The organism is Mycolicibacterium arenosum (assembly GCF_024320865.1).
GTDB classification, from domain to species: Bacteria; Actinomycetota; Actinomycetes; order Mycobacteriales; family Mycobacteriaceae; genus Mycobacterium; species Mycobacterium arenosum.
This window is the reverse complement of sequence record NZ_JANDBD010000009.1, coordinates 40607-96781: the sequence shown is the minus strand read 5'-3', so window position 1 is coordinate 96781 and position 56175 is coordinate 40607. Positions and strand designations below refer to the sequence as shown.

General features: G+C 69.7%; 58 protein-coding genes (1 of these 58 running past the window's edge). 39 read left to right on the top strand and 19 right to left on the bottom strand.

All coding sequences use genetic code 11. The features are described from left to right. The 3 genes in view from NM203_RS21390 to NM203_RS21380 are tightly spaced (at most 50 nt apart) and all read left to right on the top strand, a layout consistent with a single transcriptional unit that may run on beyond the window. Nucleotides 1–860, top strand: partial view of an NAD(P)/FAD-dependent oxidoreductase gene (locus NM203_RS21390; RefSeq protein ID WP_255062426.1) — the 3' portion only. The gene continues 166 nt to the left of window position 1, outside the view; 860 of the gene's 1026 nt are visible here — the last part of the coding sequence; the start codon falls outside the window, past its left edge; the stop codon is at nt 858–860. Nucleotides 861–881: 21 nt separating this feature from the next. Beyond that, nucleotides 882–1511: a DUF3159 domain-containing protein gene (locus NM203_RS21385; RefSeq protein ID WP_255062424.1), complete on the top strand. Its 630-nt coding sequence runs from the start codon at nt 882–884 to the stop codon at nt 1509–1511. Between the two features lie 50 nt (nt 1512–1561). Beyond that, a complete protein-coding gene (locus NM203_RS21380; RefSeq protein WP_255062423.1) occupies nt 1562–2779 on the top strand; it encodes a DUF7373 family lipoprotein in 1218 nt (405 codons plus the stop codon). Nucleotides 2780–2787: 8 nt separating this feature from the next. On the opposite strand, the gene NM203_RS21375 is transcribed toward NM203_RS21380, so the two are convergent. Further along, on the bottom strand, nt 2788–4236 hold the full coding sequence (locus NM203_RS21375) for a protein adenylyltransferase SelO (protein ID WP_255062422.1): 1449 nt from the start codon (nt 4234–4236) through the stop codon (nt 2788–2790). Nucleotides 4237–4373: 137 nt separating this feature from the next. On the opposite strand from NM203_RS21375, the gene NM203_RS21370 reads away from it, so the two are divergent. The 5 genes from NM203_RS21370 (at nt 4374) to NM203_RS21350 (ending at nt 7727) form a co-directional block, all read left to right on the top strand. Beyond that, a complete protein-coding gene (locus tag NM203_RS21370; RefSeq protein ID WP_255062421.1) occupies nt 4374–5273 on the top strand; it encodes a mycobacterial-type methylenetetrahydrofolate reductase in 900 nt (299 codons plus the stop codon). Between the two features lie 64 nt (nt 5274–5337). Then, nucleotides 5338–6171, top strand: a complete 834-nt coding sequence (locus tag NM203_RS21365; RefSeq protein WP_255062419.1) for an alpha/beta fold hydrolase — start codon at nt 5338–5340, stop codon at nt 6169–6171. A 158-nt stretch (nt 6172–6329) separates the two neighbouring features. Then, on the top strand, nt 6330–6497 hold the full coding sequence (locus NM203_RS21360) for a hypothetical protein (RefSeq protein ID WP_255062418.1): 168 nt from the start codon (nt 6330–6332) through the stop codon (nt 6495–6497). Nucleotides 6498–6663: 166 nt separating this feature from the next. Then, the gene (locus NM203_RS21355) at nt 6664–7350 is read left to right on the top strand and encodes a DUF899 domain-containing protein (RefSeq protein WP_255062417.1); all 687 of its coding nucleotides are present in this window, start codon (nt 6664–6666) and stop codon (nt 7348–7350) included. Next, nucleotides 7347–7727 carry a hypothetical protein gene (locus NM203_RS21350; protein WP_255062416.1) on the top strand — a complete coding sequence of 127 codons (381 nt, stop codon included), beginning with the start codon at nt 7347–7349 and terminating at the stop codon, nt 7725–7727. Before NM203_RS21355 ends, NM203_RS21350 begins: the two co-directional genes overlap by 4 nt. Here NM203_RS21350 and NM203_RS21345 read toward each other — a convergent pair. Continuing rightward, nucleotides 7697–8593: an SGNH/GDSL hydrolase family protein gene (locus NM203_RS21345; RefSeq protein ID WP_255062415.1), complete on the bottom strand. Its 897-nt coding sequence runs from the start codon at nt 8591–8593 to the stop codon at nt 7697–7699. The genes NM203_RS21350 and NM203_RS21345 overlap by 31 nt on opposite strands. Before the next feature lie 48 nt (nt 8594–8641). On the opposite strand from NM203_RS21345, the gene NM203_RS21340 reads away from it, so the two are divergent. Together NM203_RS21340 and hrpA are read left to right on the top strand one after the other, a co-directional pair. Then, complete coding sequence (locus NM203_RS21340) at nt 8642–9022, top strand: VOC family protein (RefSeq protein WP_255062414.1); 381 nt, start codon at nt 8642–8644, stop codon at nt 9020–9022. 24 nt (nt 9023–9046) lie between these two features. Continuing rightward, on the top strand, nt 9047–12976 hold the full coding sequence (hrpA, locus tag NM203_RS21335) for an ATP-dependent RNA helicase HrpA (protein WP_255062412.1): 3930 nt from the start codon (nt 9047–9049) through the stop codon (nt 12974–12976). Here hrpA and NM203_RS21330 read toward each other — a convergent pair. Then, nucleotides 12969–13526 carry an ERG2 family protein gene (locus NM203_RS21330; protein WP_255062409.1) on the bottom strand — a complete coding sequence of 186 codons (558 nt, stop codon included), beginning with the start codon at nt 13524–13526 and terminating at the stop codon, nt 12969–12971. The genes hrpA and NM203_RS21330 overlap by 8 nt on opposite strands. Before the next feature lie 40 nt (nt 13527–13566). Here NM203_RS21330 and NM203_RS21325 point away from each other — a divergent pair, with 40 nt between their 5' ends. The 3 genes from NM203_RS21325 (at nt 13567) to NM203_RS21315 (ending at nt 15612) form a co-directional block, all read left to right on the top strand. Continuing rightward, entirely contained in the window at nt 13567–14022 is a 456-nt protein-coding gene (locus NM203_RS21325; RefSeq protein ID WP_255062407.1) for an SRPBCC family protein, read from the top strand. A 9-nt stretch (nt 14023–14031) separates the two neighbouring features. Further along, a complete protein-coding gene (locus tag NM203_RS21320) occupies nt 14032–15288 on the top strand; it encodes a wax ester/triacylglycerol synthase domain-containing protein (RefSeq protein ID WP_255062406.1) in 1257 nt (418 codons plus the stop codon). A gap of 156 nt (nt 15289–15444) precedes the next feature. Beyond that, nucleotides 15445–15612, top strand: coding sequence for a hypothetical protein (locus tag NM203_RS21315; protein WP_255062405.1), 168 nt, complete (start codon nt 15445–15447; stop codon nt 15610–15612). Between the two features lie 51 nt (nt 15613–15663). Here NM203_RS21315 and NM203_RS21310 read toward each other — a convergent pair whose 3' ends face one another. The 7 genes from NM203_RS21310 to NM203_RS21280 are packed head-to-tail and all read right to left on the bottom strand — an operon-like array spanning nt 15664 to nt 21170. Then, nucleotides 15664–16317 (bottom strand): MOSC domain-containing protein, encoded by a 654-nt coding sequence (locus NM203_RS21310; protein ID WP_255062404.1) that lies wholly within the window; start codon nt 16315–16317, stop codon nt 15664–15666. A 9-nt stretch (nt 16318–16326) separates the two neighbouring features. Beyond that, nucleotides 16327–17010 carry a hypothetical protein gene (locus NM203_RS21305; protein ID WP_255062403.1) on the bottom strand — a complete coding sequence of 228 codons (684 nt, stop codon included), beginning with the start codon at nt 17008–17010 and terminating at the stop codon, nt 16327–16329. Then, nucleotides 17007–17918: a vWA domain-containing protein gene (locus NM203_RS21300; protein ID WP_255062402.1), complete on the bottom strand. Its 912-nt coding sequence runs from the start codon at nt 17916–17918 to the stop codon at nt 17007–17009. Before NM203_RS21300 ends, NM203_RS21305 begins: the two co-directional genes overlap by 4 nt. Continuing rightward, nucleotides 17915–18853 (bottom strand): hypothetical protein, encoded by a 939-nt coding sequence (locus NM203_RS21295; protein WP_255062401.1) that lies wholly within the window; start codon nt 18851–18853, stop codon nt 17915–17917. Before NM203_RS21295 ends, NM203_RS21300 begins: the two co-directional genes overlap by 4 nt. After that, nucleotides 18844–19308, bottom strand: a complete 465-nt coding sequence (locus NM203_RS21290) for a hypothetical protein (protein ID WP_255062400.1) — start codon at nt 19306–19308, stop codon at nt 18844–18846. The genes NM203_RS21295 and NM203_RS21290 overlap by 10 nt, the downstream gene beginning before the upstream one ends. After that, a complete protein-coding gene (locus NM203_RS21285; protein WP_255062399.1) occupies nt 19298–20167 on the bottom strand; it encodes a DUF58 domain-containing protein in 870 nt (289 codons plus the stop codon). The genes NM203_RS21290 and NM203_RS21285 overlap by 11 nt, the downstream gene beginning before the upstream one ends. 1 nt (nt 20168) lies before the next feature. After that, on the bottom strand, nt 20169–21170 hold the full coding sequence (locus tag NM203_RS21280) for an AAA family ATPase (protein ID WP_255062398.1): 1002 nt from the start codon (nt 21168–21170) through the stop codon (nt 20169–20171). A gap of 69 nt (nt 21171–21239) precedes the next feature. On the opposite strand from NM203_RS21280, the gene NM203_RS21275 reads away from it, so the two are divergent. Continuing rightward, nucleotides 21240–21923 (top strand): GAP family protein, encoded by a 684-nt coding sequence (locus NM203_RS21275; protein WP_255062397.1) that lies wholly within the window; start codon nt 21240–21242, stop codon nt 21921–21923. 69 nt (nt 21924–21992) lie between these two features. Here NM203_RS21275 and NM203_RS21270 read toward each other — a convergent pair whose 3' ends face one another. After that, entirely contained in the window at nt 21993–23141 is a 1149-nt protein-coding gene (locus NM203_RS21270) for an acyl-CoA dehydrogenase family protein (RefSeq protein WP_255062396.1), read from the bottom strand. Beyond that, entirely contained in the window at nt 23134–24327 is a 1194-nt protein-coding gene (locus tag NM203_RS21265; protein ID WP_255062395.1) for an acyl-CoA dehydrogenase family protein, read from the bottom strand. The genes NM203_RS21270 and NM203_RS21265 overlap by 8 nt, the downstream gene beginning before the upstream one ends. 158 nt (nt 24328–24485) lie before the next feature. Between NM203_RS21265 and NM203_RS21260 the strand changes: the two genes are divergently transcribed. Beyond that, nucleotides 24486–24914: a PPOX class F420-dependent oxidoreductase gene (locus NM203_RS21260; protein WP_255062394.1), complete on the top strand. Its 429-nt coding sequence runs from the start codon at nt 24486–24488 to the stop codon at nt 24912–24914. Between the two features lie 125 nt (nt 24915–25039). On the opposite strand, the gene lipE is transcribed toward NM203_RS21260, so the two are convergent. Beyond that, nucleotides 25040–26269 carry a lipase LipE gene (gene lipE, locus NM203_RS21255; protein WP_255062393.1) on the bottom strand — a complete coding sequence of 410 codons (1230 nt, stop codon included), beginning with the start codon at nt 26267–26269 and terminating at the stop codon, nt 25040–25042. A gap of 66 nt (nt 26270–26335) precedes the next feature. After that, nucleotides 26336–26821, bottom strand: coding sequence for a peroxynitrite isomerase (locus NM203_RS21250; RefSeq protein WP_255062392.1), 486 nt, complete (start codon nt 26819–26821; stop codon nt 26336–26338). Between the two features lie 87 nt (nt 26822–26908). Between NM203_RS21250 and NM203_RS21245 the strand changes: the two genes are divergently transcribed. The 5 genes from NM203_RS21245 (at nt 26909) to NM203_RS21225 (ending at nt 32191) form a co-directional block, all read left to right on the top strand. After that, nucleotides 26909–27802, top strand: a complete 894-nt coding sequence (locus NM203_RS21245) for a DUF1295 domain-containing protein (RefSeq protein ID WP_255062391.1) — start codon at nt 26909–26911, stop codon at nt 27800–27802. Next, complete coding sequence (locus NM203_RS21240; RefSeq protein WP_255062389.1) at nt 27799–28932, top strand: FAD-dependent oxidoreductase; 1134 nt, start codon at nt 27799–27801, stop codon at nt 28930–28932. The genes NM203_RS21245 and NM203_RS21240 overlap by 4 nt, the downstream gene beginning before the upstream one ends. 18 nt (nt 28933–28950) lie before the next feature. Further along, on the top strand, nt 28951–30138 hold the full coding sequence (locus tag NM203_RS21235; protein ID WP_255062388.1) for a PP2C family protein-serine/threonine phosphatase: 1188 nt from the start codon (nt 28951–28953) through the stop codon (nt 30136–30138). 68 nt (nt 30139–30206) lie between these two features. Next, complete coding sequence (locus NM203_RS21230; RefSeq protein ID WP_255062686.1) at nt 30207–31754, top strand: sensor histidine kinase; 1548 nt, start codon at nt 30207–30209, stop codon at nt 31752–31754. Then, entirely contained in the window at nt 31751–32191 is a 441-nt protein-coding gene (locus NM203_RS21225; protein ID WP_255062387.1) for a response regulator, read from the top strand. The genes NM203_RS21230 and NM203_RS21225 overlap by 4 nt, the downstream gene beginning before the upstream one ends. 9 nt (nt 32192–32200) lie before the next feature. On the opposite strand, the gene NM203_RS21220 is transcribed toward NM203_RS21225, so the two are convergent. After that, nucleotides 32201–32569: a hypothetical protein gene (locus NM203_RS21220; RefSeq protein WP_255062386.1), complete on the bottom strand. Its 369-nt coding sequence runs from the start codon at nt 32567–32569 to the stop codon at nt 32201–32203. 87 nt (nt 32570–32656) lie between these two features. On the opposite strand from NM203_RS21220, the gene NM203_RS21215 reads away from it, so the two are divergent. The 10 genes from NM203_RS21215 to NM203_RS21170 are packed head-to-tail and all read left to right on the top strand — an operon-like array spanning nt 32657 to nt 40983. After that, nucleotides 32657–33562, top strand: coding sequence for an SDR family NAD(P)-dependent oxidoreductase (locus tag NM203_RS21215; protein ID WP_255062385.1), 906 nt, complete (start codon nt 32657–32659; stop codon nt 33560–33562). A 43-nt stretch (nt 33563–33605) separates the two neighbouring features. Beyond that, nucleotides 33606–34076: an SRPBCC family protein gene (locus NM203_RS21210; protein ID WP_255062384.1), complete on the top strand. Its 471-nt coding sequence runs from the start codon at nt 33606–33608 to the stop codon at nt 34074–34076. Beyond that, entirely contained in the window at nt 34073–35239 is a 1167-nt protein-coding gene (locus NM203_RS21205) for an alpha/beta hydrolase (RefSeq protein ID WP_255062383.1), read from the top strand. Before NM203_RS21210 ends, NM203_RS21205 begins: the two co-directional genes overlap by 4 nt. A gap of 28 nt (nt 35240–35267) precedes the next feature. After that, a complete protein-coding gene (locus tag NM203_RS21200) occupies nt 35268–36212 on the top strand; it encodes a DUF4129 domain-containing protein (protein WP_255062382.1) in 945 nt (314 codons plus the stop codon). Further along, nucleotides 36209–36691 (top strand): hypothetical protein, encoded by a 483-nt coding sequence (locus tag NM203_RS21195; protein ID WP_255062380.1) that lies wholly within the window; start codon nt 36209–36211, stop codon nt 36689–36691. Before NM203_RS21200 ends, NM203_RS21195 begins: the two co-directional genes overlap by 4 nt. Then, nucleotides 36688–37647 carry an AAA family ATPase gene (locus NM203_RS21190; RefSeq protein ID WP_255062379.1) on the top strand — a complete coding sequence of 320 codons (960 nt, stop codon included), beginning with the start codon at nt 36688–36690 and terminating at the stop codon, nt 37645–37647. The genes NM203_RS21195 and NM203_RS21190 overlap by 4 nt, the downstream gene beginning before the upstream one ends. Further along, nucleotides 37644–38864, top strand: coding sequence for a DUF58 domain-containing protein (locus NM203_RS21185; RefSeq protein WP_255062377.1), 1221 nt, complete (start codon nt 37644–37646; stop codon nt 38862–38864). The genes NM203_RS21190 and NM203_RS21185 overlap by 4 nt, the downstream gene beginning before the upstream one ends. A gap of 1 nt (nt 38865) precedes the next feature. Next, nucleotides 38866–39300 carry a hypothetical protein gene (locus NM203_RS21180; RefSeq protein ID WP_255062376.1) on the top strand — a complete coding sequence of 145 codons (435 nt, stop codon included), beginning with the start codon at nt 38866–38868 and terminating at the stop codon, nt 39298–39300. Nucleotides 39301–39326: 26 nt separating this feature from the next. Further along, complete coding sequence (locus NM203_RS21175; RefSeq protein ID WP_255062375.1) at nt 39327–40112, top strand: acyl-CoA thioesterase; 786 nt, start codon at nt 39327–39329, stop codon at nt 40110–40112. Between the two features lie 16 nt (nt 40113–40128). Continuing rightward, on the top strand, nt 40129–40983 hold the full coding sequence (locus tag NM203_RS21170; protein WP_255062373.1) for a rhomboid family intramembrane serine protease: 855 nt from the start codon (nt 40129–40131) through the stop codon (nt 40981–40983). Here the strand turns inward: NM203_RS21170 and NM203_RS21165 are convergent. After that, the gene (locus NM203_RS21165; protein WP_255062372.1) at nt 40980–41357 is read right to left on the bottom strand and encodes a heme-binding protein; all 378 of its coding nucleotides are present in this window, start codon (nt 41355–41357) and stop codon (nt 40980–40982) included. The two genes, NM203_RS21170 and NM203_RS21165, sit on opposite strands and share 4 nt — an antisense overlap. 253 nt (nt 41358–41610) lie before the next feature. Here NM203_RS21165 and NM203_RS21160 point away from each other — a divergent pair, with 253 nt between their 5' ends. Both NM203_RS21160 and NM203_RS21155 read left to right on the top strand, forming a co-directional pair. Then, entirely contained in the window at nt 41611–42666 is a 1056-nt protein-coding gene (locus NM203_RS21160) for an esterase family protein (RefSeq protein WP_408633388.1), read from the top strand. Nucleotides 42667–42694: 28 nt separating this feature from the next. Then, on the top strand, nt 42695–43126 hold the full coding sequence (locus NM203_RS21155; RefSeq protein ID WP_255062371.1) for a type II toxin-antitoxin system Rv0910 family toxin: 432 nt from the start codon (nt 42695–42697) through the stop codon (nt 43124–43126). Here NM203_RS21155 and NM203_RS21150 read toward each other — a convergent pair. After that, complete coding sequence (locus tag NM203_RS21150) at nt 43123–43776, bottom strand: O-methyltransferase (protein WP_255062370.1); 654 nt, start codon at nt 43774–43776, stop codon at nt 43123–43125. The two genes, NM203_RS21155 and NM203_RS21150, sit on opposite strands and share 4 nt — an antisense overlap. Nucleotides 43777–43866: 90 nt before the next feature. Here NM203_RS21150 and NM203_RS21145 point away from each other — a divergent pair, with 90 nt between their 5' ends. The 6 genes from NM203_RS21145 (at nt 43867) to NM203_RS21120 (ending at nt 49712) form a co-directional block, all read left to right on the top strand. After that, entirely contained in the window at nt 43867–45165 is a 1299-nt protein-coding gene (locus tag NM203_RS21145; RefSeq protein ID WP_255062369.1) for an MFS transporter, read from the top strand. A gap of 4 nt (nt 45166–45169) precedes the next feature. Continuing rightward, nucleotides 45170–46159 carry a LacI family DNA-binding transcriptional regulator gene (locus NM203_RS21140; RefSeq protein WP_255062368.1) on the top strand — a complete coding sequence of 330 codons (990 nt, stop codon included), beginning with the start codon at nt 45170–45172 and terminating at the stop codon, nt 46157–46159. Nucleotides 46160–46252: 93 nt separating this feature from the next. Further along, nucleotides 46253–47461 (top strand): cytochrome P450, encoded by a 1209-nt coding sequence (locus NM203_RS21135; RefSeq protein ID WP_255062366.1) that lies wholly within the window; start codon nt 46253–46255, stop codon nt 47459–47461. After that, nucleotides 47452–48525 (top strand): phosphotransferase, encoded by a 1074-nt coding sequence (locus NM203_RS21130; protein WP_408633391.1) that lies wholly within the window; start codon nt 47452–47454, stop codon nt 48523–48525. Before NM203_RS21135 ends, NM203_RS21130 begins: the two co-directional genes overlap by 10 nt. A gap of 14 nt (nt 48526–48539) precedes the next feature. After that, nucleotides 48540–48812 (top strand): hypothetical protein, encoded by a 273-nt coding sequence (locus NM203_RS21125; protein WP_255062364.1) that lies wholly within the window; start codon nt 48540–48542, stop codon nt 48810–48812. Between the two features lie 3 nt (nt 48813–48815). Continuing rightward, a complete protein-coding gene (locus tag NM203_RS21120) occupies nt 48816–49712 on the top strand; it encodes a DMT family transporter (RefSeq protein WP_255062363.1) in 897 nt (298 codons plus the stop codon). A gap of 1 nt (nt 49713) precedes the next feature. Here NM203_RS21120 and NM203_RS21115 read toward each other — a convergent pair whose 3' ends face one another. Further along, nucleotides 49714–50643: an SAM-dependent methyltransferase gene (locus NM203_RS21115; protein WP_255062362.1), complete on the bottom strand. Its 930-nt coding sequence runs from the start codon at nt 50641–50643 to the stop codon at nt 49714–49716. A gap of 182 nt (nt 50644–50825) precedes the next feature. Here NM203_RS21115 and car point away from each other — a divergent pair, with 182 nt between their 5' ends. Beyond that, nucleotides 50826–54281: a carboxylic acid reductase gene (car, locus tag NM203_RS21110; protein WP_255062361.1), complete on the top strand. Its 3456-nt coding sequence runs from the start codon at nt 50826–50828 to the stop codon at nt 54279–54281. A gap of 48 nt (nt 54282–54329) precedes the next feature. Here the strand turns inward: car and NM203_RS21105 are convergent. Then, a partial coding sequence (locus NM203_RS21105; protein WP_255062360.1) for an endo-1,4-beta-xylanase occupies nt 54330–56175 on the bottom strand: 1846 nt, incomplete at its 5' end.

Sequence of the window (56175 nt, the reverse complement as noted above, 5' to 3'; positions counted from 1 at the left end):
TCGGCATCGATCCGGCGGGCAGGCCGCTGCGGGGGATCCGCTACGTGGCGGGTGAGCGCCGCGTCGACGCGACGTTCCGGGCCGGCAAGGGGCGCGGCGTGCGCAGGACGGTGCTGCACGAGGCGCTGCTGGACGCCGCGCAGCTGGCGGGCGTACGGGTCGTCACCGAATCGGTGGGTGACGTCGTACAGGACGGGGAGTCGGTGCGCGCCTGCGGGTTACGGGCCCGCTACCTGGCGGCCGCCGACGGCCTGCACTCGCCGATCCGGCGCGATCTCGGGCTGGCCCGGCCCGCCGCCGGACCGCGGCGCTGGGGGATCCGCAGGCACGTCGAGATGCCGCCGTGGACGGACTCGGTGGAGGTGCACTGGGCTCGCGGCCCCGAGGCCGGGGAGGCGTACGTGACGCCGGTCGGCGACGACCTGGTCGGTGTCGCGATCCTGAGCTCGGCCACGGGCGGTTTCGACGCGCACGTCGCGGACTTCCCCGAGTTACGCGATCGGATGGCGGGTTTCGCGCACGGCCCGGATCGTGCAGCGGGGCCGCTTCGGCAGCGGGTCGGCAACCGGACCGCGGGCCGGGTGCTGCTCGTCGGCGATGCGGCCGGCTACATCGACGCGCTCACCGGGGAGGGCATGGGCCTGGCGTTCGGTGCGGCCGAGCTGCTGGTCGACTCGATCGTCACGGACCGCGTCGGCGACTACGACCGGCGCTGGCGTCAGCTGACGCGCCGCTACCGGTTCCTCACGGCGGCGCTGGTGCGGGCCGGGACCGTGGCGCCGCTGCGGCGCGGCATCGTGCCCGCCGCCGCGGCGCTGCCCGGGGTGTTCGAGGGCGTCGTCAACCAGCTGGCCGCCTGACCCGGCGGTACTCTCGGTGCAATGACCCAGGCGTCACCGCCGCTCGACGCACTGCTGGCACGGGCGGGCGGCATTCGAGGACTCGTCTACTCCGGGCTGCCGGTCACGGCCTACGCGCTGACGTCGTCGCTGGCCGGTGTCACGCCCGCGATCATCGTGGCGGTCAGTGCGGCAGCGCTCATTCTGGCCTGGCAACTGGTGCGCAGGGAATCCCCTCGGCCCGCGCTGTTCGGCTTCGTGGGTGTCGCGGTCTGCGCGGGCTTCGCGCTGGTGACCGGGCAGGCGAAGGACTTCTACCTGCCCGGTATCTGGAGCTATCTGGCGGCCGCGATGGTGTTGACGGCGTCGCTGCTGATCCGCAGGCCGCTCGTCGGGATGGGCTGGGCGTGGATCACCGGCCGCGACAACGCCTGGCGCCGGGTGCCGCGGGTGCGCCTGCTGTTCGACATCGCGACCGCCGCGATGGCCGTCGCGTCGTGGGCGCGCTTCTCCGTCCAGTACTACCTCTACGACACCAATCAGGCCGAGCTGCTCGCCGTCGCCAGGATCGCGATGGGCTGGCCGGTGTTCCTGGTGACCTCGACGATGATCTACTTCGCCGTCCGAACGGCGATCCGCGCACTGCCGAGAGACGCCGAATCCACGGGTTGATGCGCTCCGGTGGGTAGGTTCTGCACACCGGGGCGACGACGGGAGAGACGGTGCGGGGTATTCGGATAGCCGGAGCGTGTCTGGCGAGCGCACTGCTGATCGGCGCCTGCGGCGGACAGGGCACCGGCCCGACGAACTCGGCCGGTGGTTCCAGCGCCGCCAGCACCTCCCAGACGACGCCCCCCGTCAGCCCCGACAAGCTGAACCCCGGCCGCTACTCGACGAAACCGCTTGCGCCGATGGGCAAGGCGGGCACGCCGGAGCGCGGCGCGGTGCTGCAGGCGCAGCAGATGGCCGACTACGTCGTCGGCCCGTGGGAGGTCGACAAGGCGATGATCGACCCGTACCTGGACACCTACTACGTGATGAGCGGACCCGCGCAGCTGTCCAGCCTCGGGCCGCAGGCCACGGCGGACGCGGCGACGACGCACGGGATGGTGAACGGATTCGGCTCGGCGCGGGAGGATCCCGACAAGGCGGCGATGCTGAACGCGGTGCTGCGCTTCCCCGATCCCGCGTCGGCCGCCGCGGCGAGCAGGGACATGAACGTCGCCGCGTCGGCCCAGCCGATCTCGGGTGCCCAGCCGGAACCCGTTGCCATACCGGGGCATCAGGACGCGGCCGCGTCGACCTACACCTACACGCCGCGCGACTCGGACCGGCCGCGGACCTTCGTGCGCGCGTACACCCCGCACGGTCAGTTCGTCCTGATGCAGTTCGCGCAGTCGGTCGACGGGGTGGGGGGCGCGTCGGCGCTGGTGGCCAAGGCCATCGACCTTCAGGCCAAACTCATCGACGGATTCACGCCCGCCGACGTCTCGGCGCTGGCCGACGTCGAGGTCGATCCCACCGGTCTGCTGGCGGAGACGCTGCCGTTGCCGACGGCGGAGGCCAGCCCGATCAAGAACGCCGTGTACGGGCCACGGGGGGCGTCGCACTTCCAGAGCAACCCCGTCGCGTCGACGACGCTTTTCGACGACACCAGGGTCACCGCGGTGTCGATGGCGGGCGCGAACGTCTATGAGGCGCACGACAACCCGTCGGCTCGCATGATCATCAACTCGTTCAACCAGGAGGTGTCCGGGATGGCGGGCGCGACCCAGGCCGCGCCGGTACCCGAGATCCCCGAAAGCCACTGCATGGCGTTCCCGCAGGCGTTCTACTGCGTGGCGCCCGCGGACAAGTACGCGATCGAGATCCGGGGCGCGAAGTTCGAGGACGTCCAGCAGCAGATCGCCGCGCAGTACATCATCCTGACGGCGAAGTAGCGCGAAGATCAAGTGCCGCAGAAGGTTTGATAGCGGCCGAAGTCATCGGGCGCCGGCTCCGCGTAGCGCTCGAAGCCCGGTCGCTCGTCGAACGGCTGCGACACGGCCGCCAGCAGCCGGGTGACCGGTGCGAGGTCACCGTCGGTGGCCGCGGTGAGCGCCTCCTCGACGAGGTGGTTGCGCGGCACGTAGACGGGGTTGACCCGGTCCATCAGGTCGGCGTCGGGTTCCAGCGCCGACCAGCGTGCCGCCCACGAGTCGAACCGGGCGAGATCGGGGAACAGACCGCGCGCCGGCTCGCGGTCGCCGCGCGCGTGCCGGGCCAGGGCGCGGAAGAACGACGTGAAGTCGATGTGGTTGTCGCGCAACAGCTCCAACAGGTCGTCGACGACGTCTTCGGCAGGCTCGGTGAGCCCGATCTTCGCGGCGAGCCCCGCCGACCACACGTGAGAGAACGCGGGCCCGAACCCGTTGAGCGCTTCGGTCGCGACGGCGATGGCCCGATCCTGATCATCGGCGAGCAGCGGTAGCAGCGCCTCGGCGAAGCGCGCGAGATTCCACGCGGCGATCGCGGGCTGGTTGCCGTAGGCGTAGCGGCCGCCGTGGTCGATCGAGCTGAACACCGTCGCCGGGTCGAACACGTCCATGAACGCACACGGCCCGTAGTCGATGGTCTCGCCCGAGATGGTCATGTTGTCGGTGTTCATCACTCCGTGGATGAAGCCGACGAGCATCCAATGCGCGATAAGCGACGCCTGCCGCTGCGCCACCGCCTCGAAGAGCGCGAGGTAGGGCTGCTCGGCTCCCGCCGCGGCCGGGTAGTGCCTGGCGATCGCGTAGTCGGCGAGCCTGCGCAGGAGATCGGGCGACTCGAGATTCGCCGCGTACTGGAAGGTGCCCACGCGCAGATGGCTGGCGGCGACGCGGGCGAGGACGGCGCCGGGCAGCGGCTGGTCGCGGTAGACGGGCTGCCCCGTGGCCACCACCGCCAGCGCGCGGGTGGTCGGGATGCCCAGCGCGTGCATCGCCTCGCTGATGACGTATTCGCGCAGCATCGGGCCCGCGGCGGCGAATCCGTCGCCGCCTCGGGAGAACGGCGTCGCACCGGACCCCTTGAGGTGCAGATCGCGGCGCGTCCCGTCGGAGCCGACGAGTTCGCCGAGGAGCAGCGCGCGGCCGTCGCCGAGGCGCGGGCTGTAGTTGCCGAACTGGTGTCCGGCGTAGCCCTGCGCGACCGGAATGGCGCCGTCGGGCACCACGTTGCCGAGCAGGAACGCCAGGCCGTCGGAGGTGCGCAGCCAGCCCGCGTCGAGGCCCAACTCCGAGGCCAGGGCCTCGTTGAGGGCGAGCAGGGCCGGTTCGGGAGCCGCGGCGGCCCGCCACTCGACTGCGAGCTCGGGCAGTGCGCGGGCGAAACCGGCCTCGAGGACGACGGTGGTTTCAGGTGCGCTGGTCACGCTCCCAGCGTACGTACCGAGTGCCTCGACAGCCTGGTTCGGTAAGCTCAGGGCTTTGCGGAGGGCGAACCCCGTCCCGTGGACGCCGACATGGTGGTCGGCCGCCCGTACCAACACGCATCACCTGGAGCAGTCCGTTGAGCCTCAACACCATCGCCCTGGAACTCGTCCCGCCGAACCTGGAGCAGGGTCGGGAGCGGGCGATCGAGGAGGCGCAGAAGGTCCTGAAGAGTTCGCTGGAGGCCGGCCTCGAAGGCCGCATCAAGCACGTGATGATCCCCGGCATGATCGAGGAGGACGGCGACCGTCCCATCGAGATGAAGCCGAAGATGGACGTTCTCGACTTCTGGTCGATCATCAAGCCGGAACTGCCGGGGGTGAACGGGCTGTGCACCCAGGTCACCGCGTTCTCCGACGAGGCGACGCTGCGCGACCGGCTAACCACCCTGCGCGAGACGGGGATCGACGGCATCGCGTTCGTCGGCGTGCCGCGCACCATGAGCGACGGCGAGGGCGCCGGTGTCGCGCCGACCGATGCGCTCGGCATCTTCGACACCCTCGTCGACAACCGCGGTGTGATCCTCATCCCGACGCGCGACGCCGAGCACGGCCGCTTCGAGTTCAAGTGCAAGCAGGGCGCTACCTACGGGATGACGCAGCTGCTGTACTCCGATGCGATCGTCGACTTCCTCACCGGTTTCGCCAAGGGCACCGAGCACCGGCCCGAGATCCTGCTGTCGTTCGGTTTCGTGCCGAAGCTCGAGACCAAGGTCGGCTTGATCCAGTGGCTGATCCAGGACCCCGGCAATGCGGCGGTGGCCGCCGAGCAGGAGTTCGTCAGGCAGCTGGCCGCGACCGAGCCCGAGCAGCGGCGCCGGCTGATGGTCGACCTCTACAAGCGCGTCATCGACGGTGTCGGCGAGCTCGGCTTCCCCATGAGCGTGCACTTCGAACCGGTGTACGGCGTGAACACCCCGTCATTCGAGACCTTCGCCGCGATGCTCGACTACTGGTCACCGCTTACCGCTTACCGCTAGCCGGTAGCGGCGGGTGGCGGGTGGCCGCGATGACCGGGCGGTGCGGTCGGCGCAGAGTGTTCTCATGACCACACCTGACACCGGCATTCGTCCGCTGTTCACCACCGTCGACGACGTCCGCATCCGGTACGCGGAGGGCGGGTCCGGGCCCGTCGACGCGATCCTGCTCAGCCCCTGGCCGGAGACGATCTACGCGTACGACCGGATGTGGCCGACGCTGACCGGGCATGCGCACGTGGTCGTGGTCGACCCGCCCGGCTTCGGCGCCTCCGGGGGCCGGCCCGAACTGCTGAACCCGAAAGCGCTGGGGGACTTCGTCGTCCGCATCGCGGACGCCTTCGGGATGGCGCGACCGCATCTGGTCGGGCCCGACGTCGGCACGTCGGCGTCACTGTTCGCGGCGGCGGCGCAACCGGGCCGATTCGCGTCGGTGGTGGTGGGTTCCGGTGGCGCCGCGGTGCCGATCGCCGTCGCAGGACCGCTCGAGGAGTGGGTCTTCGCGTCCGACCTGCAGCCGTATCGCGACATCGGCGGTGCCGCGATCGTCGACGTGGCCCTCGGCACCATCGCCGGCTACACCCCGCCGGAGCACATCCGCGCCGACTACCTCGCGAGCTATGCGGGCGACCGATTCGCCGAGACGATCCCGTACGCGCAGAGCTATCGGACCTGGCTGCCGGTGCTCGCCGAGCTGCTGCCGTCGATCGAGACACCGGTGCGCATCGTGGCGGGCGGCGCCGACCAGGTGGTCCCGTCGATCAACGCCACGTTCCTCGACGATCGCCTGCCGAACTCCCGCGTCGACCTCATCGACGGCGCAGGCCACTTTGCCTGGGAGGAACGGCCCGCCGAGTACGCCGACCTCGTCACCGGGTGGTGGGCGGAGCACTCTCGCTGAGATGCTGCCAACCGCCGATCAATTACCGCCACCGGAATTAACCCGCTGAGCACTGCGTTATGGCTGGCAGACCGGATCGGAAACCTCCGAAAAGGTGAAGACAAGGTTTGGACCGCGACACCAGCGCCACGGCTCGAACACGAAAGGGAAGGTTCATCATGAAGAAGTTCGGATTTGCCAGCGTCATCGCCACCGGATTCGCCGCCGCCCTGTTCGGCTTGGCTGCCCCCGCGTCCGCGGACGTCACCCATCACCAGTGGGTGCAGGACATCCAGCAGCAGGCCACCGTCGGCTCGGCTCAGGCCACCGTGGGCAACGGCCGCTGACACGACTCACGCCGAAGGGGCACCCGGAACCGGGTGCCCCTTCTTCGTGTTCGGGTCGCGCGGGGCGTGGAACCTTCCTAGGCTCTCCCTAATCGCACCGCCGCGATGAATTCCGCATTCCGTAGGCGTCTACTCGTGTGGACCCCCGAGCGGAAGGCGGAACGTCGTGAATCAACCCCGGATCGTGACGGCTGATGAGTGGACGCGTGCCCGCGACGAGCTGCTGGTGCAGGAGAAGAAGGTCACCAGGGTGCTCGACGAGTTGGCCGCCAAGCGCCGACGCATGCCGTGGTTGGCGGTGGAGAAGGACTACGCGTTCGACGGGCCCGACGGCAGGGTGAGCCTGCTGGATCTGTTCGCGGGCCGGCGTCAGCTCATCGTGTACCGCGCGTTCTTCGAACCCGGCGTGCACGGCTGGCCCGACCGCGCGTGCACCGGCTGCTCGCTGGTCGCCGATCAGCAGGCCCATCCGGCACATCTCAACGCCCGCGACGTCACCCTGGTGTTCGCGTCGCGCGGGTCGCAGCCGAACATCAACCGGCTGAAGGCCCGAATGGGCTGGGAAATCCCGTGGTTCACGATCGTGGGCGAGGAGGGCGCCGAGTTCGACGTCGACTTCGGCGTCGACGAATGGCACGGCACCAACGTCTTCATCCGCGAGGGTGACCGCATCTTCCGCACGTACTTCCTCGACAACCGCGGCGACGAGAAGCTGGGCGGAACCTGGTCCTATCTCGACATCACACCGCTGGGCCGCCAGGAGGAGTGGGAGGACTCGCCGCAGGGCTACCCGCAGGAACCGCCCTACCAGTGGTGGCGGTGGCACGACGACTACGACAGCCTGCCGACGTGAGGCTCGCCTGTCGGGTCGGTGCCCTGTTCGCCGTCGGTTCGGCTGTGCTGCACGGCTTCTCGCTCGGCGGTGGGCACTCCGTCGCCATGGCGGTGCTGACCCTCGCGATGGTCGCCGCATGTCTGTACTGCGCCGCGGACCTGTGGACGCGCGGGACCGAGCGCGCCTGGGTGCTGGTCGCCGTGATGAACCTGGCGATGATCGGCGTGCACCTGCCGATGTCCGCCCATCACCACGGCGCGGTGAGCGCAGCGGCACCGACGTCGGTGGCGATGACGGCGGCCACGCTGCTCGCCGTCGTCGAGGTGGTGCTCGCGACCGTGGTGCTCGGCGTGCGATCGCGGCGTTACGAGCCGGGCCTGCCCGACGTCACGTAGTCGGCAAGCGCCGTGCCGAAGGCGTTGGCGCCCTTCCCGTTGGGGTGCAACGGTGCCGCGGGGTTGACGGGCCGGAAGCCCTCGAAGTAGCGCTCGGCGGGGTCGGCGCACAGATCGCGGCCGGCGGACAGGGGCCGCGGATCGAAGTAGTCGACGCCCGCATCGGAGGCCAGCTGCTGCTGCCGGGAATCCAGTTCGTCGAGCTTTGCCGCGAAGTACGTCGCGTCGACGGGGTTGATCGGCTCGTCCGGGAAGCAGCCCTGCGGCCTGATGTACGAGCCGTAGCCGACGAGCACGATCCGCGCGTCAGGGGCCTTGGCCCGCACCGCACCGATCAGGTCCGCCCACTCGGCGGCGCCGGCCTCGATCGCCTCCGACACGGTGTCGACACCGTCGGCGACGAAACCCGCGGAGCATGGCTCGCCGCCGGGGGAGCGGCGCAGGCACGACGCCGCCTTCGCCGACAGGTCGACGTCGTTGCCGCCGACGGTGATCGTCACCAGCCGGGTGTCGGCCCGCACGGCGTCGAGTTGCGGCGGCACCGGGCCGGAGTGGGTCGGCTGCGACCGCGACAGGAGATCCTCGGTCCTGGCGCCGCTGCACGTGACGTCGGTGAAGGAGACGGCGCCGATCCGCCGGGCGAGCACCGACGGGTAGTTGTTGGTGGACTTCAGGCAGCCCGTCGGCGTGCCCTGGCTGGGTACCAGCGGGGCTGCGGCCGCCGAGTCGCCCATCGCGACGTACGACGGACCCGTGGCCGCCGGAGCGGGCGTCGGGGGCGGAGCGGGCGGCGTGGGGGCGGGGCCGGGGGCGCACGCCGTGAGCGTCGCGACAGCCGCGAGGCCCGAGATGATTCGTGTGCGCATCCCACCGTCTATACCGGAGCCGACGCGGGGCGTGCCATCGTGGAGAGCATGGCCACACCCGTCGGACGCCTCGGCGCGACGTCGATCGACTGTCCTGACCCGGCTGTTCTCGCCGACTTCTACGGCGCGCTGCTGGGTATGCACCGGGTCGTCGAAACGCCCGACGGCGGCGTGATCGCGATCACCGACGGTGCCGCGACGCTCGCGCTGATGCGCGTGACCGACTACGCGCCGCCGACGTGGCCGGAGCCGGGACAGTTGCAGCAGATGCACCTCGACGTGTCGGTGACCGACCTCGACGCCGGAGTCCGGCAGGCGGTGGCGCTGGGCGCCCGTGAGGCTTCGCTGCAGCCTCAGCCCTCGCTGTGGCGGGTGCTGATCGACCCGGCCGGCCATCCGTTCTGTCTGACCACGGTCGGCGCGGACTGACCCGACCCGCCTATCCTGACCCGAGTGTCCGATCGTGAACAGGTGCGCGCGCTTCGCGCCCGGCTCGACGATCTGACCTTCCGCGACGCCTCCCGGCTCGGTCGCAGGCTCAAGCAGCTGCGCGACGCGACGCCCGAGCAGGTCGCGAAGCTCACCGAGCAGTTCGCCGCGGCCGAGGCGCTGGTGGCCACCCGGCGAGCCGCGGTCCCGGACATCACGTATCCGGATCTGCCGGTCTCCGACCGTCGCGACGACATCGCCAAGGCGATCGCCGAGAACCAGGTCGTCGTCGTCGCGGGCGCGACGGGCTCCGGCAAGACGACGCAGCTGCCCAAGATCTGCCTCGAGCTGGGCCGCGGGATCCGCGGCACCATCGGTCACACCCAGCCGCGGCGGTTGGCGGCGCGGACCGTCGCGCAGCGGATCGCCGACGAGGTGGGCACCCCGCTGGGTGAGGCGATCGGCTACACGGTGCGGTTCACCGACCAGGCCGGCGACCGCACGCTGGTGAAGCTGATGACCGACGGCATCCTGCTCGCCGAGATCCAGCGCGACCGCAGGCTGCTGCGGTACGACACGCTGATCCTCGACGAGGCGCACGAGCGCAGCCTCAACATCGACTTCCTGCTCGGCTATCTGCGCGAGCTGCTGCCGAAGCGGCCGGACCTGAAGGTGATCGTCACCTCGGCGACCATCGAGCCGGAGCGGTTCGCTGCGCACTTCTCCGGCGCGCCGATCGTCGAGGTGTCGGGGCGCACCTATCCGGTCGAGATCCGTTACCGGCCTCTGGAAGTCAGCGTCACGGCGGGGTCACGGTCTTCGCGCGAGCGCTCATCCGAAGATGACGAGAGCCCCGACGATCCGGACCACGAGATCGTCCGTACCGAACTGCGTGACCCGACCGACGCCATCGTCGACGCCGTGCACGAACTCGAGGTCGAGCCGCCGGGCGACGTGCTGGTGTTCCTGAGCGGCGAGCGCGAGATCCGCGACACCGCGGAGGCCCTGCGGGCGGCGCTGTCCGATACCACCGAGGTGCTGCCGCTGTACGCCCGGCTGTCGACCGCCGAGCAGCAGAGGGTGTTCCAGCGCAGCCGGGCGCTGCGTCGAATCGTGTTGGCCACCAACGTCGCCGAGACGTCGCTGACCGTGCCGGGCATCCGGTACGTGGTCGATCCCGGCACCGCCCGCATCTCCCGCTACAGCAGGCGCACCAAGGTGCAGCGACTGCCGATCGAGCCGGTCTCGCAGGCCTCCGCCGCGCAGCGGGCGGGTCGCTGCGGACGCACCGCACCGGGGGTCTGCATCAGGCTGTACTCGGAGCCCGACTTCGAATCACGGCCCCGCTACACGGATCCGGAGATCCTGCGGACCAACCTCGCCGCCGTCATTCTGCAGATGGCGGCGCTGGGACTCGGTGACATCGAGCACTTCCCGTTCCTCGACCCACCCGATGACCGCAGCGTGCGCGACGGCGTGGCACTGCTGCGCGAACTCGGTGCCTTCGACTCCCGCGGCGCGCTCACCGACGTCGGCCGGCGCCTGGCGCAGCTGCCGGTCGATCCCCGCATCGGCCGCATGATCCTGGCGGCCGAGGCGGAGAACTGCGTCCGCGAGGTGCTGGTGCTCGCCGCGGCGCTCTCGATCCCCGACCCTCGCGAGCGGCCCGCCGACCGCGAGGAGGCGGCGCGACAGAAGCACGCCCGGTTCGCCGACGAGTCCAGCGACTTCATCTCCTACCTCAACCTGTGGCGGTATCTGCGAGAGCAGCGAAAGGAGCGCTCCGGCAGCGCGTTTCGCCGGATGTGCCGCGAGGAGTTCCTGCACTACCTGCGCATCCGCGAGTGGCAGGACCTCAACGGCCAGCTCCGCGACATCGCGAAGGGCCTCGGCATCCGCGAATCGAACGAGCCGGCCGAACCCGCCGCCGTGCACGCCGCGCTGACCGCCGGGTTGCTGTCGCACATCGGGTTTCGCGGCTCCGACGGCGGCAGGGAGTACGCGGGCGCCCGCAACACCCGCTTCGTGCTGGCGCCGGGGTCGGTGCTGTCGAAGAAGCCGCCCGCCTGGGTGGTCGTCGCCGACCTGGTGGAGACCAGCAGACTGTTCGGCCGGACCGCGGCGCGGATCGACCCACTCGCCGTGGAGCGTGTTGCCGCGCATGTGGTGCAGCGCAGCTACAGCGAGCCGCACTGGAGCGCCAAGCGCGGTGAGGTCTCGGCGTACGAGCGGGTGACGTTGTACGGGCTGACCCTGGTGGCCCAGCGCCGCGTCGGGTACGCCCAGCACGACCCCGTGCTGGCACGAGAGCTGTTCATCCGGCACGCGCTCGTCGAGGGCGACTGGCAGACCCGGCATCACTTCGTCCGCGACAACGCCCGCCTGATCGCGGAGTTGGAGGAACTCGAGGAGCGCGCGCGCCGGCGCGATCTGCTGGTCGGCGATGACGAGATCTACGCGCTGTACGACGCGCGCATACCCGCCGATGTCGTGTCCGCGCGGCACTTCGACGCGTGGTGGAAGAAGCAGCGGCACCGCACGCCGGACCTGCTCACGTTCACGCGCGACGACCTGCTGCGGGCCGACGACGCCGACGACCGACCCGACACCTGGCAGGCCGGTGACGCGGCGCTGCCGCTGAGCTACCGCTTCGACCCGACGGCCACTGACGACGGCGTGACGGTGCACATCCCCGTTGACGTGCTGGCGCGCCTCGGCGGTGACGAGTTCGCCTGGCACGTGCCCGCGCTGCGCGAGGAGTTGGTGACCGAACTGATCCGGGCGCTGCCGAAGCAGTTGCGCCGCAACTTCGTTCCCGCTCCGGACACCGCCCGCGCCGTGCTGCCCGAGCTGGACCCGGACAACGAACCGCTGCTCGAGGGGCTGCAGCGCGCGCTGTTGCGCCGAACCGGTGTGCGGGTGCCCATCGAGGAGTTCGACGTCGGCAAGCTGCCCGCCCACCTGCGCGTCACGTTCGTAGTGGAGAACACCGACGGAGGAGAACTCGGCCGCGGCAAGGACCTCGAGACGCTGCAGGAGCGGCTGGCGACCCGGACCCGCGAGGCCGTCGCGGACGCCGTCGCCGACGGATTGCAGCACACCGGGCTGACGGCCTGGCCCGACGACCTCGCCGACGTGCCGCGCAGCGTCGAACGCCGCGTCGGGGGGCGGACCGTCCGCGGTTACCCGGCGCTCGTCGACGCGGGCGGCGCCGTCGACGTCCGGGTCTTCCCGACCGAGGCCGAGCAGGGTGCGGCGATGGCGAAGGGAACCCGGCGGCTGCTGCGGCTCGCGGTCCCGTCGCCGGTGAAAGCCGTTGAGCGGTCGCTGGATACGCGGACCAGGCTGGTCCTCGGTAGCAATCCGGACGGGTCGCTCGCCGCACTGATCGACGACTGCGCCGACGCGGCGACCGACGTGATCGCCACCGCGCCCGCGTGGTCGCGTGCCGACTTCGACGCCTTGCGTGCCCGTGTCGCGGGCACGCTGACCGCCACCACCGTCGACGTCGTCGGCCGGGTCGGGCGGGTGCTCGAGGCGGCGCAGAACGTGCAGCTGCTGCTGCCAGCGAAACCGGTTGCGGCGCATAGCGAGGCGATCGCCGACATCCGCATCCAGTACGACCGGCTGCTGCCCGCGGGGTTCGTCACCCGGACCGGCGCCGCTAGGTTGACCGACGTGGCGCGCTACCTCACCGCGATCGCGCGCCGGCTCGAGCGGCTGCCGCAGGGCGTCGCCGCGGACACCGAACGCATGCTCCGGGTGCACGCTGTGGAGGACGCCTACGACGACCTGGTGGCTGCGTTGCCGAGGGGCCGGGCCGACGCCGCCGACGTCCGCGAGATCGCCTGGCAGATCGAGGAGTTGCGGGTCAGCCTGTGGGCGCAACAGCTCGGCACGCCGCGGCCGGTCAGCGAGCAGCGGATCTACAGGGCCATCGACGCCATCACCTGAACCGACGCCTGAGTCCCTTGGTGATGAAGTGGCTGTAGTCGACCGTCGTCTGCAGGATGGGCCGGACCTCCAGCGAGCTGACCAGCAGGTCGACGGTGCCGAACGGCATCGCCGTGACCACGGGCCCGCGGCCGAACTCGAAATGCCATGAGCCCGAGGCGATCTCCATGTTGCGCACCTCGCCTTTGGGCAGTGTGACGAGGTCACCCGCTTCGAATACCTCGGGTTCGATCTGCGCGGTCTCGGGGTTGTAGGTGGTGTAGCGGCCGGCGAGCACGAACTTCTGGATCTGCACGCGCTTGTACCGGCCGGAGAAGCCGTAGGTCGCCACCGGTGCGCCGAAGAGCAGCAGGTACTCGTTCATGCTGGCGTGCAGGAAGTTGATCTTGCCGACGATGCCGCCGGCCTTCGTGAAGATCCACCGCTCTCGAGTCGGATCGACGAGGTCCGGATACAGGTCGGCGACACGCTGCACAGCCGCCGTCAGACGATCCTCGAGGGGGAGGTCCAGGAGGTCGCGGCACGCGTCGGCGATAGCCTCGGGGTCCATCCGGTAACCATTACCGTATCGACCTACTACAGTCACGGGAATGGATGGTTCCGTCACCGTGCACATGGCCGCCCCCGCCGAGCGGATCTGGGAGCTGGTCGCCGACGTGCGCAACACCGGCCGCTTCTCGCCGGAGGTGATGGCGGCCGAGTGGCTGGACGGCGCCGAGGGCCCGGCGGTCGGCGCGCGGTTCCGCGGGCACGTCAAGCGCAACGAGATCGGCCCCGTGTACTGGACGACGTGCCGCGTCACCGCCTGCGAACCCGGCCGCGAGTTCGGCTTCGACGTGCTGATCGGCGACCGCGCGGTCAACACCTGGCACTACCGCTTCACCCCCCGCGCTGACGGCACCGACGTGACGGAGTCGTTCCGGGTGCCGGTGCCCGGATGGACGAAGGTGCTCGCGCCGCTGGGCTTCCTGCGCAGGCGCCGCAACATCCGCGACATGGGAAAGACGTTGGCGCGCATCAAGGACGTGGTGGAGGCCGACACCTAAGGTGGAGCCGTGGCGGACGACGCGGACCGGTTGAGTCCCGACGACGCCCGCATCCTCTCCGTCGAATCCCCCGTGGTCATGGGCCACACCCTGAAACTCAACGTGCTGGAACCCGGCACGCCCCTGGACCTCGACGCGCTGCGGGAGGCGGTCGCCGCGCGGCTGCCCGCGGCGCGGCGCGCCACCCAGCGGGTCGACACCGACGCGCCGGAGCCGCGCTGGGTCGACGCGGCGGACTTCGACATCCGAGATCACGTGCGCCGTCACCGGTCTGACCGGACGATGACCCGCGACGACCTGTGGCGCAGCGTCGGCGGCCTGATGTCCGAACACCTCGATCGGGCCAAACCGCTGTGGACGTTCGACCTTCTCGGCCCGTTCGAGGACGGTCGCGAGGCGATCGCCGTGCGCATCCACCACGCGATGGCCGACGGTATCGCCGCGGTGCACTTCCTCGACGCGCTGCTGTGGGACGCGCACGCCGACCGACCTCCAAGAACGCGGACGGCGGAACCCGCCGAGCACTCCGAACTCGCCCGGCTCCCCGGCGCACTACTGCGCGAGTTCGGCCACCGTGCGTCCCGCACGCCGTTCGACCGTCCGCTGACGGCGGCGCGTGAGTTGGCGTTCGCCGTCGCGCCCCTGGCCGACCTGAAGGCGATCGGCGCCGCCCGCCCTGACCGCGCCACGGTCAACGACGTCCTGCTCGCGATCATCGCGGGCGGGCTGCGCGAGTGGCTCGACATCAGTGGGGCGTCGTCGCGTCACCTGAGGGCGCAGGTGCCGGTGAGCCTGCACGCCCGCGACGAGGATGGCGCGCTCGGCAACCACGACTCGTTCATGAACGTCGATCTGCCGCTAGGAGATGCCGATCCCGTCGACCGGCTCGACCGGATCCGCGCGGAGACCAACGTTCGCAAGAAGTTCGACGACGCCGACGAGATCTACGACCTGATGCACGCACTCGGCCGCGTCAAGCACGTCGGGCACGCGGCACGGCGGCTCACCGACAACCCGCGCGAGTTCAGCGTGAGCATCTCAAACGTGCCGGGGCCCCGCAATCCGGTGAGCGTGGCGGGCCGGGGCGTGCGGCTGTTCACGTCGTCGGAGCCCGCGCTGCACCACGCGCTGCGCATCTCGGCCATCTCCTGCGCGGGCGAGATCAGCGTCGGCCTCTGCACCGATCCGCAGGCGCTCTCCGACATCGCACGCCTCGCCGCGGCGATCGAACGGGCGTTCGCCGACCTGCGGGCCGCCACCAGCTGACCGCTGGCAGTATCTATCGAAGCAGCAATATCCTGCCACCCACCGCACAATCACTGCCATCGGAAATTACCCACTGACCTGCGCGTTATACCTGTCAGAACGGATCGGAAAGCTCCGAACCGCACGACAGAGACAACGACAGAGGAAGTGTTCGAGATGAAGAAGTTCACCGTTTCCAGCGCCATCGCCACCGGTTTCGCCGCCGTCGTCCTGGGCCTGGCCGCCCCGGCCAGCGCGGACGTCGCCCACCACGACTGGGTGCACGACATCCAGCAGCAGGCGACCGTCGGCTCCGCTCAGTCCACCGTGGGCAACGGCCGCTGACACACCGCGATCGCAAAGGGGCACCCCGGCTGGGGTGCCCCTTTCGCGTGGTCAGACCTTCGCGCGTTTACGCGCTTTCCGCTTGAGTTCCTCGGGCAGCGCGTCGGCCACCAGAATTGACGGCAGCAGGTCGGGCTCGGTCATCATGGCGCGAAACACCGTTCCGATGGTGACGTCGTGGTCGGGCCGGTCGACGACCTCGACGGGGTCGCCACCGCGCAGCGGACCGGGTTCGATCACCCGCAGGTACGCACCGGGTGCGCCGCCGTCGGTGAACGTCTTCATCCAGCCCTCGATACCCATCTGCATCACGAACGTCTTGCACGGCGTCCGCGGCCGGGTGACCTCGAGCAGGAGGCCGCCCGATCCGACGCGCCACCGCTCGCCGATCACCGCACCCGTGACGTCGACGCCGGAGGTGGTGATGTTCTCGCCGAACAGCCCGTTGGTGAGTTCGCGACCGAGCCGCTCCTGCCAGCTGTCGAGATCCTCTCGGGCGTAGGCGTAGACGGCCTGGTCGTCGCCACCGTGGAACTTCGAGTTACCGATGACGTCGCCGACCAGACCGCTGCCCAAGCCGCCCTTCATCGGTCCGGGTGCGCGAACCTCGACGGTGCCGTCGAACGGGTGCTTGTCGATGCCGGTGGTCTTGGCGCGGACGCCTGCTCGGACGTGTGCGGAGTTGACGGTCAATACGCTGGCCACCCGACGAGATTACGGTCCTCCGCGGACCGACGCCGAGTCGCCGAGGATCTGTCGCAGCTTGTCGAGCGGGTCACCCGCTCCGGGGTTGAGCCGCCGTGTCTCGGGTGAGCCACGGCCGGTCTGCCCCGCCCCGGGCGGCGGAGGAGGTGGCGGCGCGCCCGCGGCGGGGGGCGGTGGCGGCGGTGCCAGCGGGCGCTCGAGGACCGCGAGCTTGCGCTGCAGGCGCGGCACCGCGTCGGCGAGCACGGCCCGCCGCTCGGCGTCCGGATCGGCGTTGCCGCCGAAACACTCGGCGGGTGCGCCCTGCGCGGTGTCCAGGGCGTCGCGGTAGCGCTCGATCGCCAGCGGACCGTCGGCCGCCCCGACGGCGTCGTCGCCCATCGTCTCGCGGACCAGAACCAGGTTGGCCACCGCCGGACAGCCGTCGCCCGCGGTGGCGAACTGCCGCTCGGCTTCGTCGAGCCTGCCGTCGAGCACGGCGAGGCCGCCGGCTGCCAACGCGCTACCCGCCGGATCGACGACGTCGAGGATCGACAGGATCGACACGTCGGTGCGCAGCGATTCGACGTCGCCTTCGGCGTAGGCGGCCGCGGCGGACCGGCTCGCGACGACCCATGTGGTCACCGCGACGATGACGGCGACCAGCAGCAGGGCTACGGGAGCCGACCACAGCAGCAGCCGTCGCCGCGTCACGTCGACTCCCGTAGCGGCGTCGGGCGGGTGCGGCGGATGTCGCGCAGCACGAGGAACGCCTCGATCAGGATGAGGACGGCGGCGAGAAGCGCTGGGATCCAGTACGTCTCGGTGGCCCACGCCGACGCCGTGGGCGGCGGGGCGTCGCCGGGTGGGGCATCGGCGCCGTCCAATGCGTCCGCATCGGCCGCCGCGGTGCGCGCCACGTACGGCACGCCGATCTGGTCCGCGACCGCCCGCAGTGCGGGCTCGCCAACCCTGCCGTAACCGAACACGGCGCCGCCGTCGACCGAGTTCTCCGCGAGGACGAAATCCCTTGGCGGCGAATCGGCCCCGGCTATCCCCGAGCCGTAGTAGAAGACCAGATTGCGCGCCCGCGGGAACTGTTGACGCGCGGAGATGAGCTGATACCGCAGGGTGTTGCTCGCGGCCGCGGGATTCGCGCGGTCGACGGTGTCGGCGGTGGCGCCGTAGGGCCGTAGCTCCGCGAGGGCGGGACGCAGCGCCCAGGTGTCCTGAGACAGCGGCCAGTCGACCGCCGATGTCGAGGCGAACGCGATCAGGGCGATGCGAGCCCGAGGGTAGCGGTCGACGACGGCCGTGACGTCGTCGCGCACGGCGTCCATCCGCGCGCCGTCCATGGTCGGGGAGCGGTCGACCAGTAGGAAGACGTTGGGCTCGCTGTCCGCGGCACCGGCCGGGAGGGTCCGCGTGCTCTCGCCGAGTACCGGCCGGACGGCCGCGACGACGAGCAACAGCGCCGCCAGGGTGAGACCTGCCAACCGCCACATGGCCTTTCGGTCTCGGCCGGTGCTCCGCCAGCGATACCAGGCCGCGCCGGCCACTCCGAGGATCGACAGCGCCAGGATCGTCAGCAGGACCGGTGGGAGCGCCGGGTGCAGGCTCATCGGCGCACCACCAGGGGCAGCGTGAGCAGCGCTCCGACGGCGAACAGCGCCAACACGATCGGCAGTTCGGGCGTCTCCGGTGCCGCCGACCGAGCGGCCGGGCCGACGGCCGCCGTGGGCGGCGGCGGATTGTCGCGGATGCTCTCCAGCGACGCGTCGACATTCGAGTTGGGTGCGACGTAGCGGCCGCCGGTCTCGCTCGCCAGGCGTTCGAGCAGACCGCTGTCGGAGTCGGTCATGACGGCGTTCACCTGGACGCCCGCTGCCGCGGCCAGCTCGCGCACGGCGGCCACGTCGAACAGCGGGCGCTGGCTCGACTGCCCGCCGCCGATGTAGATGACCGAACGGCGCTGCGGCTCGATCCGATCGAACGAGGGGAAGCCGGTGATGCACAGTGCGAGCACGTCCTCGACGGTGGGCGAGTAGTCCGAGTACCGCACCGGCGGCGTCGCGGCGGTCCGCCCGTAGTCGGCGAAACGTGTTGCGGCGTACTGATGGTCACGGGTAAGGGGGATCACCCGGCGGTCGGGCACGGTGAGGCCGATGCGCTGGGTGTCGTAGCCGGGAACGCGTGCGGCGAAGTACCGCAGCGCTGCGGCCATCGGCGCCTCGTCCGTCGGTGCCCCGGCGCACACCATGATGTCCTCGGGCTGTGCGGCCGCGGTGTCGCGAGCCGGGCCGGGCAGTCCGGTGGGGCGCGCGGCCGACACCACGGCGCCGCCGAACGCGACGGCCAGCAGCGCCAGCATCGCCACGGTGAGCAGCGTCCGGCGTCGCATGGCGCGCACGTAGGCGGGCAGCTTCGTCAGCCGGTCCACGTTCGCCAGCGGGCGAAGCCTGCGGGTGTTCTCGGCACGCGGGCCCAGCGCCGCCACGATGACCACGGCCAGCGCCGCGCACGCGACGATCACGACCCACCACCACGTCACGTCCACGAGGCGATCACCTCCTCGGCCGCCGCGCCGAGCTCGGTGACGTCCTGGTCCGACCGGGCGTTGAACCGGACGTCGTCGAGTCGCGTGAACAGCTCTGCGGTGCCGGCGAGTTGACTCTGGGCGAGTGCGGTGACCTGCATGTACTCGACGGGGGTTCCCGTTGCGCGCTGGAGGAACTCGCGCAGCGTCCGGTTGAGCGCCGCGCTCGCCGAGACGGCGTCGACGTCACCGGTCGCCAAGCGCGCTCTGATCCGCCTGACCTCGCCGAGGAAGCGCCTGCGTGCGAGGGCGTCGCGAGTCCGCTGCACGACCCCGTCGCCGTTCCGCGGTGCCGTGATCGCGAATACCGTGACGTACCAACCGATCAGCAGTAGGCCCAGGACGGCGGGCAGCCACAGCCACGCCAGCGCGGACGGCGCTGGGCCGGTGACGAATCGGAGCAGGTCATCCGGCACGGGCGTACACCCCGGTCAGCCAGACGAGGCCCTCGCGGATTCCGCTGCTGCCCGTGATCAGCGCGTGCGGTATCGCGTGCGACGTCATGAACTCCGACAGTTCCTCCCGGCGCAGCCGTTCGGACTCGACGTACGCGGCGACAACCTGCGGGCCGAGCTCGGCACCGCTGAGCACGGTCGCGCCGCCGACCACGTCCTGTCCCAGCGCATCGTCGGCGTCGTCGGCCGCCGGGTGGTCGGCCACCATCGCCCACAGCACGTCGTGGCGGGCCCGAATCCTGGTGAGCACGTCGGCGAGTCGATCGTCGACCTCGGGTTCGTCGGACACCACGACCAGCAGGTGCGGTCGGCGGTAGTGCTCGGCCACCCACTCCAGTTGGGTGACGACGTCGCTTCGCCCCGGCCGTTTCCGGATGTGATCGTGGAAGTGCGACAGCAGGTACTCGACGTGGGTCTCGCCGCGGCGCAGCCGGATGTCGAGGCAGCCGCGCGCGTCGCCGAAGACCATCCCGATCTCGTCGGAGCGACGCAGGGTGACCAGGCCCACCGAGCCGATGACGTTGGCCGCGACGGTGTACTTGCGCTCACCGGTTGGGCTCTCGCCCAACATGTTCCGGCCGGCGTCGGCGACGACGAGGATCTTGTGGTGGCGCTCGGACACGAAGCGTTTGATGAGCACGTCGCCGGAGCGGGCCGAGGCCTTCCAGTCGATGTCGCGCACGTCGTCGCCGCGTACGTAGGGCCGCAGGTCGTCGAACTCGAGGCTGCGGGTGTGGATCAGCGCGTAGCGGCCGCCGTCGAGGAAGCCCGAGGTGTCGCGGCCGAGGAACGGCCGTGCGCGGTCGAGATACCTACCCACCTCACGGCACCCGCACCGCGCCGAGCACGGCGTCGATCACGGCGTCGGGGGTGACGCGGGCCGTCGCCGCCTCGAACCCGAGGATCAGTCGATGCCGCAGCACGCGGTGGGCGACGGCGGCGATGTCGTCGGGTACCACGTGATCGCGGCCGCTGAGTACCGCGACGGCGCGGGCGGTCCGGCAGAAGGCGATGGTGGCGCGCGGGCTGGCGCCGTACTCGATGAGCCGAGCCATCGCGGGCGGCAGCAACCCGTCGGGGAACCGGGTGACCTCGACGAGTTGGCTGGCGTACTGAATCAGCGTCCGATCCATGTACACGGCGGCGGTCACCCGCTGGGCGTGTCGGACCTCATCGAGGTCGACGACGGCCGCGGCGCGGTGGGCCCGGTCGTACAGGCCGGCGTCCATGCGGGTGATGACTTCGACTTCGTCGTCGGCCGACGGGTAGCCGACGACCTCCTTGATCATGAAGCGGTCGGTCTGCGCCTCCGACAGGGGGTAGGTGCCCTCCTGGTCGACGGGATTCTGGGTGGCGATGACGAGGAACGGCTCGGGGATCGCGTACTCGACGCCCGCGATAGTGGTCTGCCGCTCCTCCATCGCCTCGAGCATGGCGCTCTGGGTCTTGGCGCTCGACCGGTTGATCTCGTCGAGCAGCACGATGTTGGCGTGCACGGGACCGAGTTGCGTCACGAAGGAGTTGGTCGCCGACTCGTAGATCTGCGTCCCGACGATGTCGCTCGGCAGCAGGTCGGGGGTGCACTGGATGCGCCGGAAGCCGCCGTGGATCGACTCGGCGACCACGCGCGCGGCCGTCGTCTTGGCCAGCCCTGGCACGCTCTCGAGCAGCAGGTGCCCGCCGGAGAGCAACGCCACCAGCAGGGATTCCCGCAGGTGTAGCTGGCCGACGACCTTCTGGGAGAAGGCGGTCGCGACGGCGTCCACGGTGTGGCGGGCGGCATCGAGGTCGCGTCGCTCGAGCTGCGGGGGTGCTGCGGTCATGGGTGTGCGGGATACCCCGCCGCTTCGATTTCATGCCCGAGCGCGCGGACCCGTAGGTTCTGACACGTCATGCCGACTCTGATCCTGCCCCTCGCCGGGTTCGCGTTCCTGGACTCGCTCAACGTGCTGAACCTGGGCGTGACGACGGCGGTTGTCTACGACAGCCGGCTGAGTCGCCGGTCGCCGCTTCCCGCGGGGCTCAGCTATCTGGCGGGCGTCTATGTGGCGACCACCACGTTCGGGGTGGCCGCTGTACTGGGGCTGACGTTCCTCACCAACCGGGTGGACGTCGACGTGACGCCGACGGTGCGGTACTGGGGCCAGCTGCTGATCGGGCTGGTGCTGATCGCGGTCGCGGCGCTGCCGTCGCGAGCCGGCCCGAAGCCGCCCAAGTGGGCGCTCGACAAGGCCCGGCGCAACCCGTGGCTGTTCGGCGTCGTCGGGCTGGCGGTCGGGTTCGGGCAGGCGGCGACGTCGGTGCCGTACCTCTCGGCGGTGGCGATGGTGTCGGCGCTGAACCCGCTACCCCTGGCGTGGCCGACGATTCTGCTCGCCTACTGCGCGGCGACCCTACTGCCCGCCGCGCTGGTGCTCGGACTCTCGCTACGAACGACGATGCGCTCCAGGCGGATTCAGCATCACCTGGTTCGCGCGCTGCGCAAGTACGGTCCGCTCGTGGTGCGGACGCTGTTCATCGGCATCGGAGCCGTGCTCGTCGGGGACGCCGTGATGCACTACGACGCGCTGTGGTGACCTGCGCCGAACGTCGAGAAATGCTCGAGATTCACGCGAGATCTCGAACATTCCTTCACGTTCGAGCCGTCAGGCGGGCAACCCGTCGGCGACGCGCGGGACCCGATCGGCCGCGGCGTCGTCGAGCACCAGCGCGGCCACCCGGTCGCGGTGCTGTTCGGCGCTGCCCAGCAGGACGGCGTCGGTCGACGCGCGCTTGAAGTACAGGTGCGCCAGGTGCTCCCACGTGAAGCCGATGCCGCCGTGCACCTGGATGGTGTCCGTTGCGACACGCGACAGGGCCGCCGAGCACACCGCCTGGGCGATGCTCGTCGCCAGCGCAGGATCGTCCGACCCGTCGGATAGCGCCCAGATGGCATGGTAGGCAGCCGATCTGGCGTGCTCGACCTCCACCAGGTCGTCGGCCAGCCGGTGCTTGACCGCCTGGAACGAGCCGATCGGCCTGCCGAACTGCAGCCGCGACTTGGCGTACTCGACCGACAGGTCCAGCAGATGCTTGGCCGCGCCGACCTGCTCCACGGCGAGCAGCGCCGCGCCGACCTGCAGCGCGTGGGTGATGACGCGCTCCGCCGCGGCGGGGCCCGCGATCAGCCGGCCGGGCGTGCCGGACAGCGTGACGTTCGCCTCGGACCGCGTGAGGTCCAGCGTCTGCAGTGCGGTGACGTCGGCGTCGGCGGCCGCCACGGCGTACAGCGCGACGCCGTCGTCCCCCTTGGCCGCGACCAGCAGTTCGTCGGCGATCGGGCCGTCGACCACCTGTGACACCGTGCCGGTCAGCGCGTCGCCCGACACGGTCACCGTGACCGCCTCGGGGTCGAAGACGCCCGCGCGATCGAGCACGGCGAAGGCGGCGGTGCGCCGGCCTTCGATCAGCTCGGCCAGCAACTCGTCGCGCGCAGTACCGGCCGGCGCCGCGACGAGCGCGGGGATCGCCAGGTAGACCGTGCCGAAGATGGGCCCGGTCGCCAGCCGCGCCGCGAGTTCCTCGACCGCAACGGCCTGGTCGACCAGCGTGCCGCCGACGCCGCCCTCGGCTTCCGGCACGGACAGGCCGAGCACGCCGAGTTCGCCGCCGAGGCGGGTCCACACCTTCGGGTCGAACGGCGGATCGGACGCCATCAGCTCGCGCACCTTCGGTTCGTCGAAGTTCTCGGCGCTGAACTTGCGGACCGCCTTGCGCAGCTCGCCCTGCTCTTCGGTGAACACGTACTCAGCCACGGGGGACGTCCTTCCAAGCCATTCCGGAATCGGCGCGAAGATCGCCGGGCAGGCCCAGGATCCGCTCGCCGAGGATGTTGCGCATCACCTCGGAGGTGCCGCCTTCGATGGTGTTGGCGCGACTGCGCAGGAACCGCTGCTGTATCGGCCCCTGCCAGTCCTTGTCGCCGGTCCGCGGGCCGTCGCCGTAGCCGTGATACAGAAGTCCTTCCGGCCCAAGGAAATCCATGCACCACTGGTAGATGTGCTGATTGAGCTCGGCACCGACCAGCTTGCCGATCGACCCCTCGGGTCCGGGGCCGCCGACGGTGGCCGCCGCGCGCGAGCGCTCGGAGGTGAGGCGCTGCGCTTCGGACTTGAGCCACAGCTGCGTCAAGCGGTCACGCAGCACCGGGGTCCGGTTCTCCGGCCGCGACGCCCACAGTCCGGTCGCGTCGGCGATGGTGCCCGCACCGCGCCTGCTGCCGCTGCCGCCGAGGGCGGTGCGCTCGTTCATCAGCGTCGTCATCGCGACGTTCCAGCCGTTGCCGACGGCACCCAGCCGGTGCGCGTCCGGGATGCGCGCGTCGGTGAAGTAGACCTCGTTGAACTCGGCCTGACCGGTCAGCTGGCGCAGCGGCCGCGTCTCGACGCCGGGACCGTGCATGTCGATGACGAAGTAGGTGAGGTCCTTGTGCTTGGCCTGGTCGGGATCGGTGCGCGCGAGCAGCAGGCCCCAGCGGGCGCGGTGGGCCAGGCTCGTCCACACCTTCTGCCCGTTGATGACCCAGTCGTCCCCGTCCTTCACGGCCGACGTGGCCAGTCCGGCCAGGTCGGAACCCGCGCCCGGTTCGGAGAACAGCTGGCACCAGAGGTCCTCGGTGGTGGCCAGCGGCCGCAGCCACTGGTGCTTCACGTCCTCGGTCTGCGCGTGCTCGCGGATCGTCGGCGCGGCCATGCCGAACCCCATCGGATTCAGGCCGAGGGCGACGGGACCGCCTGCGCCCTGCAGGATCCGGTCGGCGACCGCCTGCAGTCCACGCGACACCCCGAGCCCGCCGAGGCCCTCGGGGAAGTGCACCCACGCCAGCCCGGCGTCATACACCGCGGCGAGGTACTCCTGGACGGGGACGGTCTTGGGGTCGTGCTCGGCCACGACCCCCCGCGCGAGTTCGGCGACCCGTTCGGCATCAGCGTCATTGCTCATGCCTGCACGATACGAACTCGACACCCGTCAAGAACCGGCGGGGTGTGATCTCGATCTCCGCCGAACGTTGGTTACCGATACGCCTCCGCGAAAAAAGCGTGGCGGTAACCAACGTTCGCGCGGAATAGGGGTGGCGCGCGACGTGGTTGGCATCACGCATGACGACTCCCTTCGATCCCCGCGCCCTGCTCGCCGAGAGCCGCCTCGGGGTGCTCGCCACCATCAAGGCCAACGGGCTGCCCCAGTTGTCCCCGGTCACGCCGTTCTACGACCGCGCAGCCGACGTGATCCACGTGTCGATGACCGAGGGCCGGGCCAAGACCGCCAACCTGCGCCGCGATCCGAGGGCCGCCCTCGAGGTGACGAGCGGCGACGGCTGGGCCTGGGCCACCGCTGAGGGCACCGTCACGCTCGTCGGGCCCGGGACGGATCCGCACGGGCCGGAGGTCGAAGCACTCGTCGACTACTACCGCGCGGCCGCGGGCGAACACCCCGACTGGGACGAGTACCGCTCGGTGATGGTGTCCGATCGCCGGGTGCTGATGTCCCTGGCCGTCGCCAAGGTGTACGGGGAACGGCTTCGTTAGACCTTCCCGCCGGTGAGCGCGAGCAGGGTTCAGCATGACGTCGAGGCGGCGGTCGTCGAGTGTTGGGTTGGGTGACACCATGCCGCGATTTCGCGTGGCGGTAACCAACGTTCGGCGCGGTGAGGTCAGCGGGTGCGGGGTACCGCCGCCGCGATGGCGTCCAGCAGTGCCGGGTAGCGCTTGGCCTCGGAGTGGCCGCCCGGCTTGCCGCTGCTCACGACGGCCGCGGCCAGGTCGCGTTCCGGGTCGGCCCACATCGCGATGTTGACCAGCCCGGTGTGCCCGAACGCCGCGGGCGCGTCCAGGCCGAACGGCCCGAAACGCTTGGAGCCCAACATGAATCCGGTGCCCCAGCGCAGCGGTACCAGACCGGTTGCGACGTCGGGGCGCAGCCGCCTGCGTTCCACGGTCGCCTCGCGCAGCGTCTCCGGCGACATCACCCGGACGCCGTCGAGCTCGCCGCCGCGCCGCCAGATCTCGGCGAATCGGGACAGTTCCACGGCGTTGGAGACCGTGCTCGACGACGGCACCACGCTGGTGAGAAACGCCCGAGTGTTGGTGAACGGGATGAGCCGCTGCGTCGTTCCGCCGATCGCGAGCTTGAACGCCCGCGCGATCGGGGGCGGCAGCGGCTTGCCGGTGACGTGGCTGGGTGCGACCAGCGGCACGTCGTCCTCGGACACCCCGAAGTTCGTCCAGCGGAAGCCGAGCGGGTCGAGGATCTCGGTCGCGAGGATCTCGCGGATGTCCCGGCCGGTCGCGGCCGAGACGATCTCCCGCATCAGCGGTCCCCAGGTCACCGCGTGGTAGATGTGCACCAGGCCCGGCCGGTAGATGGGTTTGAGGTTGCCCAGCATCTCGCGGGCGTACTCGCTGTCGTTCATCCGCCGCAGGTCGGGCTTCGGCCCGGTGGCGAACGGGACGCCCGCGCTGTGGGTCATGACGTGCCGGATGGTGGTGCGGTCCTTGCCGTGGCTGGTGTACGTCGGCAGGTAGTCGCACACCCGGTCGTCGAGCGAGAAGGCGCCGCGCTCGACGAGCATGTGCACCACCGTGGTCGTGATGCCCTTGGCGGTGGAGTACACGCAGAACGGGGTGTCGGTGGTGACCGGCACCCGCTCGGCGTCCGCGGGATCGTCCGGCCCGTTGCCCCAGCCGTGGCCGATCGCCCGGTTCAGCACCACCTCGCCGCGGTGGCGGACGCACACCTGGATCGCGGGGTGCATGCCAGCGGCGTACCAGTGTCGCGCGGCGTCCCAGATGCGCTCGACCCCGACGTCGCCGTCCTTCTCGACGCCGACCGAGGTCACCGCGTCCAGGTCGGACGGGACGCGAATCCGGCCCTCGTCGTTCATGCGCGATCCCGCTTCGCTTCTCGCTCGTCGCTCATGCGCGATCCCGCTTCGCTTCTCGCTCGTCGCTCACGACGGCTTCCTGTGCAGTGTCGCCGACAGATGGTGCTGCAGCGGCTGGCCTACCGCGCCCATCCGCACCGTGTAGGTCAGGGTGTCGCCGAGTAGCCGGAACGAACGGCCAAGGGCGGACACGTCCTTCGCGGAGGCGCTGCGGCCGATGACCGTTGCGGCGAGTTCCATGACGAGGGCGCCGTCGACGACCGTCAGCGTGCCCTCCAGAATCTCGGTGATGCCCGTCGGATGCGCGAGGATCCACTCCACGTGGCCGGGGGACGGCACCCGGAGGTAGCCGGTCTCGGCGTGCAGCGGGCGTCCGTCGTCGACGGACTTCGTGCGCTGGCTGTAGGAGAGGAACGGCTTGCCGACGTGGCCGAACGTGATCTCCTCGGTGTAGTCGAACGAGTCGATCGTCGGGTAGTCACCCGACCCTCGGCCTGTCCACGTGCCCAGCAGTGGGGCGAGCACGGCGACGTCGGCGTGAAGGTCGGGCATGTCCTCAGCCTACGGCGACCCCCGGAAACGGCCCGTTTCGGCCAACTAGAACGTGTTACCGTTTTTCGATATGAGTGGGCGCCGATCATGAGCTCAGCCAGATCCAAGGGCGCCTCGCTCGCGATCGTCACGGTCGCCTACGTCATCGCCGTCGCGGTGGGGCTGGCGTGGCTGATCTGGGGTCCGACCACCGAGAGGCTGTGGCTCGACACCCTGATCGCCGACCTGCTCGCGACGCTGGTGATCTTCGCCTTCAGCCGGGCCTATCGGAACTCCAGCTTCTACGACGCGTACTGGAGCGTGATCCCGCCGCTGCTGCTCTTCTACTGGTGGTGGGAGTCGGCCCCCTACATCGACGCGCTGCGCTGCACGCTGGTCACCGTCGTCGTGATGCTGTGGGCGATTCGGTTGACCGGCAACTGGATTCGCGGCTTCCCCGGCCTGCACCACGAGGACTGGCGCTACCCGATGTTCCGGGAGCGTGCGGGCAGGTTCGAGTTCGTCGCCGACCTGGTGGCGATCCACGTCATCCCGACGCTGCAGGTGTTCCTCGGCATGGTCCCGGTCTACGTCGCGGTGACTCGGCCGAACACGGGACTCGTGTGGCTGGCCTGGATCGCGACGGCGATCGGCGTCGCGGCGGTAGTCCTCGAGTACGTCGCCGATCAGCAGATGTACGACTTCGCGAAGACCCGCTCGCCGGGTGAGGCGATGGCGCGCGGGCTGTGGGGGTGGTCGCGGCATCCGAACTACTTCGGGGAGTTCAGCTTCTGGCTGTCGCTCGGACTATTCGGCGTCGCCACGTCTCCCGCCGACTGGTGGTGGCTGCTGGCGGGCGCCGCGCTGATGCTCGCGCTGTTCCTCGGAGCGAGCATCCCGATGATGGAGGAGCGCAGCCTGGCCCGCAGGCCCGAGTATCAGCGCGTGATCGACCGGGTGTCGAAGTTCGTGCCCTGGCCGCCGTCGAAGGCGACGTCGTGAAGCGCGTCGTCGTCGCGGGCCTCGGTGACAGCGGGTTGCTCACCGCGATCAAGCTCGCCAAGGCCGAAGATGTTGAGGTGGTGGGCATTTCGTCTAAGCCGGGGTTGGTGAGCGGCCAGGAGCTGGGCTGGCGGTTGAGCAGGCCGGGCCACTGGGCGAAGCACAACTGGATCACGTTCGACCGATACCGCGGCCTCGACCGGGTGCGCACCGTCCACGGTGAGCTCACCGCCGCCGACCTCGCAGGCGCCACCGTGACGGTGCGCGGTGCCGACGGCAGCGAGCGCACCGAGGAGTTCGACGCGCTGGTCATCTCGACCGGCGTGAGCAACGGGTTCTGGCGGCAGCCGACGATGCAGACGGCCGCCGAGATCGACGCCGACCTCGGGAAGGCGCACGACCGGTTGGCCGCGGCGTCGTCGGTGATCGTGGTCGGCGGAGGCGCGGCCGCCGTCAGCAGTGCCGCGAACATCGCCCTGACCTGGCCGGACACCCGCGTCGACCTGTACTTTCCAGGGGCGCGCGCGCTGACCGGACACCACCCGCGCGCGTGGGCGAGGGTGGCGCAGCGGCTGGCCGACGCCGGCGTGACCCTGCACCCCGGCCACCGCGCCGTGCTGCCTCCAGGATTCACGGGCGCCGAGATCACCTCGGATCCCGTCGAGTGGAGCACCGGACAGCCGCCCGCGTCGGCCGACGCCGTGCTGTGGACGGTCGGGCTGGTGCGGCCGAACACCGGCTGGCTGCCCGCGGACGTCCTCGACGACGACGGCTTCGTGCGCGTGACGCCCGAGCTGCGCGTGCCGGGACACGATCGGGTGTTCGCGATCGGCGACGTCGCCGCGACGGATCCACTGCGCAGCTCCGCGCGCAACCGCGCCGATGGGCTGCTGGCGCACAACGTCGTCGCGGGTTTCACGGGCAAGCCGCTGAAGTCGTACCGGCCGCCGCGCAGTCGGTGGGGCTCTGTACTGGGAATTCAGCGCGACGGACTCGAGGTCTTCGCGCCGAACGGCCGGGCCTTCCGGTTTCCCGCCTGGTCGTTCGAGCGGGTGCTGATGCCGTGGATCGTGCGGCGTGGGATATACCGCGGAATCCGCAGCGCGCCAAGGGTATCTTCTGTGCATTGACACTCAACCCGTTCACCGATGACAGGGCCGAACGCGAACCCGGCGCTGCCCGGTCGCCGCATCTCGCTCCTGCTGGTCGAGGACGACCGCGCTGACGCACTGCTCGTCGAGGAGTTGATCGCCGACGCCAACGCCGACATCGAGATGATGGTCGCGGGCACGATGGCCGAGGCCGAGGAGCTGTTGACGCTGACGCGGCCGGATTGCGTACTGCTCGATCTCAACCTGCCCGACTCCAACGGCATCTACGCGGTGGACCGGATCACCAGGAAGAACGACCGGCTGCCGATCGTGGTGCTCACCGGACTCTCCGACGAGCACTTCGGCGTCGGTGCCGTCGCCGCCGGCGCGCAGGACTACTTGGTTAAGGGGCGCGTCGAGCCCGAAATGCTCAGGCGTGCAGTTCTCTACGCGATCGAACGCAAACGCGGCGAGTTGACGGCCGTCGAACTGCACGCCAGCCAGCTGCAGGCCCAGGAGAACGCCAGGCTCGCCAGGGGGCTGCTGCCCACACCGCTGCTGTTGGACTCGCCGGGCGTCGACATCATCGCCGAGTACCGGCCCAGCCACCAGAGCCAGATGCTCGGCGGCGACTTCTACGACTTCGTGCAGACTCCCGATCGAACCGTGCACGTGATGGTCGGCGACGTCGCAGGCCACGGACCGGATGCGGCGGCGCTCGGCGTGGCACTGCGCATCGGCTGGCGGGCGCTGACCTTCGCCGGACTGCGCGGCAACGAGCGGATGCTGCAGATGGAGCGGATCCTGCGCGCCGAGAGTCCGGTCAGCAGCGGCATCTTCGCGACGGTGCTCAGCCTCGCGTTCGCCCCCGACAGCAGGCGGTTCACCGCGGTGCGGGCGGGTCATCCCGGAATGCTGGTGCACGGCCCCAGCACCGTGGAATGGCTCGAGCCGCCCGCCGGACCGGCGCTCGGCCTGAACGGAACGCAGTGGCCGCCCAACGAGTTGGAGCTGCCCGAGGGCCATGGCATCGTTCTGCTGACCGACGGGATCTTCGAGGGCCACTCGGGGGTGGGCAACGCCCGGCTCGGCGAGGAGGGCCTGCTGACGATGGCGAGGTCGATGTCCGGCCTGCCGGCTGCCGAGTTCGTCAAGACGCTGATCGACGGTGCCGAACGACGCGCGGAGGCACACGGCGGGATCGCCGACGACATCGCGGTGGTGCGAGTGGAGCGGACGTGGTGACCGAGAAGGAACGCAGCGCCGGGCGCAGGCTCACGGTGCAGGGGTGGCAGACGCTGGTGCTCGTCGTCATGGGCGGCGTGGTGCTGGCCGGAGCGGTCGCGGGCGCCGTGCTGGTGCAGCGCGCCGACGACGCGACGCAGGAGTGGACCGACGAGATCGGGCCCGCCCGCATCGCCTCCTACCAGCTGCAGGCGGCGTTGCGTGATCAGGAGACGGCGACCAGGGGCTATGCGATCAGTGCGGATCGGCAGTTCCTCGACCCGTACTACGACGGCCAGCGGGACGAGCGCGCTGCGGTGGACGCGATGCGGAACCTGCTCGGCGGCAGGCTCGAGCAGGTGGCGGACCTCGAGGCGATCGAGGAGGCCGTGGCCACGTGGCGCTCGGCGTACGCCGAGCCGCTCATCGCGAGCGTCACACCAGGCAATCCGAGGACCGTCGACCCCGCCCTGGTCGCCACGGGCAAGAACGAGTTCGACGAGATCCGTCGCCTTTTCACCGTCCAGACCGACAATCTGCAAACCGTCCGTGACGCCTACGCCGATCAGCTCGTCGATATGCGCAGCTGGCGGGACTGGGTGCTGATCGTCATGATCGTCGCGTTCTTCGTGACGGCGATCCTGCTGGCGATCGTCTCGCACCGCGCCATCAACCGGCCGCTGGCCATGCTGGCCGAGCAGTGCAGGCGGATCACCGAGGGCGATTTCAGCGAGAAGATCGTGCCGCGCGGCCCGAAGGACATCCGGGCCATGGCGGCCGACGTCGAGAACATGCGGCAGCGCGTCGTCGCGGAACTCGAGACCTCGAGAGCGGCTTCGGCTCTGCTGGACGAGCAGACCATCGAGCTGCGACGTTCCAACGCCGAGCTCGAGCAGTTCGCCTACGTGGCGTCGCACGATCTGCAGGAGCCGCTGCGCAAGGTCGCGTCGTTCTGCCAGCTGTTGGAGAAGCGCTACGGCGACCAACTCGACGGCCGCGGCACCGAGTACATCGGCTACGCCGTCGACGGCGCCAAGCGGATGCAGGTCCTGATCAACGACCTGCTGACGTTCTCGCGCGTCGGCAGGCTGAACGCCGCGTCCGCCGACGTCCCGCTGGACGACGAGCTGGACGACGCGCTGGGCAACCTGTCGGCCGCGATCGAGGAGTCGGGCGCCGAGATCGTCCGCACCGGACCACTGCCGACGGTCGAGGGTGACCCGACGCTGCTCACGATGCTGTGGCAGAACCTGGTGGGCAACGCGATCAAGTTCCGCAAGCCCGAGGTGGCACCGCGGGTCGTCATCGACTGCGCGGCGGGCACCGAGGAGCGCGAGGGGCTGTGGGTGTTCACGGTCTCGGATAACGGCATCGGCATCAGCGAGGAGTTCTCCGACAAGGTCTTCGTCATCTTCCAACGGCTGCACGCCAGGGAGGTGTACAGCGGGACTGGCATCGGACTGGCACTCTGTAAGAAGATCGTTGAGCACCACGGTGGAAGCATCTGGATCGACAACGACTACACCGCCGGTACTCAGTTCACGTTCACCCTGCCCGTCAAGCCTCTGGCGACCGCAGACGACCGCGCCGAGGCGGATGACGCCCCGGCGGCAGCTCTGGAAGGACCGCCTGCATGACCTCTGACGCCCGAGTGATCGACATCCTGTTGGTCGAAGACGATCCCGGTGACGAACTGATCACCCGTGAGGCCTTCGAACACAACAAGATCAAGAACACGCTGCACGTGGCGCGCGACGGCGAGGAGGGCCTCGACTTCCTCTACCAGCGCGGCGCGTACGAGAACGCGCCCCGCCCGGAGCTGATTCTGCTCGACCTCAACCTGCCGAAGTACGACGGCCGCCAGTTGCTCGAGCAGATCAAGTCCGACGCCGACCTCTGCCACATCCCGGTCGTCGTGCTCACGACGTCGTCGGCCGAGGAGGACATCCTCAAGAGCTACAAGCTGCACGCCAACGCCTACGTGACCAAGCCCGTCGACGTGGATCAGTTCATGAGCGCGGTCCGCCAGATCGACGAGTTCTTCGTCCAGGTGGTCCGGCTGCCGCAGTTCTGAACGACCGACCTACAGCGGGATGAACCGCTCGCTGTTCAACTCGCGCCACCATCGGCGGCAGGCGGCCTTGAGTCCGCGCAGCAGCGGGGCCTCGGCCAGGTGGTCGATCAGCTGGTCGTCGCTGATGACGTAGCCGCCGTAGCCGCTCCCGGCACGGTGCCACACACCGGCGAGACACAGTTCCGCCGCGGCGAGCGTGGTGACCGGGCCGGGCGCGATGGCGTCGAGGCCGGTGTCGGCGATGAACGCGGGGTTCGCGCCGCGCACGCACCGCGCCACGGCGCGGACGTGGATCTCGAGCGCCAGCGGTGACACGTAACGGAACTCGTCGCGGCACAGCAGTGCTTCGACCTCGGTGAACACCGTCTTCGTGCGCATGGCGCCAGCATACGTGTAACACGGCCGTAACACGGAATCATTTTCCCGTAACAAGCAACCGAAGCCCGGCCATCTACCCTCGGTCGCGTGACCTCAGCATGGACGCCGGCTCGCCTCGGCGACTTGACCGGCAAGCACATCGTCGTGACGGGTGCGACCAACGGCGTCGGCCTCGGAACCGCGCAGGCCCTCGCTCGCGCCGGCGCCCACGTGATCATGGCCGTCCGCAACACCGAGCTCGGCGCGCAACGAGCGCGGGAGATCGGCGGCACCACCTCGGTGCTCAGGCTCGATCTCGCCGACCAGGCGTCGGTGCGGGCGTTCCCGGCCCTGCTGGACGAGGTGTGCTCGGGCATCGACATCCTCGTCAACAACGCGGGCGCGCTGTCGCAGCACCGGGCCGACACCGTCGACGGGTTCGAGATGACGATCGGGACCAACTTCCTGGGCCCGTTCGCGCTGACGAACCTGATCTTCGACCGAATCCGGACGCAGATCGTCAACGTCGGATCGGACGCGCACAAGTCGGCCCGACTGCGCCTCGACGACCTGCACCTGCGCAGCACCAAGTACAACGTCATGGGCGCCTACGCGCGGTCGAAGCTCGCGGTGATGCTGTGGGGCCTGGAGCTCGACCGTCGGCTGCGGGAGGCGAAATCGCCTGTGGTGAGCCAACTCACGCATCCCGGCTGGGTGGCGTCGAACCTCTCCCACGTCTCGGATAAGCCGCTGATGTCGGTCCTGCACCGCGGCGTGCAGGCAGTCGGCGGACTACTCGCCAACGACATCAGCGAGGGCGCCGGACCGACGCTGTACTGCATCAGCGAACCGATCCCGCCGGGAAGCTACGTCGGCGTCGACGGAGTGCGGGGCCTGCGCGGCTCCCCGGTGCTGATCGGCCGTTCCACCCTGGCCTGCGACTACGACGTCGCGGGTCGCCTCTGGGAGTTCGCCGAGCGCGAGACGGGAACCACCCTTCCCACGCTCGGGTAGGGTCCGTCGAGAATTCGGGGAACCACCGACTCCTGGAGGCGTAATGACGGGCCGGACCTTCTCGTTTCAGCTCAGACGCACCAGCACCGCACCGCCCGCCACGCTGTTCCGGATGGAGACCGACGGACCGAGTTGGGCGAAGTGGGGCAAGCCGCTCATCCTGCAGGCCAGCTGGGACCGGGAGGGCGTCCCGGCACCCGCAGGAGTCGGCGCCATCCGCAAGGTGGGGATGTGGCCGGTTCTGATGCGTGAGGAGACCCTCGTGTACGAGCCGGACCGCAAGCACGTGTACACCTTCGCCGGCTCGGGCCCCGCGAAGGACTACCGCGCCGAGGTCCTGTTCACCCCCAACGCCTCCGGCGGCACCGAGTTGATCTGGTCGGGGTCGTTCACCGAGGGTCTGCGTGGCACGGGGCCAGCCGTTCGGGCCGCCCTCCGCGGCGCGCTGGTCCTGCTCTCCCGGCAGCTCGTCGCAGCGGCGGAACGCGAAACCTCTTCGGGCGCAACGGCTTGATCCGACGGATCGCGCTGGGCGCGCTGACGGCGATACTCGCTGCGCTCGGCGTCGGCGTCCTCGGCACGTTTCTCTCGGGCGTGCCGGTGCTGGGCCTCGCCACCGGTTTCGTGCCGCCCGTGATAACCTGGGTGGTGTTGGTGGCGGTGGCCTGCGGGCTGGCCGCCTTCGCGATCCGGTGGCGCCACCGCGGGCGGTACGCGAGTGTCCTCGTCGCCGTGGCGCTCGCGATCGCGGTGGGCGGGACCGCCGTCACGGCCCGGATGGTGTCGGCGGTGGAGAACGCGGGTGCGGACATCGACATCGCCGAGACGCTGCGGGTGTTCACCGACGCCGGCTCGGTACCCGATGCGCAGCTGGCCTACTCGACGTTCGACGGCGAACCGCTGAACGTCAGCGTGTACCGGCCCCCCGCAGGGGGCGGTCGGGCACCCGTCCTCGTCTACATACACGGCGGTGGGTGGGTCGCCGGGGCCCGCGACGCGAAGAGCGCCGACATGAGGTGGTTCGCGGATCGCGGATGGCTCACCATCACCGTCGACTACTCGCTGTCGTCGGCCGACCGGCACCTGTGGAACGTCGTGCAGAGCCAGCTCGGCTGCGCGCTGGTCTGGGTCGCGAACAACGCCGCGGCCTACGGCGGGGACCCGACTCGGCTGTCGCTGTCCGGCGACTCGGCCGGAGGCAACCTGGCCATCAACACGGCGTATCTCAGGGCCCGCGACGAGCTCCAATCCTCCTGTGGTGGAGACATTCCCGCCGTGTCAGCCGTCACCGCCCTGTACCCGGCCGTCGACCCGGCCGACTTCTACGTCAACTCGGACGCGATCCTCGGCGACACCTCACGTGGCATGGCGGGCGCCTACACCGGTGGCACCCCCGCCGAGCACCCGGACCGCTACGCGGCGATCGCGTCGGCGACGCATCTGGGCCCCACGGCGCCGCCGACGTTGATCCTCGTCGGCGCGGCCGACCACCTGGTGCCCGTCGGCGCGACCCATCGGTTCGTCGATGCGGCGCGACGCGCGGGGGTCGACGCGCAACTCGTCTCGGTGCCCTACGCCGACCACGTATTCGATGCCAGGACCGGCAGCATCGGCCAGCAGGCGTACCGCCAGCTCACCGCCACGTGGTTGCGTGACCACGGCCAGGGGCCGCTCTAGTATCGAGGAGTCAGCACGGAGGTCGCCGATGACCGACAGGTCCGCCCGATCGATGCTGGCGCTCGCGGCGCTGACGATCATCGCGGCGGTGGCGTTGCGCGGCACCGTGCCGGGCGCTGAGCGGAAGCCGCGCGAGCCGGTGCCCGACAACCCCGCGTCCCTCGTCGTGGTCCTCGTCATGCTGTTCGCCGCCGTTGCCGTGGTGATGCTCGCCGTCATCGTGCGGTCGCGGCAGCGCACGGCGGCCCGCGCCGAGGAGAGCAGTACCCCGACGTGGCTGCGTGGCGACGCCGGACGGCTGACGTGGCGGTCCGCGCTCGTCGCGTTCCTCGTCGTGCTGGTGTGGCTGACGCTATCCGTCGTGCTGAGCAGGCTCGGCGGTGGTGACGCGCTGGACCCGCCGGGTTCCGCACCGGGCACCGCGCGCGACGTCGCTCCGGGCGCGCCCACGGCGCCGCAGGCTCCGGAGCCACCGGAGCCGGCACCGAACGGGCCGAACCCACTGGGCTACTTCTACGCCGCCACCGTGGTGTTCCTGCTCGTGCTCGCGGTGGGCACCGTCGTCGCCGCGCGCCGCTCGCCGCGGAGTGCGGTCACCGCCGCGCCCGAAGCGCCGAGTGCGCACACCGACGGAGCGGGTGACTCCGAAAGCCTAGCTCGCGCAGCCGAAGTCGGGCTTGCCGAGGTGGGGGACCTGAACCGGGAGCCGCGGATGGCGATCATCGCGTGCTACGTCGCCATGGAACGCGAACTCGCTCGTGTTCCCGGCGCCGCGCCGCAGGACTTCGACACCGCGTCGGAGGTGCTGGCCCGCGCCGTCGAACAGCACGCGCTCCGACCCGGCGCCGCAACCCGACTCGTGCACCTGTTCGAGGAGGCCCGGTTCAGCCCGCACGTGATGAACGAGAGCCACCGGGCGACGGCCGTCGACGTACTCAACCAGGTGCTCGCCGAGATGCGGAGCCCCGCGTGAAGCTCTACGTCGTCCTGGCCGTCGCACTCATCGCGCTGACCGAGCTGACGATGCTGCTGACTCCGGAACGCGAGGCCGTGCTGATCGCCGCCGGGGTGATGGCGGCGACCGGGGTGCTCGGCGTTCGCTGGGCCATGACGCGGAGACAGGACGGCTACGACGATTCGCACGCCCGTGACCCGGCGGAGTCGCTGCGCCGCTGGCTGGTGCGCACCGAGACGCTGATCGCGCGGGCGGAGACGACGCGCACCGACTGGGACAAGCATCTGCGACCGATGCTGGCCCGTCAGTTCGAGCTCGCCACCGGGCAGCGTAAGAGCAAGGACGCCAACGCTTTCGAGGCCACCGCCGAGATGGTCTTCGGGACCGAACTGTGGCAGTGGGTCGATCCCGACAACGTATCCCGCACCGGAAATCACGAGCCGGGACCCGGCCGAGAGGTGCTCGATGAACTGCTGCAACGGTTGGAGCGAATATGACGGCACCGACGACCGCCGCGCGCTGTGACGCCGTGCTCGACGAGATTCAGCGGGTGGTCGTCGGCAGACGCGCCGCCCTCACGCTGATCCTCACCGCGGTGCTCGCGCGTGGGCACGTCCTCATCGAGGATCTGCCCGGCCTGGGGAAGACCCTCATCGCCCGTTCGTTCGCCAGCGCTCTGGGGCTGAACTTCACGCGTGTGCAGTTCACCCCCGACCTGTTGCCCGCCGACCTCCTCGGCTCGACCATCTACGACATGCAGTCCGGGCGCTTCGAGTTCCGGCGCGGCCCGGTGTTCGGCAACCTGCTGCTGGCCGACGAGGTGAACCGCACGCCGCCCAAGACACAGGCCGCGCTGCTGGAGGCGATGGCGGAGCGGCAGGTCAGCATCGACGGCACGACGCATCCGCTGCCGGACCCGTTCATCGTGTTGGCGACCGACAACCCAATCGAGTACGAGGGCACCTACCCGCTACCGGAGGCGCAACTCGACCGCTTCACGGTGCGGCTGGAACTCCGGTATCTGTCTGAGGCGGAGGAGGTTTCGATGCTGCAGCGCCGTCTCGAACGGGGCGTCCCGGAGCAGGCCGTCGACCAGGTCGTCGACGCGCGCGACGTGATCGCCATGCGTCAGGCCGTGGAGGACGTCACGGTGCACGACGACATCCTGCAGTACGTGGTGTCGCTGGCCGTCGCGAGCAGACAGCACCCGCAGGTGGCGGTCGGAGCGAGTCCGCGCGCTGAGCTCGACCTGGTTCAGCTGGCCCGCGCCCGTGCGCTGCTCCTGGGTCGCGACTACGTCATCCCCGAGGACGTCAAGGCGTTGGCCGGACCCGCGATGGCGCACCGCATCAGCCTGCGCCCGGAGATGTGGGTGCGTCAGGTGCGCAGCCGCGACGTGATCGACGAGCTGCTGCGCCGGGTTCCGGTACCGCGCACCCGCGGAGCGACGTGATCGACGAGCGGTCGGTGGATGTCGAGATCACCTGGCGCACATCGTCGCTCACCCGTGCGCTCGCGACGTGCGCCGGTATCGCACTCGCGGTCGCGGTGGTCACCTCGCAGTGGCAGTTGATCGCCTTCGCCGCACCGATGCTCGGACTGCTCGCATCGATCCGCTGGCAGCCGCCACCGCGGGCGGTCTTGGTGCACGCCACGCCGGGTGTGCTCCGCTGCTTCGAGACCGAACGGGTGACGCTCACGGTGCGGGCCGAGAACGCGGACCTGACGATCGAGCCCTGCGCCGGGATGGACATCGAGAGTGACACGCGGACAACCGAACTCACGGTATCGGCGCAGCGGTGGGGACGCTATCCCGTGCGGGCGCGGTGCAGGGTCTCCGCCCGCGGCGGGCTGCTCACCGGAACCGGCACCGTCGACGCCGCCGAGTTGTTCGTGTTCCCGGTCGCTCCGCCACAGGTGACCCCGCTGCCGCGCACCGAGTTGCTCGACCGGCTGGGCACGCACCTCACGGCCTACGTCGGCAGGGGCGTCGAGTACGGCAACATCAGAGCCTACGTGCCCGGCGATCAACTGCGCAGCGTGAACTGGCCGGTGAGCGCGCGGCGGGGCAGCCTGCACGTCACCGAGCGGTTGAGTGAGCGCGCCGCCGACGTCGTCGTACTCGTCGACACCTACGACCAGCCCGCCGGCCCCGCCACTGCGGCGACCGAACGTACGGTGCGGGGAGCCGTGCAGGTGGTGCAGACGGCGCTGCGCAACGGTGACCGCGCGGGCGTCGTCGCCCTCGGCGCCCAACCGCGTTGGCTGGGAGCCGATATCGGCAGGCGCCAGTTCTACCGGGTGCTCGACGCCGTGCTCGCGGCCGGTGCGGACTACGAGGTGACGTCCGGCACGCTGGCCCCGCGTGCGGCTCTGCCCGCCGGTGCCATCGTCATCGCGTTCTCCACGCTGCTGGACACCGACTTCGCGCTCGCCCTGATCGAACTGTGCAGGCGCGGGCACGTCGTGGTCGCGGTCGACGTGCTGTCGCGCGCGCCGTTCGCCGACGATCAGGACCCGCTGATCCACCGGATGTGGGCGATGCAGCGCTCGTTCATGTACCGCGATATGCGCACGATCGGCGTCGACGTGGTGCCGTGGCCCGACGACCAGCCTCTCGACCAGGTCATGCAGTTGGTGCCCGACCATCGCAGAGTCGGAAGGCCCTGAGGTGCTGCTGATTCCGATGCGGGTGCTGGCCACGGCCTTCGGGTTGATGATGGTGGCGGCGGTGGCCCTGCAGGCCGACGCACCGGGACTCGGCTGTGCCGTCGTCGCGGCGGTTGCCGTCGTCGGGTCGGTGTGGTTCGCACCCCTGGCGGGAGCGGCGGTGGTGCTGGCGATAGCGGCGCTCGCCCTGTCCGACGCCGCGCCGCTGCTCGCGGCGCTCGCCGGCTTGAGTGCCACCTGCTACCTGGCCGTCCGCCACGCCGACCGGGGGGAGGCCGTCACCCTGCCGACGCTGGTCGCGGTCTTCGGGGCGTCGGCGCTCGGCGTGCTCGCGACGGCCGTGCCGATCGAACTGCCGTGGGCGCCGCTCGTCGCGCCCTTCGCCGTGCTCGGTGCGTTCGCCATCGCGGTGCGCGGGCTGTCGGACGTCGCCTGACCCGTGCGGTTAGGGTTACCCGCGACATGACGGGTAGTTGGATCGCGCGGTTGCTGGACTTCGAACGCCGGGGTGACCTGTTCATCGCGCACAACGTCCGTCGCGGCTCGGGCGACAGGCTGTTCGGCGGATTGATCGGTGCGCAGGCACTGGCCGCGGCGGGTGCGACCGTCGATCCGGAGAAGCTGCCGCAGTCACTGCACCTCTACTTCGTCCGCGGCGGTGAGTACAACGTCGACGTCGAACTCGAGGTCGAGCGCACGCGCGACGGCCGCTCCTTCGACACTCGGCGCGTCACCGCGGTTCAGCACGGCAAGACGATCCTCGAGATGATCGCCTCGTTCCACCGTCCCGAGCCCGCCGCCGACTGGCAGGCGCCGCGAGCCACCGTGTTGGACTTCGACACCGCCGTGCCCAAGGACGTGGATCTCGGTTTCGCGGGCCGCTTCGACATCAGGGTCACTCCCGGCGACGATTCGATGTTCGCGGTGCCGCCGTTCTGGATCAGGACCCGCGACGCCGTCGAAGACGACGCGTTGACGCGCGCCTGCATGCTGACCTTCATGTCGGACTTCGGGCCGGTGCCGGTGGCGAGGCCGCCCGGCGCTTCGCCGGACGAGGAGTCCGGCTTCGCCGCGAGCCTCGACCACGCAGTGTGGTTTCACCGCCCGTTCACCCCGGATGCGTGGCATCTGTACGACGTGCGTCCGCTGAACACCGCCGATTCGCGCGGACTCGTCGTCGGATCGCTGTACGACAGGTCCGGCGCGTTGGTGGCGAGCACCACCCAGGAGGCGCTTTGGCGCCTTTAGCTGGAAGAGTGGACGTGTGAGTTTCCCGAACCCGCCGGCGTCGCCACCGGAAGCGCCGAGCTGCTACCGCCATCCAGGGCGCGCCACCTACGTGCAGTGCACGCGGTGCCGGCGGTACATCTGCGGCGACTGCATGCGGTCGGCGGCCGTCGGGCACCAGTGCGTGGACTGCGTCAACGAGGGTGCCAAGTCGGTACGGCAGGCGACGACGACGTTCGGCGGTAGGCCGACCGGCAAGCCCTGGGTCACTTACGCGCTCATCGCGATCAGCGTGGTGATGTTCGTCGTGCAGAAGGCGGTACCCGGCGTCTACGAGGAACTCGTTCTGTGGCCCAGGGGTATCGCGCTGTACGACGAGCAGTATCGGCTCGTGTCGTCCGCGTTCCTGCACGTCGACCTGATGCACATCGTCTTCAACATGTGGGCTCTCTACGTGACGGGCCCGGCCCTCGAGCACTGGCTCGGCCGCAGCCGGTTTCTGGGCCTCTACCTGGTGAGCGCGCTCGGCGGCTCGGTCCTCGTCTACCAGCTCACCCCGGTCGACACCGGGACACTCGGGGCGTCGGGCGCGATCTTCGGGCTCTTCGGCGCGACCCTGGTGCTGGCTCGCAAGCTGAACTTCGACGTCAAGTGGATCATCGGGCTCATCGCGATCAACCTGGTGATCACCTTCGTGGTGCCGTCGATCAGCTGGCAGGGCCACGTCGGTGGGCTGCTGACCGGTGTCGCCGTGGGCTTCGCCTACGGCTACGCACCGCGCGCGCACCGCACCCTGATCCACGTGGCGGTCATCGTCGGACTGCTCGTCGTGTTCGCCGCAGCGGTGTGGCTGCGGACTGCGAGCCTGATGACCGGAGCGGTGTACGCCTAGGGGCTGGGCGGTGCGGCGCAGCGTTCCTTGAGGTCCACCAGCGGCTGGCGGATACCGGTCATCTCGGCCTGCTCCTGCGGGTGCTGCGCCAGCCAGGCCTTCGTCTTCGCGGCGGTCTCGTCGCGCGACAGCCCCTGCAGGCTGCTCATGTAGGCGTTGAGGTCGGGGTGGCTGAACAGGTACGCGGAGGTGGAGGCGTCGACACCGGCGCGCACCCCTTCGAGGTCGGCGGCGCTGCAGTTGGGCGGGTTGGCGGCCGGGTCCTCGTTGGCGAATGCGGACGGGACGCCCCCGAAAAGCGCTGTGGCGCCAAGGGCACCTGCGACGAGGCCGCCGCCTGCGATGAGCCGGACTGCCCGGGTGTGAAAGGTCATGGTGTTGCTCCTCACTGTGTTGGGCCTGAGTCTGCCGTGTGGACACCCGCAGAAGCTTGTCGTACAAGCCGATTCACAGGTGCTTCACGAACCGCTCCCGGGTGGGTGGCGACGGCCCGGGCGCCTCCGATCGCATAAGGATCGCGAAACGCCCTGATAACGAGGCGATTACGGCCCGCATGGGCTACCGGGTGTCGGGCACCCCGCTGTTAGCTTCCGAACAACACACGCGCGAGCAGATGGAGTCACACCAGTGCTGGGGACCTACGTACGCAGGCTGACCACGGTGGCCGCCGCCGTCGCGCTGACGATCGGCCTGGTGGGTACGCCGACCGCCGGGGCCTACTCTCGCGAGGGTCTGCCCATCGAACTGCTGAACGTGCCGTCACCGGCGATGGGACGCGACATCAAGGTGCAGTTCGAGGGCGGGGGCCCGCACGCGGTCTACCTGCTCGACGGACTGCGCGCCCAGGAGGACGCCAACGGCTGGGACATCAACACCGCCGCGTTCGAGTGGTTCAACAACTCCGGGGTGTCGGTGGTGATGCCCGTCGGCGGTCAGTCGAGCTTCTACACCGACTGGTACCGGCCGGCCAAGGGCAGCGCGGGCACCACGACCTATAAGTGGGAGACCTTCCTCACCAGGGAGTTGCCCGCGTACCTCGCCGCGAACAAGGGCGTCGCGCCGACCGGCAACGCAGTCGTCGGACTGTCGATGTCCGGTGGCACCGCCTTGAACCTGGCAGCCTACTACCCCACGCAGTTCATCTTCGCGGCGTCGCTCTCCGGCTTCCTGAACCCGTCACAGGGCTTGTGGCCCACCATGATCGGGTTCGCCATGAAGGACGCGGGCGGCTTCAACTCGACCGACATGTGGGGCGTCGCGAGCGATCCGGCGTGGCGGCGCAACGATCCGATGGTCAACATCCCCACCCTGGTGGCGAACAACACCGCGATCTGGGTGTACTGCGGCAACGGCAGGGCGTCCGACCTCGACGCCCCCGGCGACTTCGGTGTGCAGTACAGCGCGCAGTTCCTGGAGAACGTCACCGTGAACACCAACAAGGAGTTCCAGCAGAAGTACGTCGCGGCGGGCGGGCGCAATGCGGTGTTCCAGTTCCCGGCCAACGGGACGCACAGCTGGGGGTACTGGGGCTCGCAACTGCAGGCGATGAAGCCCGACCTGCTCCGGGTGCTCGGGGTCGGCGTACCCGCGCCGGCACCTGCGCCAGCTCCCGCACCCGCACCGGCTGCGCCGGGGCTTCCCGCCGCAGCCCTGATCGTCCCCGGCGTCACACTCCCTGCTTAACCGCCCGAAGTTGGGTACTAAGAGACCCATGGCGAACGTCGACGTGTCGGTTTCCTCGAAGCTGTCCCCCGAACAGGCCTGGAAGCTGGCATCGGACCTGCATCGATTCGATGAGTGGCTGACGATCTTCGGCGGGTGGCGCAGTCCGGTGCCCGACACCGTCGAGCTGGGCACCAGGGTGTCGGCGTTGATCAAGGTCAAGGGCTTCCGCAACACCATCCACTGGGAGGTCACCGAGTACGACGCGCCGCGCCGCATCCAGCTCCGTGGCCAGGGTTTCGGCGGGGTGCGGATCACCCTGACGATGTCGGTCGAGGAGTCCGACCCCGGTACCCGCTTCGGGGTGCTCGCCGAGTTGGGCGGCGGACTGCTCAGCGGACCGGTCGGCGGACTCGTCGCACGGGTGATCCGCTCGGACGTCGAGAAGTCGGTCAACAACCTGGCGTCGCTGGGCCGCTAGACGCGGCAGCTGAGCTCCATGCTGTCGCTGTCGCGGGCGAGGAAGTTCACGCTGACGTAGCCGTTGGCCGGATCGCGGACGTAATCGAGGTACGGCTGGGTGTCGGGCATGTTCGTGTTGTCGGCGACGACGATCGCACCGGCGGACAGTCGCGGCTCCAGCAGGTGGAGCACCGGCAGGTAGAACTCCTTCCAGCCGTCGAGCAGGACGAAACCGACCGGACCCTCCAGCGCGGCAAGGGTTTGCAGCGCGTCACCCTCGAGGACGTCGACGACGTCGGCCAGGCCGGCGTCGGTGAAGTTCCGCTTGGCGGTGGCGATCTTCGCGGCGCTCATCTCGGTGGTGACGACGCGGCCGGTGCCGTTGTCGCGCACGGCAGCGGCTAGATGCAGTCCGGACAACCCGAGCGACATGCCGAACTCGACCACGGTGGCGGGTCGGCTGGCACGCACCAGCGAGTAGAGCAGTCGACCGGCCTCCGGCGTGACCGGCATGTAGATGTCGCTCAGCGCGTCGGCGCGCTCCTGGGCACTGGCGCCCTCGAGCTTCTGCCAGCGCGCAGGGTCGTGAAGCGCCTCGCGCTGCGCCTTCGACTCGGCGTACATGCGGTCAAGGGCGGAAGCGACTTTCGTGTCGGTGAGCGTGCTCATAGGGCCGACGGTACGCTCGCGAGCCGCTAAGCGGAACGCTCAATCACGTTCTGCGCCAGACGGAAACACGTCTGACTATCGTGTGGCGGCATGCCAGCCGAATCCACCGCCGTCCGCAGGGCCGTCACCGGGGCGTCCATCGGCAACGCCGTGGAGTGGTTCGACTTCGCGATCTACGGCTTCCTCGCGACGATCATCGCCACCAACTTCTTCCCCAGGGGTGAAGAGACCGCGGCGCTGCTGAGCGTGTTCGCGATCTTCGCGGCGGCGTTCTTCGTCCGACCGCTCGGGGGGCTGGTGTTCGGACCGCTCGGCGATCGCATCGGCAGGCAGAAGGTACTGGCCGTCGTCATCCTGCTGATGTCGGGCGCCACGCTGGTGATCGGGCTGCTGCCGACCTACGAGTCGATCGGCATCGCTGCGCCGATCCTGCTGCTGGTTTGCCGTTGCCTGCAAGGGTTTTCGGCCGGTGGTGAATACGGCGGCGGCGCCGTCTACCTCGCCGAGTTCGCGCCCGACCGGCGGCGCGGCGTCATCGTCACGTTCATGGTGTGGTCGGGCCTGCTCGGCTTCCTGCTGGGGTCGGTCACCGTGACGCTGCTGCAGGCACTGCTGCCCGCCGACGCGATGGAGAGCTACGGCTGGCGGATCCCGTTCCTGCTCGCGGCGCCGCTCGGACTCATCGGCCTCTACATCCGGCTGCGTCTCGACGACACCCCCGAATTCACCGAACTGCGCAGGGAGGACAACGTCGCGCGACGGCCGCTGCGCGACGCGATCACCACGTCGTGGCCGTCGATCCTGCAGGTGTTCGGGTTGTTCCTCATCTTCAACGTCGGCTACTACGTGGTGTTCACGTTCGTTCCGAACTACCTCATCAAGCCGCTGGGCTTCGGTCGTACCGAGTCGTTCACGTCGATCACCCTCGCGAGCCTGACGGCGCTGATCCTGACGCTGCCGTTCGCCGCGCTGTCCGACCGGGTGGGTCGGCGCCCGATGCTGATCGCGGGCACCGCGCTGTTCGTCGTGTTCGCCTATCCGCTGTTCCTGATGATCACGTCGGGCTCGCTGCCGGCGGTGTTGACGGCGCACTGTCTGCTGGCCGCGATCGAGGCGGTGTACATCTCCGCCGCGGTGACCGCGGGCGTCGAACTGTTCGCGACCAGGGTGCGCTACAGCGGGTTCTCGATCGGCTACAACATCGCGGTGGCCGGCTTCGGCGGTACCACCCCGTACGTCCTGACCTGGCTCACGGCGCGGACCGGCAACGTCATGGTGCCCGCGTTCTATCTGATGGCGGCCGCCGCGGTGTCGCTGGCGGCGGTGCTGGTGATGAAGGAGACCGCGGGCCGCTCGCTTTCTGCTGTGACGGCGGACGTGCCACGATGATGCCGTGGCAACCAGAGGTGCGGCGCGGCCGACCAAGGCCGACGTGGCCCGCCTCGCCAACGTCTCGACCGCGACCGTCAGTTACGTGCTCAACAACGTGTCCGGGCAGACGATCTCGGCGCAGACGCGGGCCACCGTCCACGCTGCTGCCGAAAAGCTGGGCTACCGGCCGAATCTCGCCGCCCGAAACCTCGCGAGCGGGGGCAGCGGCGTCGTCCTGTACGTCGTGCCGCGCACCGATATGGGTGAGTTGCCGCTCGCGGTCGGCAGCCACATGACGACGGCTCTCGCCAGGCACGGCATCGTGCTGTCACTTCAACTCGAGACCGACGACGGGCAGAACATCGTCGACGCCGTCGCCGACCTCAACCCGATGGCCGTCACCGGAGTGTTCCCGCTGACCGGCGCCGCCGCCGCTGCCGTCGAGAAGGCGGGCATCCCGCAGATCTACCTCGGCAGCGAGAAGTTGCAGGCGCTCGGCTCACTGCACGTGACGGTCGGCGAGATGCGAATCGACCATCTCGTCTCCCGCGGGCACTCGCGGCTGGCGTTCGCCTACAACGGCGCCGAGGTGCTGCGCCCGCTCGGCGACTACTGGCTGGCGGGCCTGCGCGAGGTCGCGCAGCGTCGCGGTCTGCCCGAGATCACGGCCGGCACGGTCGCGCCGGACGGGTCGGACGCCGCCGATGCGGTGCGCGCCTGGGTGGCCGACGATCGCACCGCGGTGTGCGCCCAGAGCGACGAGACGGCGTTCGTCGTCCTGCACGGCATCCGCTCGGCGGGTCTGCGGTGTCCCGACGATCTGGCGGTGATGGGCGTCGACGCCATCCCGCTCGGAGCCGTAAGCGGACCGCCGCTGACCTCGGTGGGCTTCGACGCCAAGACCATCGTCGACACCGCCGTGCCCGCCATGATGGCCGAACTCGGCTATCCCACCGACGCGGACCTGAGCCGCACCGACGCCGCGACGCTGATCGTCCGCGCCTCCACCTGAGCCGCCCGCGGCCTTGTCGGGCGGTTGCTCAGCCGTGTAACTTACGCGGGTAAGCAGTTGTCGCAGCCCCGAGAACTGCAGAGAGGCGGACCCGTGACCGACACGCTCGACACCACGAAGGACGGCGTCTACTTCGACCCGTACAGCGTGGAGATCAACGCCGACCCGTACCCGGTGTTCAAGCGACTCCGTGAGGAGGCGCCGCTGTACTACAACTCCCAGCACGACTTCTACGCCGTGAGCCGCTACGAGGACGTCAACAGGGGCATCGTCGACCACGGCACGTATAGCTCGGCCAAGGGCGCCATCCTGGAACTCATCAGAGCCGACTTCCCGATCCCCTCCGGTGTGCTCATCTTCGAGGATCCGCCGGTGCACGACATCCACCGCAAGCTGCTGGCGCGCATGTTCACCCCGCGCAAGATCGCGCTGCTGGAGGAGAAGATCCGAAACTACTGCGTCGAGGCGCTCGACCCTCTCATCGGCACCGGCAGGTTCGACTTCGTCACCGACCTCGGTGCGGTCATGCCGATGAAGACGATCAGCGCGCTCATCGGGATCCCCGAGGGGGACCAGGAGAAGATCCGCGATCACGTCACCAGTCAGATGAAAACCGAGGCGGGAAAGCCGATGAAGGCCGCCGAGGAGGGTCTGGTGAGCGGCGACATCTTCGCCGACTACATCGACTGGCGCGTCGACAACCCGTCCGACGACATCATGACCGAACTGCTCAACGTCGAGTTCGTGGACGAGTTCGGCGTGACCCGCAAGCTCACCCGCGACGAGCTGCTCATCTACATCAACGTGGTGGCGGGCGCGGGTAACGACACCACGACACGGCTGATCGGTTGGGCCGGAAAGGTTCTCGCAGAGCATCCGGATCAGCGCCGCCAGCTGGTCGAGGACCCGACGCTGATTCCGAAGGCCGTCGAGGAACTCGTCCGCTTCGAGCCGCCCGCCCCGCACGTGGCGCGCTACGTCACGCGCGACACGACGCTCTACGGGCAGACGGTGCCGCAGGGGGCGGTGATGATGATGCTCATCGGCGCCGCCAACCGCGACCACCGGCAGTTCCCGCCCGACGGCGACGCGTTCGACATCAACCGCGAGGTCCACGCGCACCTCGGGTTCAGCGTCGGCGCGCACTACTGCCTGGGGTCGTCGTTGGCGCGCCTCGAGGGTCGGATCGCGCTGGAGGAGATCCTCAAGCGCTTCCCGGAGTGGGACGTCGACCTCGACAACGCGGTGTTCTCGACGACGTCGACCATCCGCGGCTGGGACTCGATGCCGGCATCCGTCTGATGACGCTCACCGTCCCGAAGGACTGGGCCGAGCTCACTCCGGAGTGGATGACGACGGCGTTGGACCTGGCCGGCGTCGTCGTCGATTCGGTGACCGTCGAGATGCGCGACGACGGCACCAACCGTCGCGCGCGGCTGTCGCTGGGCTACTCGTCCGGGGACGGCCCGGACACCGTGTTCGTCAAGGCCGTCGACCCGGACCACAAGTTCCTGATCAAGCTCACCAGCGGTCTGCTGCACGAGCCACGGCTGTTCACTTCGAAAGTGCCTCTGCCGCTGGAGCATCCGCTGGTGTACGCGGCGGTGATCGACGAAACCGACGAGGACTTCCTGCTCGTCATGGAGGACCTCACCGCACGCGGTGCCGACCCGCGGGACGCCGTCCGGCCGCTGTCGGTCGACCAGGCCGCCAACGGTCTGCGTGGCCTGGCCCGCATGCACGGCCGGTACTGGGGCCACCGCGTCGAACGCCCCGAACTGACCTGGCTCGAGCCGTTCGTCCCCTGGGAGGGCATGGGTGCGGCGCCACTGCAGGCCGCGCTGGACCGGCTCGGTGACGACGCGCCGGCGTCCGTGCACGCGCTGTCCATCGAGCAGCTCATCGAGAACGTCTGGAAGCCCTACATCCGCACGCTGACCGTCGGCCCGCCCACGCTGCTGCACGGGGACGCGCACGTCGGGAACACCTACGTGCTGCCGGACGGCGAACTGGGTTTCCTCGACTGGCAGGTCGCCAGGCGCGGCAACTTCTCTCTGGACCTCGGTTACTTCCTGCAGGGCGCCGTCACCACCGAGGACCGCCGCCAACACGAGCGCGAGCTGCTGGCGGTCTACCGCGGCGGGCTGGGCCTGCCGGCCGACGAGCTGCCGACAGCCGACGAGATCTGGCTGCGCTACCGGGCATCGGTGGCCCACGGTCTGACGCTGTGGCTGTGCACCGCCAGTGCCGGGGAGCTGTGGCAGCGCCCGGATATCGCACTGGCGCTGGCCCAGCGGTACTCGGCGGCGTACGAGGATCTTCAGACCGCGCAGGCTCTGGCCGATCTGACTGCCGCGGCGCGCTGAACTACTCTGGCGGCATGCGGCTCAAGGTACTGCCCTACGTCACCGTTGAGGTCGACGATCACGTGCGGCTGCGACTGCGTTCGGTCGCGGAGCGGCTCCGGCTGAGCGTGCGAGCGCACCTGCTCAGTGCCGCCGACGACGTCGACACGGCGGGGGAGCGGGTGCGCGATCGGTTCGGCGCTGCGGTCGAGCGCGTCGACGATGCGGTCGGTCGGGTGGCCGACAGGCTGGGGCCCGACACGCGTGCCGATAAGGCCGACGCGGGTGACCGCGTCGAAGCCGGCTGACCGTTGCTCGGACACGGCCTCACCATTGTTCTGGCGCTCTGCGCCGCGATCTTCATGGCCATCGGCATCGTCGTGCGGCAGCGCGCGACGATGGACGTCCCCAGCGAAGACGGCGTCAGCACCAGGATGCTCGCCACGCTGCTGCGCAGGCCGCTCTGGTGGGCGGGCACCGGTGCCGCGGTCCTCGGGTTCGTGTTCCAGGCGCTGGCGCTCATCAAGGGCTCGCTGATCGTCGTCCAGCCCATCCTGGTGTCGGCGCTGCTGTTCACCCTGCCGTTGAGCGCGCGCCTGTCGGGCAGGCGGGTGACCCGCACCGAGTGGCTGTGGGCAGGCCTTCTCACGGTGGGTCTGGCGGTGTTCGTCCTGCTCGCCAAACCGGGACCGCAGGAGACGCCGTCGTCGATGACGCTGGCCGTGATCGTCTCGGTGGCGTGCGTCGTACTGGTGCTGGCTTGTGTGGTCGTCGCCGTGCGGTTCCCCGCGGGGTGGCAGCGCGCCGTGCTACTGGCGGTGGCGGTCGGTTTCCTGTTCGGCATGGTCGCGATGGTCACCAAGATCGTCATGCACATGGGTGCCGACCGCGGACTGCTCGGCGTGCTGGCCACCCCGGCGCCGTACGCCCTCGTCGCGCTCGGTGTCTTCGCAACGCTGTTGCAGCAGTCGGCCTTTCACGCGGGTGCACTGCAGACGTCGGTGCCGACGATGCTCGTGCTGGAACCCGTCGTCGCGATCCTGCTCGGCGCCGTCGTGCTCGGCGAGGAACTCGACGCGGGTGGCGCCGCAGCCATCGCCCTGACGATCGCGCTCGCGGCGATGACGGTGGCCACGGTCGCACTCGCCAGGGAAGAGGGCGCCTACGAGGCCGAACTCGAACTCAAGGCCGCGCGCGACCCCGCGTAGCTCAGCGCCGGTGCGACGTCGTGTACTGCACGTCGGCCATCGAGGCCGCCCCATCCACCTGAGGCATTGCGGGATAGCCCTTTTCGGTCAGTAGGGCACTCATCGAGATCGCGTCGGTCCGCCATCCGCGGGCGTCGAGGTACTCGGCGACGTCGTGCCGCTCGCCCTCGAACGTCAGTTCCGCGAAGTCGAGATCGAAGCCGAAATCGCGCCATTTCTCGGTGGCCTCCCGCATCTTCTCGCGGGCCTCGGCGTAGTCGGCGTCCGGATTGTGCGGTACCGCTTCGACGCCGATCATGCTTCCGGGTGCGCTGAGTTCGGTGACGGCGTCGAGCAGCTTGTCCTGCGCCTCGGGCGGCAGGTAGCCGAAGAGTCCCTCGGCGATCCAGGCCGACGGCTGGTTCGGATCGAAGCCGGCGTCGGTGAGTGCGGACACCCAGTCGTCGCGCAGATCGACGGCCAGCGACTTGAGGTCGGTGGTGGGGAAGGCGCCGAACCGGCTGAGCGTGGTCCGCTTGAACGCGATCACCTGGGGCTGGTCGATCTCGTAGACCGTGGTGCCCGCCGGCCACTCGAGCCGGTACGCGCGGGAGTCCAGTCCCGAGGCGAGGATCACGGCCTGGCGGATGCCCCGTTCGGCGGCGTCGGCGAAGAACGCGTCGAAGAACTGGGTGCGCGCGGCCATCGCGTACGGCATGTAGCGCAGCCCCCAGCCGGCGGCGTCGTCTTCGAACTGGTCGGGATCCATCTCGCCGCTGGCCCACTTGGTCAGGAAGTCGACGCCGACGGCGCGTACCAGCGGTTCGGCGAACTGGTCGTTGATCAGGGGCTCGTCGGCGTTGGTGGCAATCGCGCGGGCCGCGGCCACCATCGTCGCGGTGGCGCCGACGCTGGTCGCCAGATCCCAGGTGTCGTTGTCGGTTCTCGTCATGGCCGTCTCCTTCGAATGTCCGCCTCCAATACTTAGCCGCATTAACCAACGGCGCCACGTGATGGTCCTCACACAGGAAACTGGCAGGTCAGGAACGCGGGAACAACCTTTAGTTTTGCTAACGTTGTTTCGGTTGGACGCGAAGATGCGCCGCGATAACAGCGTTAGTACTAAGGACTCCGATGACCACCGATACCCACGATGAACGGCTGCAACGCCGCATCCAGAACCTCTACGACACCGATGAGCAGTTCGCGGCAGCAAAGCCCGACCAGACGGTGAGCGAGGCCGCCGACCAGCCCGGTCTACGGCTGCCCGGCGTCGTCGCCGCCGTGTTGGACGGCTACGCCGACCGGCCCGCTCTCGGCTACCGCGCCGTCGAACTCGTCACCGACGCCGGCGGCCGCACCACGACCAAGCTGCTACCGCGGTTCGACACGATCCGCTACGGCGACCTGGGCGACCGGGTGCGCGCCACTGCCGCCGCGCTGCACGGAACCCCGGTCGACGCAGGCGATCGGATCGCCATCCTCGGCTTCACCAGCCCCGACTACGTCGTCGTGGACACCGCGGCAGCACTGCTCGGAGCGGTGTCCGTCCCGCTGCAGACCAGCGCCCCGCACGCGGCGCTGCAGCCGATCATCGCCGAGACCGAGCCGAGCCTGATCGCGTCGAGTATCGACTACGTGGCCGACGCCGTGTCCCTCATCGCCGCCGGTCCCGCGCCGCAGCGCCTGGTCGTGTTCGACTACCGGCCCGAGGTCGACGCCCAGCGCGCGGCCTACGAGGAGACGGTGGCCTCGCTCGCCGGAACCGGTGTCGTGGTCGAGACGCTCGCGGACGTGATCGCCCGCGGCGCCGACCTGCCCGTCGTGTCCGCGGTGGCGGATGGCGACGATCCGATCGCGCTGCTGATCTACACCTCCGGCAGCACCGGTGCCCCGAAGGGCGCGATCTACCCGGAGAGCAAGGTCGCCTCGCTGTGGCGGTCCGACGCCAACCGGCACTGGGACGAGCAGCAGGGTCTGGTGCCCGCGATCACGCTGAACTTCATGCCGATGAGCCACGTGATGGGACGCGGTGGGCTGTACGGCACGCTCGCCGCAGGCGGCACCGCGTACTTCTCGGCCCGCAGCGATCTGTCGACGTTCCTCGAGGACCTCGCGCTGGTGCGACCCACGCAGATGAACTTCGTGCCACGCGTCTGGGACATGCTGCACCAGGACTACGAGAGCCGAATCGCGCGCGGTGAAGAGCCGGAGCGAATCAGGACCGACATGCTCGGCGACCGCTACGTGTCGGTGCTGACCGGCTCCGCGCCCATCTCGGCCGAGCTCAAGGCGTGGGTCGAGGACTTCCTCGGCGTTCACCTCACCGAGGGGTACGGCTCGACGGAGGCCGGCGCGGTGTTCGTCGACGGCGTGATCCGTCGGCCCCCGGTCCTCGACTACAAGCTCGTCGACGTCCCCGAACTGGGGTACTTCGGCAGCGACGTTCCGCACCCGCGCGGCGAGCTGCTGGTGAAGTCGGACCAACTGTTCCCCGGCTACTACAAGCGGCCCGAGGTCACGGCCGAGGTGTTCGACGCCGACGGCTACTACCGAACCGGTGACATCGTCGCCGAGCTCGGCCCCGATCAGGTGCGCTACGTCGACCGCCGCAACAACGTGCTGAAGCTGTCGCAGGGCGAGTTCGTCACGGTGTCCAAACTCGAGGCGGCCTTCGGCAACAGCCCTCTGGTGCAACAGATCTTCGTCTACGGCAACAGCGCCCGGCCCTACCTGTTGGCCGTGGTGGTGCCCAGCGACGATACCGTCGACAAGGCCGCAATCGCCGCGTCGCTCAAGGACGTGGCACACGCCGCGAATCTCCAGTCTTTCGAAGTTCCTCGCGACTTTCTGATCGAAACCACACCTTTCACGTTGGAGAACGGTCTGCTGACCGGCATTCGCAAGCTGGCGTGGCCGCGCTTGAAGGCGACCTACGGCCCGCAGCTCGAGCAGCTCTACGCCGAACTGGCCGACGGCCAGGAAGGCGAGCTGCGAGACCTGCGCCGCACGGGCGCCGACCGGCCCACCCTCGAAACGGTGCGGCGGGCCGCCGGCGCACTGCTGGGCGCTGCGTCCGCCGATGTGACCGGAGATGCGCAGTTCACCGATCTCGGCGGCGATTCGCTATCGGCGCTGACGTTCTCGAACCTGCTGCAGGACATCTTCGGTATCGAGGTTCCGGTCGGCGTCATCGTCAGCCCCGCAAGCGATCTCGCGTCGATCGCCGATTACGTGGACGCCGAGCGCAGCTCCGGCGCGAAGCGGCCGACGTTCGCCTCTGTACACGGGCGTGACGCCGTCGAAGTGCGTGCCGCCGACCTCACCCTGGAGAAGTTCTTCGACGAGGCCACGCTGGCCGCCGCCGGCGAGCTGCCGGGGCCGGCCGCCGAGGTGCGGACGGTTCTGTTGACCGGCGCAACCGGATTCCTGGGCCGCTACCTGGCGCTGGAGTGGCTGGAGCGGATGGACCTCGTCGGCGGCAAGGTGATCGCCCTGGTCCGGGCCAAGGACGACGCAGCGGCTCGCGCGCGGCTGGACGCCACGTTCGATTCGGGCGATCCGAAGCTGTTGGCGCACTACCGCGAACTGGCCGCCGACCATCTCGAGGTGTTCGCCGGTGACAAGGGCGAGGCGAACCTCGGGCTGGACGACGCGACGTGGCTGCGACTGGCCGACACCGTCGACCTGATCGTCGACCCGGCCGCGCTGGTGAACCACGTGCTGCCGTACAGCCAGCTGTTCGGACCGAACGTGGTCGGCACCGCCGAGTTGCTCCGCATCGCGCTCACCACGCGGATCAAGCCGTTCGTCTACGTGTCGACCATGGCGGTGGGCGCGGGGATAGCTGACAGCCGCGACTTCGAAGAGGACGCCGACGTGCGGGTGGTCAGTGCGACCCGGCGCATCGACGACAGCTACGCCAACGGCTACGGCAACAGCAAGTGGGCGGGCGAAGTGCTGCTGCGCGAGGCGCACGACCGGTTCGGGCTGCCCGCGTCGGTGTTCCGCTGCGACATGATCCTCGCCGACACCACGTACGCCGGACAGCTCAACCTGCCCGACATGTTCACCCGCATGATGCTGTCGCTCGTCACCACGGGTGTGGCCCCGAAGTCGTTCTACGAGTTGGACTCCGAGGGCGAGCCGCAGCGCGCCCACTACGACGGGCTACCCGTCGAGTTCATCGCGGAGGCGATCTCCACGCTGGGCGTCGCTGTCGCCGACGGGTTCGAGACCTACCACGTGATGAACCCGCACGACGACGGCGTCGACATGGACACCTTCGTCGGCTGGTTGATCGACGCGGGCTACCCGATCCAGCGCGTCGACGAGTACAGCGCCTGGCTCGAGCGGTTCGAAACGACGTTGCGGGCACTGCCGGAGCGGCAGCGCAACGCGTCGCTGCTCCCGCTGCTGCACAACTACCAGAAGCCGGAGCATCCGGTGAACGGTGCGGTGGCGTCGACCGAGCGGTTCCGCTCGGCGGTGCAGGACGCGAAAATCGGCCCGGAGAAGGACATCCCGCACGTGACCGCGCCGGTGATCGTCAAGTACATCACCGACCTGAAACTGCTGGGTCTCCTGTGATTTGTGCACCCGGAGGAGCGCTCACCGCTCCTCCGGGTGCACGAATCACTAAAGGTCTCTGGCGTCGTTCTCGTCGATGACCTCTTCGACCACGCCGAGCGCGGGCTTCGGCGTCCAGTCCTCGCGGTAGAGGCCGAAGGAGTTCTCCAGATCGGTGTATCCCACGCCGTCCCTGGTGGTGTACAGGTAGGCGGGCCCGGCGTAGGGGATCTCGCGCCACGTGCGCAGGAAGTCGGCGAGGAACTCGGCCTGCCGAGCCTCGCCGCCGATCAACGTGGGCTGCCCGTATTCCGTTGCCCAGATCACCTTCTCGCCGTCGCCGTTGGCGACCATCAGCTGATGGATCTGCTCCAGCTGCGCCCGCGGGTAGATCTGCTCGGGATCCTCGACCGACAACGGTGACCAGTAGTGGTACGGGTGGAACGCGAGGGCGTCGAAACTTCCTGCGGCGCCGTTCTCGTACATCTCCCTGACGAAGCGGACGGCGTCGATGGTCTCGCCGGGGTTGTCCTCGATGAAGCCCACGGAACCCGCCACGACCGTGGCGTTGGGATCTGCTGCCTTGATCGCCGCGTAAGCCACCTTCAGGAGCGCGGTGTACTGCGCGGGGCTCGGCTCAGGGCCCCAGAAGATCTTCGCGTTCGGCTCATTCCAGACCTCGTAGGCGGAGACGCGGCCCGCGTACCTCGCCGCGACGACACCCGCGAAGTCGGCGTACGTCTGCGGGTCCGCGGGCGCCCCGCTCAGCGGCGGCTGGCCGGGCGTGACGGCCCACTCCGGCGTGTGGTTCAGGGTGGCGACCACCGTGATGTTCCTGGCGCGCGCCGAGTCGACCATCCGATCGACCCGCGACCAGTCGTAGACGTCGTCTTCGACTTCGACGCCGGCCCATGGCACGTGAATGCGCACGGTGTCGACGCCGGCGGCCTGCAGCCGGTCGAGGATCTCGTCGGTTTCCTCCTGCGAGGCGTAGTAAAGATAGGGATCCGTGATGCCGACGGACGTCGGCCGCTGGTCGATGGCGTGTGCGTCGTACCCCGCGATCGGCACGGCGCTCACCGTCGTCGAGACGGAGGCGCCGTATGCGTCGGACACCGTGACGGTGAACGAGTCGACGACCTGTCCCGGCGGTCGCACGGTGGCGTCGTATCGCGCCCTGGTGGTGGGCGTGTAGGTGAACGCACCGGTGCCGGTGTCGATGCTCACGCTGCCCTTCGTCGGGCCGGAGGTCACCCGGTAGGTCAGCGCGTCGCCCTCCGGATCGATCGCCGTGACCGTGCCCTGGACGGCGCCGATCGCGGAATTCGGTTGGCCCACAGAGCTGCTCACCTGGGTGAGCGGACTGTTGGCGCCGTACGGGGTGACCGCGACGGTGAGCACCGTCTGGGCGGATCCGCCGTGACCGTCGGCCAGGGTGATGGTGAACGTGTCCAGCTTGGCCGCCGGCGTCGCATTGGCAGCGGACGCGGCCTGCCGGGCGGCGGCTGTGGGGGTGTAGGTGAATGCGCCGCTGGTACCGATGGACAACGCCCCCTTGGTCGAGGTGGTCGACTTGTAGGTGAAGCCGTCGCCGTCGGCGTCCGACGCGGTGATCGCTCCCGTGACCACGCCGGTGCGCAGATGCGTATTCGACACGATTGCAACGGCATTGGTCGGTGCGGTGTTCTTGGGGATGATGGTGAGGGTGACGGGGATGTTGGTGGTGCCGCCGTAGCCGTCGCTGACGGTGAGGGTGATGGTGTCCTGTTTGGCTGAGGCGGGCGCGCCGATCGCGGCGGCGGCGTGTCGGGCGGCGGTGGTGGGGGTGTAGGTCCAGGCGCCGGTGGTGGTGACGGTGACGGTGCCCTTGGTGGTGTTGGCGGCGCTGTAGCGCAGGGCGTCGTAGTCGGCGTCG

What these genes read in the sequence shown, in the direction of transcription:
- NM203_RS21260 (WP_255062394.1), top strand. Translation starts at nt 24,486, where the DNA reads ATGACGACTCCCTTCGATCCCCGCGCCCTGCTCGCCGAGAGCCGCCTC.
- NM203_RS21275 (WP_255062397.1), top strand. Translation starts at nt 21,240, where the DNA reads ATGCCGACTCTGATCCTGCCCCTCGCCGGGTTCGCGTTCCTGGACTCG.
- NM203_RS21360 (WP_255062418.1), top strand. Translation starts at nt 6,330, where the DNA reads ATGAAGAAGTTCGGATTTGCCAGCGTCATCGCCACCGGATTCGCCGCC.
- NM203_RS21220 (WP_255062386.1), bottom strand. Translation starts at nt 32,569, where the DNA reads ATGCGCACGAAGACGGTGTTCACCGAGGTCGAAGCACTGCTGTGCCGC.
- NM203_RS21190 (WP_255062379.1), top strand. Translation starts at nt 36,688, where the DNA reads ATGACGGCACCGACGACCGCCGCGCGCTGTGACGCCGTGCTCGACGAG.
- NM203_RS21155 (WP_255062371.1), top strand. Translation starts at nt 42,695, where the DNA reads ATGGCGAACGTCGACGTGTCGGTTTCCTCGAAGCTGTCCCCCGAACAG.
- NM203_RS21165 (WP_255062372.1), bottom strand. Translation starts at nt 41,357, where the DNA reads ATGACCTTTCACACCCGGGCAGTCCGGCTCATCGCAGGCGGCGGCCTC.
- NM203_RS21315 (WP_255062405.1), top strand. Translation starts at nt 15,445, where the DNA reads ATGAAGAAGTTCACCGTTTCCAGCGCCATCGCCACCGGTTTCGCCGCC.
- NM203_RS21225 (WP_255062387.1), top strand. Translation starts at nt 31,751, where the DNA reads ATGACCTCTGACGCCCGAGTGATCGACATCCTGTTGGTCGAAGACGAT.
- NM203_RS21200 (WP_255062382.1), top strand. Translation starts at nt 35,268, where the DNA reads ATGACCGACAGGTCCGCCCGATCGATGCTGGCGCTCGCGGCGCTGACG.
- NM203_RS21385 (WP_255062424.1), top strand. Translation starts at nt 882, where the DNA reads ATGACCCAGGCGTCACCGCCGCTCGACGCACTGCTGGCACGGGCGGGC.
- NM203_RS21145 (WP_255062369.1), top strand. Translation starts at nt 43,867, where the DNA reads ATGCCAGCCGAATCCACCGCCGTCCGCAGGGCCGTCACCGGGGCGTCC.
- NM203_RS21365 (WP_255062419.1), top strand. Translation starts at nt 5,338, where the DNA reads ATGACCACACCTGACACCGGCATTCGTCCGCTGTTCACCACCGTCGAC.
- NM203_RS21125 (WP_255062364.1), top strand. Translation starts at nt 48,540, where the DNA reads ATGCGGCTCAAGGTACTGCCCTACGTCACCGTTGAGGTCGACGATCAC.
- car (WP_255062361.1), top strand. Translation starts at nt 50,826, where the DNA reads ATGACCACCGATACCCACGATGAACGGCTGCAACGCCGCATCCAGAAC.
- NM203_RS21340 (WP_255062414.1), top strand. Translation starts at nt 8,642, where the DNA reads ATGGCCACACCCGTCGGACGCCTCGGCGCGACGTCGATCGACTGTCCT.
- NM203_RS21115 (WP_255062362.1), bottom strand. Translation starts at nt 50,643, where the DNA reads ATGACGAGAACCGACAACGACACCTGGGATCTGGCGACCAGCGTCGGC.
- NM203_RS21265 (WP_255062395.1), bottom strand. Translation starts at nt 24,327, where the DNA reads ATGAGCAATGACGCTGATGCCGAACGGGTCGCCGAACTCGCGCGGGGG.
- NM203_RS21330 (WP_255062409.1), bottom strand. Translation starts at nt 13,526, where the DNA reads ATGGACCCCGAGGCTATCGCCGACGCGTGCCGCGACCTCCTGGACCTC.
- NM203_RS21280 (WP_255062398.1), bottom strand. Translation starts at nt 21,170, where the DNA reads ATGACCGCAGCACCCCCGCAGCTCGAGCGACGCGACCTCGATGCCGCC.
- NM203_RS21235 (WP_255062388.1), top strand. Translation starts at nt 28,951, where the DNA reads ATGACAGGGCCGAACGCGAACCCGGCGCTGCCCGGTCGCCGCATCTCG.
- NM203_RS21325 (WP_255062407.1), top strand. Translation starts at nt 13,567, where the DNA reads ATGGATGGTTCCGTCACCGTGCACATGGCCGCCCCCGCCGAGCGGATC.
- NM203_RS21210 (WP_255062384.1), top strand. Translation starts at nt 33,606, where the DNA reads ATGACGGGCCGGACCTTCTCGTTTCAGCTCAGACGCACCAGCACCGCA.
- NM203_RS21300 (WP_255062402.1), bottom strand. Translation starts at nt 17,918, where the DNA reads ATGAGCCTGCACCCGGCGCTCCCACCGGTCCTGCTGACGATCCTGGCG.
- NM203_RS21245 (WP_255062391.1), top strand. Translation starts at nt 26,909, where the DNA reads ATGAGCTCAGCCAGATCCAAGGGCGCCTCGCTCGCGATCGTCACGGTC.
- NM203_RS21150 (WP_255062370.1), bottom strand. Translation starts at nt 43,776, where the DNA reads ATGAGCACGCTCACCGACACGAAAGTCGCTTCCGCCCTTGACCGCATG.
- NM203_RS21250 (WP_255062392.1), bottom strand. Translation starts at nt 26,821, where the DNA reads ATGCCCGACCTTCACGCCGACGTCGCCGTGCTCGCCCCACTGCTGGGC.
- NM203_RS21345 (WP_255062415.1), bottom strand. Translation starts at nt 8,593, where the DNA reads ATGCGCACACGAATCATCTCGGGCCTCGCGGCTGTCGCGACGCTCACG.
- NM203_RS21230 (WP_255062686.1), top strand. Translation starts at nt 30,207, where the DNA reads ATGGGCGGCGTGGTGCTGGCCGGAGCGGTCGCGGGCGCCGTGCTGGTG.
- NM203_RS21175 (WP_255062375.1), top strand. Translation starts at nt 39,327, where the DNA reads ATGACGGGTAGTTGGATCGCGCGGTTGCTGGACTTCGAACGCCGGGGT.
- lipE (WP_255062393.1), bottom strand. Translation starts at nt 26,269, where the DNA reads ATGAACGACGAGGGCCGGATTCGCGTCCCGTCCGACCTGGACGCGGTG.